Here is a 54,159-nt window from a genome sequence, read left to right as displayed (position 1 = left end):
GCGGCTGGGCCGCGATGCCGAGGCCGCCGCCGAGTTCACCGCCGCGGCAACCCTGACGGCCAACCAGGCCGAACGTGCCGTGCTGCTGAAAAAGGCCGCGCGCGCAACGGGTGCACCACGGCAGGCTTGACCGATCCGAACCCGACTCGCCGCCGAATACCTCAGTGAAGGAAAGGAGCAGCGCCATGGACCGCATCATCAAGCTGGCAGGCCAGGTCGGGGAATCCGTGCTGTCGATCGTCGGCATCCGTACCGTCGAGGAGCCGCACTACATCGGGCGTCCGCTGTCCGGCGACGTCGAGATCCGGCAGTACGGCCGCCGGATCGCCGCCGAAACCACCATCACCGGCGACAAACAACGCGCCCTCTACGAAGGCTTCCGCAAAGTGGCGGCCTACATCTTCGGGGGAAACCACCGCAGCACCGAAATCGCGATGACGGCACCGGTGAGCCGGCAGGCGTCCGCCGAAGAGATCGCCATGACGGCGCCGGTGTCGCAGACCGGCAGCTCCGAGACCGGCTGGACCATCCGTTTCTTCATGCCGTCGAAGTGGTCGATGCAGACCCTGCCGACACCCGACGACGAGGACGTGCGACTGGTCGAGGTGCCACCGGCAACCATGGCCGTTGTCCGGTTCACCGGCGATCGCAGTCCGTCGGCGGTGAGCCGGCGCACCGTGGAGTTGGTGCAGACGCTGCGCACGAACGGCATCGAGCCGGCGGGCGATCCGGTCGCGTGGTTCTACGATCCGCCGTGGACGCTGCCGTTCCGGCGCCGCAACGAGGTCGCCATCCCGATATAGCGCGCAGAAAAGGCCGCGCGCTCACGGGGTGCGGCACGGTAGACATGAGTATGTGGTTGACCTGACCCTGCGCACCGTCCGCGATGATGACGACTTCACCTCCTTCAATGCCGCGTTTCACTCGGTGTTCCTGCAGGATCCGCAGGACGACGAGACCGAACTCGCACGCAAGATCACCGATTTCGACCGCATGTTCGGTTTCCACGACGGCCACCGCTGGGCCTCCACCGCGGGCGACTACCGCAAGCAGGTGAGCCTGCCCGGCGGGGCGCAGGTCCCGGTCGCCGCCGTCACAGCGGTCACCGTGTCACCCGCGCACCGTCGCCGGGGTCTGTTGACACAGATGATGCGGTACCAGCTCGACGGCATCAGAGCCCGCGGAACCGAGGCCCTGGCCATGCTGTTCGCGTCGGAAACGATGATCTATGGACGGTTCGGTTACGGACTGGCCAGCCAGAACGCCGTGCTGACCGGACAGGTGCGCGATCTGGGCTTCCGTCCGGAGGTCGATCTGGGCCACGGATCGGTGTCCGAGACCGATGCCGAGACGCTGCTGGCCCACGGGCCGGCAATCTATGACCAGCTGTACCCGCAGCTACCCGGCCGGATGGACCGGCCACGGGGGTGGTGGGACCACCTGATCCACGACAACGCCGACCGACGCAAGGACAGCGGCAGCATCCGGTTCGCGCTGCACCACGAAGCCGACGGCACCCCCAGCGGATTCGCCATCTACCGGCCCAAGTCGGACTGGTCGGCCACCGGACCCACCGGCGAACTGCACATCCACGAGGTGCGGGGCACCAATCCACGCGCCTACGCCCGTATTTGGCGTTTCCTGCTGGAGATCGACTTGATCCGCACCCTCAGGTACGACGGGGCCGCCGTCGACGAGCCGTTGCGCTACCTGGTGGCCGATCAGCGGGCACTGCAATGCGCGGTCAACGACGGCATCTTCGTACGCCTGGTCGAGGTGGACCGTGCGCTCGCACTACGCCGCTACGCCGCGCCGGTCGATATCGTGCTGGACGTGCGTGACGAGTTCTGCCCGTGGAACACCGGCCGCTACCGACTGCGCGGCGGGCCCGACGGTGCCGAATGCGAGAAGACCGGCGCACCAGCCGATATCGCCATCTCCGCGCGTGACCTCGGCGCCATCTATCTGGGCGGCACGAGCGTGGCGCAACTGGTCGCCGCGGGCCTGGTCGACGAACTGACACCGGGGTCGGCGCAGCGGGCCGCGGTAGCCTTCGGCTGGCCCGTCGCACCCGCGATCCCCGACCACTTCTAGGAGGGATGACTTTCGTGACGAACACCAGCGGTCTCAGGGCCGTGCTCTTCGATTTCTCCGGCACCCTGTTCCGGCTCGAGGAAGACGACAGCTGGTTCGACGGCATCACCGTCGACGAGAAGTCGGTCGACGGCCACGTGCAGGCCGAGTTGATGCGCCGGGTGACCGCCCCCACCGGCAGTTCGGTGCCGATGTCGGATGAACAGCAGCACAATTGGGCCAACCGCGATCTGGAACCGCACCTGCACCGCGAGGCGTATCTGCACGTGCTGCGCGAGTCGGGGCTCAACGGCGCGGATGCCGCCGCGCTGTACCCCAAACTGGTCGACCCGGCGTCCTGGACGCCGTATCCGGACACGGTCGCCACCCTGAACGGGCTGCGCGCCGCCGGGGTCAAGACGGCGGTGGTGTCCAACATCGCCTTCGATCTGCGGCCCGCACTCGCCGCCGCCGGTACCTCGGCCGACGAGTACGTGCTGTCCTTCGAGGTGGGTGCGGTCAAGCCCGACCCAGCCATCTTCGAGACCGCGCTGACGCGCCTGGGAGTCGAGCCCGCCGACGCGCTGATGGTCGGGGACAGCGAGGAGGCCGACGGCGGGGCCCGCGCCGTGGGTTGTGCCTTCGCGCTGGTCGATCCGCTGCCCACCGCGCAGCGCCCCGATGGTCTGATCGCGGCCGTGCGGGCATACGGCCTGGACGTCTAGACAGCCATCCAGGTGTGGGTCTCGCTGCGGGACACCACCACACCGTCGTGGAACACGATGCGATCAGCGGGCGCGTTGGCGATCACGTCGGTGCCGCGCACCGCCAGCAGTTCGGCGCGGGCACCGATCCGCGGGCCCGCCGTCGGGAGCCCGAATACCGCTACAGCATCGCCTTCTTCGCCCAGGCCAACCATGAGGTGATGATCGCCGGCCCCGGCGGGAAGTACCCACCCATCAGCGCGAAAGATTATCTGCAGCAACGGATCAGCGCGAACTTCGCGCGGTAGCCTAGCCTTGGGGCATGGCGGAGCAGCGGGTACGGCCACCATGGTGGCTGAAGTACGTCAACAAGGTGTTCATCGGGCTGTCCAAGCTCGGCATCGGCGGCGACAAGGGCCCACTGGTGCTGACGGTGGCGGGCCGCAAGACCGGCAAACCGCGTTCCACACCGGTCACCCCGATGACGGTCGACGGTGCCCGCTACGTGGTCGGCGGTCTGCCCGGTGCCGACTGGGTAGCCAACGCCCGCGCGGCGGGGACAGCCACCCTGCATCAGGGCCGGCGGGCTCAGCAGGTGCGGATGACCGAGATTCCCGCCGAGCAAGCTCGCCCACTGCTGCGCCAGTTTCCTACTCTGGTGCCCACGGGCGTCGGCTTCATCCGCAATGCCGGTCTGGTCGACACGGGCAGCCCCGACGAGTTCGAGGCACTGGCCGGCCGCCTGCCGGTCTTCCGGTTCGACGAAATCTGAGACCAGCTGGTCCGTACCGGTTTTGATGGCGACGGGTTGGAGAGTGTTGTTTACGTGGATCTTTGACCGGTACTGATCCGTGGTGGCGGGTCCGGCGGCGTGCTCCCCGCCGGACCCGCCTGCGTGGGCGGTGTTCTCTGTGAAGTTGTCAAGGTGCCGTGCGAGTTTGGTTATGCGGCGGTGGGCAGGGTGGTCATGGTGCGTCGGGCGTGGGACCGCAGATGTGCCGGTTCTCGTCCGGCCGGATCATGCGGTGGGATGAACCAGGGATGGCGGTCGGCGCCGAGGTAGACCTGCCAGCCCCCGTGGTGGATCGCGGTGTGGTGCAGTCGGCACAGCAGCACCCCGTTGTCGATGCTGGTGTGCCCGCCGCTGCTCCAGGGTTGGATGTGGTGGGCGTCGCACCAGGACACCGGCCGCCCGCAGCCGGGGTGCGCGCAACCACCATCACGGACCGCCAGCCCTTTACGGATATGGGGCGGGAAGAGCCGTTCGCTGCGCCCCACATCGAGGGGTACGCCCGAGTGGTCGACGATCACCGACGTCAGTGTGCTGTCACAGGCGATGAGTTCGGCGGTGGCGGCACTGACGGGCCCGCCGAATCCCAGTGTGTCCACGCCGTGTGCGGCGGGCCGGACCAGGGTGACGTGCGGGAGCACACCTCCCGACATTGGGCGCTGCGAATTCGACAGGTAGGTCCGCATGATCTGTCCGAACGCGTCCGCGCGGCGGCGCCCGGTCGGGCGTGGGTCCGGTGACCCGTCGGGCAGCGGGATGGGCCGGCACAACGGGTCCAGTGCGGCGAGCAGTTCTTCCGCGGTGAGCGCGTCGAGATCCAAGCTGGCCGCGACCCGCCCGTCCTCGGTCTGCACCACAGTCATGTCGTTGAGGTCGGTGTTTTCGGCGACCGGCACCGCCCCGTCGTCGAGCGGAGCGGCGGCGGTTCTTGCGATGGCGATCTCGCGGGCCTTCTTATCGACACCGGAGGGGGTGGTCTGGATCATCAGCGTCGACACCACGCCCACCCTGTCCTGCTCGGACAGGGCGACCCGGCTGCTGACGTGAGCGACTCCTTTGCCGATGGCGTCGGCGAACTCGATACCGACCCCACCGAGGCGCTGCAACTGCGTCAACGCGGGCAGGGTGTGCGCCACCCGGCCCACCCGCGCGGCCCGGTGCGCCGCGCCGGGCGCCACACCCAGACTGGTGAGCAGATCGGCGCCCGTGCGCAGGTGTTTGCGGGCCGGGATCCCGGCCCGCTCGGCGGCCGCAACCGCCTGGGCGATCACATGATCGAACAGATTGCGCAAGGTCACCGCGGCAACCAGCACCGCGAGCAAGGGTGGTTCATCAACGATCCGGCGCGGACTGTCGAGTAGATGAAACAGCGTGCGATCCTCATCCCGCGCGGGCGTGGGGGTGAGGTCATCAATCAACGCATCAACAAAGGTGTCGAGATCAGTGGCGTCCATGTGGATACCGACTTTCACAGAAGGTGCCCAACGGGGCACGATCAGTCACAACGGTCCGCACAGCCCGAAAGGGGCCATCGAACCTCGCGGCGACCGGAGTCGCGGTCTGTGCTCACCGGATGGTGATGGGAGCAACGTCGCATTCGAACTTGTGTTCGATGCTACGCCGAATCAAGGCCCCGCGCAAGGGAAATTTTGAGGGCATGGGTGACAGTTCAAGTGACCATCCCGAGCGCAGCCCGAAAGCCGGCACCCACCCAAGGCAGCCCAGCCACGCCGAACGCCCGTTCCGCTACCCGACCGAAAATTTGCGCTTCACAGCAGCTTCCACCAGGGCACTAACCCGTATTCGACAGATCCATCTCAGGCAGGCAGATGCGGGCGAGTTCGTCCAACGGGATCCCCAGCACGGCGGCCAGCGCCGCGACGGTCGTGAAGGCCGGTGTGGCCAGGCGTCCGGTTTCGATCTTGCGCAACGTCTCCGGTGAGATCGACGCGGCGTGCGCGACCTCGGCGGGTTTGCGGTCGCCGCGGCTTTCGCGCAGGAACGCGCCCAGGCGTTGACCGGCGGCACGTTGTTGCGGCGTCAGGGGTGATCGGACCATGCGACGAGAATACGCCACCCTGGTATGAAAATACCGAGACCTCCACTAGGCTGGTATTTCTATACCGCCCATTGGACAGGAATGCGGATGCTGGAACTCAAAACACCCCGCGAAGTCGAGGCCATGCGCACCACGGGTGCCTTCATCGCCGACCTGCTGGAGGATCTGCACTCGCGCGCGGCGGTGGGGGTCAACCTGCTCGATCTCGAGTACCGGGCCCGCCAGTTGATCGAAGACCGGGGCGCGGTGTCCTGCTACTGGGACTATGCGCCGTCCTTCGGCCGTGGCCCGTTCCGCAACGTCATCTGCCTCTCGGTCAACGACGCTGTGCTGCATGGCCTTCCACATGACTACGCGCTGCGCGACGGCGACCTGTTGAGCATGGACATCGCCGTCTCGATCGACGGCTGGGTGGCCGACTCGGCGCGCAGCCTGATCGTCGGCACGCCACGGCCCGAGGACCAGCGGGTCGTCGAGGCCACCGAACGGGCACTGGAAGCCGGCATCGCCGCTGCGCTCCCGGGCGGAAGACTGGGAGACATCTCCGCGGCCATCGGTGCGGTCGCCGACGCGTACGGCTACCCCGTCAACGTCGAGTTCGGCGGGCACGGCCTGGGCCGCACCATGCATGAAGATCCGCACGTCTCCAACCGGGGACGTGCCGGACGCGGGCTGGTGCTGCGACCCGGGCTGACACTCGCGCTGGAGCCCTGGTTCGCCCAGGGCACCAACAAAATCGTCTATGACCGGGACGGTTGGACCATCCGATCGGCCGACGGGTCACGCACCGCCCACTCCGAACACACCATCGCCGTCACCGACGGGTCACCCCTCGTAATGACCCGCCGGGCGGCCTGACCCCGCTACAGGTGCGGAGCTTCCTTGATGGTCGAGTCCGGGGTCCCGGCCGTCTGACACCAGGTCTGCACTGCCAGACGGGTCCCGGTGACCTCCAACTGCGCTGCGTCGGTGCCCTTTTCGTCCTTGAGCATCTTCGCCACGGCTTCGTTCTGGGTCTTCTCGTCCTGACCGATGAAGTCCTCACACTTGGTGTCTCCACCGGTGACCGCCGGCGAGCATCCGACCAGGGCGGCACTCACGGCCATCCCCGCCATCAATAGACCTGCCGAACGCTTCACTGTGCTCTCCAACCTCGTGCGTCCCATACGCATCGTCGCACCGTTTGTACCCGATGCCCGACCCGTCGAAACCTGCCGATGGTCGCCGTCGCGCTCGCGCCTAAAGTCTCATGCGTGACCACTGCGAACCCGTTCGATCCGTCCCGCTGGCAGCCCGTCGACGGCTTCGAGCTGACCGACATCACCTACCACCGGCACGTCGTCGACGGAGTGCGCCAGCCCACCGTGCGGGTCGCCTTCGACCGGCCCGACGTGCGCAATGCGTTCCGTCCGCACACCGTCGACGAGCTCTACCGGGTGCTCGACCACGCCCGGATGTCCCCCGATGTCGGCGTCATCCTGCTGACCGGCAACGGCCCGTCCGCCAAGGACGGCGGCTGGGCGTTCTGCTCCGGCGGTGACCAGCGCATCCGCGGCCGCAGCGGCTACCAATACGCCGAAGGCGAGACCGCCGAAACCGTGGACCCGGCCCGGGCCGGCAGGCTGCACATCCTGGAGGTGCAGCGGCTCATCCGGTTCATGCCCAAGGTGGTCATCTGCCTGGTCAACGGCTGGGCGGCCGGCGGCGGACACAGTCTGCACGTCACCTGCGACCTCACCCTGGCCAGCCGCGAGCACGCCAGGTTCAAGCAGACCGATGCCGATGTCGGCAGCTTCGACGGCGGGTTCGGCAGCGCCTACCTGGCCCGCCAATCCGGCCAGAAATTCGCCCGTGAGATCTTCTTCCTGGGCCGGCCCTACGACGCGCAGACCATGTATCAGATGGGGGCGGTGAACGCCGTCGTCGACCACGCCGACCTGGAGACCGAGGGTCTGCAGTGGGCGGCCGAGATCAACGGCAAGTCCCCGCAGGCGATCCGGATGCTCAAGTTCGGCTTCAACCTGATCGACGACGGGCTGGTGGGCCAGCAGGTGTTCGCCGGTGAGGCAACGCGTCTGGCCTATATGACCGATGAGGCCGTGGAGGGACGGGACGCGTTCCTGGAGAAGCGGGAACCGGACTGGAGCGGGTTCCCCCGCTACTTCTGAGCCTCGATTTCGGCGCGGATACGTATGGTCAGCGGACGAAAACGCGCCCAACTCTAAGATCAAGCGGTGAGTAAGAACCCTTTGCGCCGGCTGTCCGACGCCGTGCTGCTGACCAGCATGCGGCCCCCGCTGACCGAGTACCTGGGCCGCGGCCCCGAGGTCGAGTTGCGCGGGAAGCGCGTCCTGATCACCGGGGCGTCCTCCGGTATCGGCGAAGCCTCGGCAGTGAAACTGGCCAAGCTGGGCGCCAGCGTCATCGTGGTGGCGCGGCGCGAGGATCTGCTCGGCGCGGTGGCCGACCGGATCCGCGAGAACGGCGGTATGGCCGAGGCGATCACCGCCGACCTGTCCGACCTCGACGCCGTCGACGCATTGGCCGCCCGGGTTGTGGAAAGCCATGGCGGCGTGGACATCCTGGTCAACAACGCCGGCCGCTCGATCCGGCGGCCGCTGATCGACTCGCTGGAACGCTGGCACGACATCGAACGCACCATGGCGCTGAACTACTACGCGCCGTTGCGTCTGATGCGCGCCCTGGTGCCGGGCATGATCGCGCGCGGCGACGGGCACGTCATCAACGTGTCCACCTGGGGTGTGATGAACGAATCCTCCCCGCTGTTCGGTGCGTATCAGGCGTCCAAGGCCGCGCTGACCGCGGCGAGCCGGGTGGCCGAGACCGAATGGTCGGGCAAGGGTGTGCATTCCACCACGCTGTACTACCCGCTGGTGAAGACGCCGATGATCGAGCCGACCAAGGAGTTCGTGGCGATGCCGGGGCTGTCCGCCGAGGAGGCCGCCGACTGGATGGTGACCGCGGCCCGCACCCGCCCGGTGCGTATTGCGCCGCGGATGGCGGTCACCGCCAAGGCGCTCGACAGTGTGGCGCCCGGGCTGCTAGGCGTGATCATGAAGCGCGGCGTCGTAGAAACCTCCTAGCACCTACCATCGAAACCCATGCTGACCCTGGACTGGATCCGGCAGCGAGACCCCGAGTACGACGCGCTGCGCCGTGCCGCCCGGGCGGCCATCGTCCTCCCCGTCGCGGCGGCAGTCAGCTTCCTGCTCGCCGGCGGCACGCAGGCGCCGATGTTCGCCATCTTCGGTTCGGTGGCGTTGCTGATCATCGCCGACTTCCCCGGCAACCGGTCCGCCCGCGCCCTGGCCTACGCCGGGCTCGGGTTCAACGGCGCGGTGCTGATCAGCATCGGCACCCTGGTGGCGCCCTACCCGTGGCTCAGCGTCGGGTCGATGTTCATCCTCGGTGTCACGGTGATGTTCTCCGGGGTGCTCAGCGAGACCGTCGCCGCCGGGCAGCGCGCCACCCTGCTGACCTTCGTGCTGCCCGCCTGCACGCCGCCCGGCCCCATCGACGAACGGCTGACCGGATGGCTGATCGCGCTGGCCGTGTGCGTGCCGGCGGCGCTGTTCCTGCTTCCACCGCGGCATCACGACGACCTGCGCAGGCACGCGGCAAGCGTGTGCCGCGCGCTCACGGACTGCCTGGAGGGTGTCGCGTCGACCAAGGACGTCACCCGGGCCATGAACGCGTTGTGGGCCAACTTCGTCAACGCCGATTTCCGCCCGGTCGCCCTGACCGCGGGCAGCCGGGCGTTGGTCCGCGTGGTCGACGATCTCGGCTGGCTGTCCGACCGGATCACCGACCGGACCGGCGCGGCCCTCGGCGATCTGCTGCCACCCATTGTCGCCGTGCTGCGCGACTGCGCGGCGGTGCTTTCCATCTCCGATCCACGGCTGCGCGCCACCCGCGGCACCGAGCTCACCTCCGCGCTGACCGACCTGCGGGCGGTCGCCCAGGGCCGCTACCGGGAGGACATCGAGCAGATCCTCGCGGTTCCCGATGACGCGACCGCCGTCGAGGTCGGCCGGGTCCTGCTGGGGCGCCGCACTTTCTCGGCCACCGTGGGTGTCACCGGACGCATCATCCGCAACGCCGCGCTGGCCGACGCCCGGCCGGTCTGGGCGCGGGTGCTGGGGCGCGGACTCCCGGAGACCGGTGCCGCGGACTGGGTGATGCCCGAGACCACGGCCGTCGCGGCCATCACCAAGGGTTTCCTGGATACCCGGGCGCTGGTGTTGCGCAACAGCCTGCGCACCGGGCTGGGCCTGGCACTGGCCGTCGCGGTCACCCACGTGTTCCCGGTGGAGCACGGGTTCTGGGTCGTGCTCGGCGCGCTGTCGGTGCTGCGCAGCAGCGCGCTCACCACCGGGACCCGGGTGCTGCGCGCAGTGGCCGGTACCGTACTCGGGTTCGCGCTGGGTGTCGCGGTGATCGAGCTGGTCGGCGTGGACCCGGTGGTGATGTGGCTGCTGCTGCCGATGGTCGCCTTCGGCTCGGCCTTCGTGCCCGAGGTGGCATCGTTCATCGCCGGGCAGGCGGCGTTCACGATGATGGTGTTGATCATCTTCAACCTCATCCAGCCCTCGGGGTGGGCGGTGGGGCTCATCCGCGTCGAAGACGTCGTGGTGGGGGCGCTGGTCGGCGTCGCGGTCTCGCTGTTGCTGTGGCCCCGCGGGGCATCAGCGCCGACATCGCTGGCGGTCGACAACGCGCGCGCGGCGGGCGCGGCACTGCTCAAGGCGGCCGTGCGCCGCGTCATCTGCGGATCCTCCGAGACCACCGACAACCAGGTGTTCTCGCTCAGCCGCAGCGCGCTGGAGGCCAGCCGGAGCCTCGATGATGCTGTCCGGCAGTATCTTTCGGAGAACGGTGGCCACAACGACGTGCGGGCGCCGATCGTGCGGGCGGCCAACCGCGCGGTGCGACTGCGGGCCGCGGCGGAGTTGGTGGCCGATGTGGTGCCCCCACCGCTCGGGGTGTATCCGCGAGCGCGCGAACTGCTGGAACAGCACGCCGAGGTGGTGTGCGCGGAAAAAGGAGCGTCGGGACAGCCGATCAGCGACGACTTCGTGCTGGCGCTGCGCGCCGAGGCCGGGGCCGACGCACTCGCGGTGTCCGCGGCGCTGCCGTTGCTCACCGTCGCGGCCCACCTCGGTGAACTCGAACTGCTGTACCCGAGTAGTTGATTCCAGCGAGCGTGCGCGGACTCTCCGAAGACCCGGCGTGTTGGCCCGCAGACACGCACGCTCGCGGGAGATTGAGTCAGGGGCGGCCTTCACGATCGGGCTGCGGGCAGCGGATCGACTTTAGGTTAGGCATGCCATACTCGGCCGGTGCCGGAGTATGCGATCGAACTGGACGACATCACCAAGTCCTTTCGGGACAAACAGGCCCTGAGCGGCGTGACGTTCCGCATGCCGGCCGGCACCGTGCTCGGGGTGCTCGGACCCAACGGCGCGGGCAAGACCACCACCATCAACGTGCTGTCCACGCTGATCCGGCCGACCTCCGGATCGGCGAAGGTCGCCGGCTACGACGTCGTCACCCAGGCCGCCCAGGTGCGCAAGAGCATCGGGCTCACCGGCCAGTACGCCGCGATCGACGAGATGCTGACCGGCCGGGAGAACCTGGTGCTGTTCGGCGAACTCAACGGGCTGACCCGCGCGCAGGCCCGCGCCCGCGCCGACGAACTGCTCGAGGCGTTCAGCCTGACCGACGCCGCGGGGCGCCGGGTCGGCACCTACTCCGGCGGGATGCGCCGCCGCGCCGATATCGCCTGCGGGCTGGTCGCCGAGCCCGCGGTGGTGTTCTTGGACGAACCCACCACCGGGCTGGACCCGCGCAGCCGGCGCGAGGTCTGGGACCTGGTGAGCTCGCTGACCGGCCGCGGCACCAGCGTGCTGCTGACCACCCAGTACCTCGACGAGGCGGATGCGCTGTCGGATTCGATCGTCGTCATCGATCACGGCAGGGTGATCGCCGAAGGCACCGCCGACGAACTCAAGCAACGCGTGGGCGGCAGCTTCTGCCAGGTGACACCTGTGCACACCGCCGATGGGCCGCGCATCGCCGAAGCACTGTCCGGACTCGGGGAGGTCAGCACGGACCCGGACACCGGGGCACTGTCGATTCCGGCACCGGGCGGCCTGAGCACGCTCAGCGAGGTGTTCCGCCGGCTCGAGGCCCTCCGTATCGAGGTCGGTGACATCGCGCTGCGCAAACCCTCGCTGGACGAGGTGTTCTTCACCCTGACGGCCCCGGCGCCGTGACCGCACTCGGCGCGCTGACCCGGCGGTCGGTGCTCGGCACCTTGCGCGGCGGTGACCTGGTGTTCGCCGTCGGCGGGCCGATCGCGTTCTTCGTGTGCTTCGACATCACCCTGCGCAATGTCATCGACACCGGCACCATGAGCTACGCCCAGTACATCCTGCCCGTCATCGTGGTGCAGGCGATGATCTTCACCGCCATGACCACCGCCGACCGGGCGGCGCGAGACAACCTGAGCGGCATGGGTATTCGGATGCGATCACTTCCGGTCACCGCGCTGGCACCGGTGACCGCCCGGATGCTCTCGGCGTTGGTGCGGGCGTGCGCGGCGATGGTGGGCGCGATCGTCATCGGATATCTGTTCGGCTTCCGGTTCTCCGGCAGTGTGGCCGCGGTAACCGTCTTCATCGGACTCGCGCTGCTGCTGTCGCTGGCGTTGTCGCTGGGCGCGGACGCCCTGGGATCACTGGCCGGCAGCACCGAGGAGGCCGGCCAGACCCTGTTGATCCCGCAACTGCTGCTGGTGATGCTGTCCACCGGAATCGCTCCGGCGGAGGCGTTCCCGTCCTGGCTGGGTCCGTTCGTGCGGCATCAGCCGGTGTCGGTGATCGCCGAGACGCTGCGCGGGCTGACCATCGGCGAGTACCGCCACCTCGCGCTCAGCCTCACCTGGTGTGCCGGGCTGCTGGTGGCGTTCGGCGCGATCGCGGTCCGGATGCAAAGGCGGGCGTCATGACCCTGCTCCGCCAGAGCCGCCTGCAGGCCCGCCGGCTGTTGCTGGGCTGGCAACGCGCCCCGGTCGTGCTGATCCAGTCGCTGATATTTCCCACCTTCCTGCTGATCGTCTACAAGCAGGTCATCGGCGAATCGGTGCTGCACCTGACCGGCGGGAACAGCCTGTACGGCCTGGTGCCGATGTGCGCGATCGCCGGAGCCCTGTTCGGCGCGATGGGCACCGGTGCGGCCATCCCCGACGAACGGGAGTCCGGCCTGCTCAGCAGGCTGTGGGCGCTGCCAGTGCACCGGGCCAGCGCGCTCACCGGCAGACTGCTCGCCGAGGGCACCCGGGCCTTCGTCGGCACCCTGGTGATCACCGCCGTCGGCGTCGCGATGGGCCTGCGCTTCGGCCAAGGTTGGCCGGCGGCAATCGCTTTCGTGGCGATCCCGGTGTTCATGGTGGTCGGGTTCGCCGCCGTCATCGTGGCCGTCGCCGTGCAGTCGAACGGGAAGAACATCATCACCGGCCTGTCCACGGTGTGCTTTCTGCTGTTGTTCTTCAACTCCGGCATGGTGCCGGTCGACGTGTTCCCGCACTGGCTCGAACCCGTGGTGCGGGCCCAGCCGATGTCCCCGGCAATCGAAGCGATGCGCGGACTGGCCGTCGGCGGGCCGATCCTGTGGCCCGTGCTGCAGTCCGCGGCGTGGGTCACCGGGTTGCTGGCGGTGTTCGGGCCCATCGCGGTGCGCGGCTACCGTGTCGCGGCCGAATCCGCCTGACCCGTGATAAACACGACGTATGGAGATCCTGGCCAGCCGGATGCTGATACGGCCGGCCGACTACCCGACGTCCCTCGAGTTCTACCGCGACCGGATCGGGCTGGCCATTGCCCGCGAATACGGCGGTGGCACCGTCTTTTACGCCGGACAGTCGCTGATCGAGCTGGCCGGGCACGGTGAGCCGGCCGCAGCCGGGATTCTCTGGCTGCAGGTGCGCGACGTCTACGCCGCCCAGACCGAGCTGACCGGCCGGGGTGTGCCGATCGCGCGGGCCGCCACCGAGGAGCCCTGGGGTTTGCACGAGATGCACGTCGCCGATCCCGACGGTGTCACGCTGATCTTCGTCCAGGTCCCCGACACGCATCCGCTGCGCCGCGACACCAGGGACTGACGCATGGCCAAATCCGTGTTGGGGCGCGGCACCGCCCGTGCCCGCGTGCTGGAGGCCGCGCTGGCGCAGTTCGCCGAGCACGGTGTCAGCGGCACCACCCTGCAGATGATCGCCGACAGCATCGGTGTGGGTAAGGCGTCGGTCTACTACCAGTTCCACTCCAAAGAGGAGATCGTGGCGGCCGCCGCGCAGCCGATGTTCGACGATATGGCCCGCGTGGTGACGATCGCCGAGGCGGTGCCCGACCCCGAGACCCGGCGCGAGATCACCATCAGCGGTTTCATCGAGTTCAGCGTGCGGCACCGCAGACTGGCCGCGGTGCTGGCCGGTGACCCGGTGCTGGAGAGCCTCGTGCAGTCCCGGCCGGATCTCACCGATATCAAGGATCGCTTCACGAACCTGCTGCTCGGCGGCGGGCACGGCCCAGCGGGCCGGGTCGTGATATCGATGGTCACCAGCGGCATCTTCGCCGCCGTCACCGACAGATCGCTGGGCGATGTCAGCGACGAAGTCCTGCACCGGACGCTGTTGGAGGTGGCGCAGCAGCTGACGCGCACCACTTCCTATTTCGAGTGAGCAGGCGCTACCAGGTCCAGACGCCGGGATCGGCGGGCGGGTAGGTCGCGCAGTTCTTCGTGCCGTGCGCGACGACGCCCTTGTTGTTGAAGAACAACTTGGCCCAGTTCGGCCAATTCCAGGCCAGCTGTTCGTAGAACGCGTTGGTGGCGGTGTCCTCGGAGTACTGGCGCCGTCCCGCATAGTCCATGGAGAAGAACCAGGTGATGCGATCCCGCGCCCACCGCTGCACGTCGGGGGACTTGTTGTTGTAGTCGATCATGTAGCGCTCGTAGTACACCGGGTTGGTGTCGCGGACCGCGGCCATGTACTGGTCCACGGTGCAGGTGGTCTTGAGCATGTTGCTCGGGATCGGATACTCGTCGGTGGCATCGGCGGCGGCGATGCCCGGCGTGGCCAGCAGTACCACGACGGCACCTGCGGTGGCGATGAATCGGTTGCGGCGCATCACGTTCGGCCCTTTCAACGTCGGTCGGCGGCGCGTTGCAACGCGGGCGCCTGTTCGGGGCAGTAGAGCGGGATCGCTCCGCCCACGAACTGCCAGGCCTGATCCGTCGTGGAGCCGCGGTTCAGTTGTTCGTGGACGAACTCCGCCGAGGCGAAGGCGTCCGCGTCGTGCCCGTTGTTCAAACGCTTGCACATCAGCTTGGCGATCCAGGCGTTGAAGTCCTTCTGGCCGTAGATCCCGTAGTCGTGCAACTGATCTGCAAACGCTTCATCGCGGTCGGCGTGGGCCACCGGTGCGGTCGCGAAGGCCAGCGCCGCGACGCACCCGGCTATGGCCGACTTCATCATCGAAAACCTCATCACACCAACGCATCCTGTGGTCGACGCTGGATCGGCGGCCAGGCTTGCGGCTTCGGCCGCTGGCGCACATGTTGGGGCCACCAGAACCACTTGCCGAGCAGGGCTGCAATAGAAGGTGTCATGAACGAGCGGATCACCAGGGTGTCGAACAGCAGACCGAGACCGATCGTGGTACCGACCTGACCCATGATCGTCAGATCGCTGACGGCCATCACCATCATGGTGAAGGCGAACACCATGCCTGCCGCGGTGACGGTGGAACCACTGCCACCCATGGCCCGGATCATGCCGGTGTTCAGCCCCGCATGTATTTCTTCCTTCATGCGGGAGACCACCAGCAGGTTGTAGTCCGCGCCCACCGCAAGCAGGATGATCACCGCCATCGGTAGCACCATCCAGTGCAGCTCGATTCCGAGCAGGTGCTGCCACAGCAGCACCGAGACACCGAAGGACGCACCCAGCGAAAGCACCACCGTGCCGACGATCACCGCCGCCGCGACGATCGCCCTGGTGAGAATCAGCATGATCAGGAAGATCAGACCGATCGCGGCGATCCCGGCGATGATCAGGTCGTACTGCGTCCCGTCGGCCATGTCCTTGAAGGTGGATGCGGTACCGCCCATGTAGATCGTCGAGCCCTCCAGCGGGGTGCCCTTGATGGCGTTCTTGGCCGCGGTCTTGACCGGATCGATCCGCTCGATGCCCTCGGCGGACATCGGATCGCCCTCATGGTTGATCATGAATCGCACCGCATGCCCGTCCGGCGACAGGAACTGCTCCAATCCCTTTGCGAAATCGGGATTGTCGAACGCCTCGGCCGGCAGATAGAACGAGTCGTCGTTCATCGCATCGTTGAAGGCCTTACCCATCTCGGTCGACGTCTCCGACATGATGCGCTGCTGCTCCTGCATACCCTGCTGGGTCTGCTGCATGGTCTGCATCATTTCTTTCATGTTGACCATGGTCTGCTTCATCTCGGGCATGATCGCAATCATCTGCGGCATCAGTTCGTTGAGCCGATGCATCTGCGGCATCATCTCGTTCATGTTGGTGGTCATCACATCGATGCCGTCGAGCACGTCGAAGACGGACCGAATGGACCAGCACATCGGGATGTTGTAGCAATGCGGTTCCCAGTAGAGGTAGTTGCGCATCGGCCGGAAGAAGTCGTCGAAGTTGGCGATGCTGTCCCGCATGTCCTCGATGTCACCGACCATGAGGTCCATCGACGACACCATCTTGGCCGTGGTGTCGGCCATCTCCTCGGTGATCGTCTGCATCTTGTCCATGCTGGCGATGGTCCGGTCCATGTCCGCCACCTGATTGGTCATGTCGGCGGTGCGGTCCTGGTTGTACTTCTCGTTCAACCGCTGCAGCGTGCTGTTCTGACTGATCATGTATGGGATCGAGGTGTTCTCGATCGGCGTGCCGTCTGGCCGGGTGATGGTCTGCACCCGGCCGATACCGTCGACCTGGAAGATGGCCTTGGCGATCTTCTCGATGACCAGGAAGTCGGCCGGGTTCCGCAGATCCCGGTCACTCTCGATCATCAGGATCTCCGGGTTCAGCCGGGCCGGTGAGAAATGCCGTTCGGCCGCTGCATAACCCTGGTTTGCACTGATCTCATCCGGTAGGTACAGCCGGTCGTTGTAGCTGGTCTTGTAACCCGGCAGCGCCAGCAGACCGATCAACGAGACGGCGATCGAGGAAATCAGGATCGCACCGGGCCAGCGCACCACCGCGGCGCCGACCTTGCGCCAACCCCGCACGCGCCCGGCACGTTTGGGATCCAGGAAACGCGCGCCCACGGTGACCATGGCCGGCCCGAAGGTCATGGCCGTGACGATCAGCACCAGCATCCCGACGGCCAGTGGCACACCGAGGGTCTGAAAGTACGGCAACCGGGTGAAACTCAGGCAGAAGGTGGCGCTTGCGATGGTCAGACCGGAGCCGACGATCACGTGCGCGGTTCCACCGAACATGGTGTAGTACGCCTGTTCTCGATCCTCGCCGGCGCTCCTGGCCTCCTGATATCGGCCGATGAGGAAGATCGCATAGTCCACCGATATCGCGATGGCGAGCGTGACCAGCAGACCGGTGGCAAACGTCGAGAGACCAATGATCTCGTAATAGCCGAGCGCGGCCACCGCGCCTCGCACGGTCAGTAGGCTGACCGCGACCATCACGATCATCATCACCATCGTCATGAGCGAGCGGTAGATGATGAGCAACATGGTGATGATGACCACGAAGGTCAACGCCTCGATCAACCGCATACTGCCGTGGCTGGCCTCGGTCTGCTCGGCCGTCATCGCTGCGGAGCCAGTGACGAAGACCTCGACCCCCGGGGGCGCCGCCACGCTGTGCACGATGTTCTTGACGGCTTCGATGGACTCCAGCGACAGCGCCTCGCCCTGGTTTCCGGCCAGGTTTGCCGAGACGTAGACGGCCTTGCCGTCCCCGCTCTGCACACCGGATGCGGTGAGCGGATCGCTCCACAAGTCTTGAACGTGCTCAACGTGTTTGGTGTCCGCGCGCAGCTTCTCGATCAGCTCTGAGTAGTAGCGACGAGAATCGTCACCGAGCTTGTCCTTGCCCTCCAGCACGATCATCACCGAGCTGTTGGACTCGTATTCGTCGAAGACGCGTCCGATGTGCTCGGTGGCGATGACGGCCGGCGCCTCTTTCGGGCTCATCGAGACCGACCGCATCTCACCGACCGCTTCCAACTGCGGGACGGCAACGTTCAGTAGGACCGCGATGGCGATCCAGCCGAGGATGAAGGGGATGGCCAGCGTTCGGAACAGCCGGGCAATCCTGCCGAAATGGGCGGTTTCGTGTGCGGCGGGCACGACGGCGATGGGCCCGGTGGGCGCATCCGCACTGTGCGCGCTCATGCGACCCCCTCGCAGGCTCGGGTCTCGCCTGTCACCCGTCGATTCGCTCCGCAAGCGTCGCTCATGCCGACTTCACGATGCAGAAGGTCTGGACATTGGTGCCGCTGATGCTGCGCTCGTCCTTCAGCTCCCCGTCGACGAGCACCCGACAACCCAGGAAGCTGGTCTTGCCCTGGGCGACGATGTTGGCCGCGGCCGAGGGTTCGGTCGTCTGCAGCGTGACCGACCACGGCAGGATCGCACCGTCGACGCGCTGCGGTTCGCCCTGCAGGTCCACGTAGTTCACATCTACTGCCGCCCCTTCCGGGCCAAAGATCTCGTAGGTCACTACTTTTGGATCGAACGGCTCAGGGTCGTTGGCGAACTCGATCGGCGTGACCAGTGGCGGGTCGGACGCGAACATGCCGCGGACGCGGTCCACTGTGAAGCCGGCTACCCCCACCACCACGACGATCACCAGGGGCAGCCAAGCCCGTTTGAGCAGTTGCATGTCCGCTTTCCTCCTGCAGTGACGCGCCGGTTGGCTGGTCCGATGAACCCCTCAGCCATCAGTGGCACTCAAGTTATACAATCGGCTTACTTCTTACAAGCCGTACGGCTAAGTGTTGCTCATCACACCACGTAACAATGACTAGCCAGAAGGACGATATGGACACGCTTGGGCACCGCAGCGACGGGAGGGGGGACGTGGTCACCGCACGTGACCGCGTGGTCGCGGTGGCCGTCGGGTTGTTCGCCGAACACGGCGTGCAGGGCACATCGCTGCAGATGATCGCCGACCGGATCGGCGTCGGCAAAGCCGCGGTCTATTACCAGTTCAAATCCAAGGATGACATCGTCCTTGCGACACTGCGGCCCATCTTCGAGGACCTGGCGCGTCTCATAGAACGTGCGGAAGCATTACCGCACAGCGCCTCTCGACAGGATATGACCATCGAAGGTGTGGTCGACCTGATGATCCGCCAGCGCCACGCGGCGTTCCCGTTCCGCAGGGACCGCTACATCGACCACCTCGTCGCCCGACACCCCGAACTTCAAGCCACCGCCGACCGCTTTCGCGCGCTGCTGCTGGGGCCCGATCATGACTACACGACACGCGTATCACTGGCCGTGGCCGTCACCGGAAGCTACTACTGCGCAACAGTTTCGACGCTGAAAGATATCTCTGCCCCGCAGCTGCGCGCGGTGCTGCTCAGCTACTTCAGGCAGTGCCTGGTGCCCGGTCAGCGAGCGGGTGCTGCCAGCGGCCAGCCCACCGAGGCCAGCCGGGACGCAACCTGATGCAGCTCTTCGGGATTGGGCTCCTTGGCGATGATCATCTGGATGGCGCCGCTGATCTCGGCCTCGGTCACCGGTGTGTCACCATTACTGGACCGCAGGACCGCCTGGGCGGCCTTGACCACTTCGTCCTCGGTGAGCGAGCGCTTGAGCAGCGCCAGCAGCGCGAAGTAGTCCGTCGGAGGAACTCCCTCGGGGTAACCCTGGTGCAGCCAGCCGAGGACGCTGTCCAGAAAGCTCTTGTTCTCACTCATATCCATGTACTCACTTCTTGGGCAGGAACGGGAAGAGGTCCACACCGGTGTGGTGAATGATCGTGGCTCTGGTGATCCACAGCACCGCCGTCAAGATCACCCAACCGACGAAGACGAACAGTGCGATACCGAGAAACTTCAGCGCGGGATTCGCAGGGGCCGCAGCTACATCCGCGCCGTCGCCACGAGCGTAGGCCACCAGTCCGAGCGCGAACACCGCGGGCAGACCGGCACCGAGCAGCAGGCCGATCCCCAGCACCTTCAGAATGCTCTCCATGTACACCATCAGAATTCCTTAGCTTGTGCGGTCAGACCGACGCGGCGGGCTTGCTGTCCGAACTGGTTTCGCGTAGCTCGGCCGGAACAACGGAGTTGGTCGAGGCATCCCAGTCGGCGTTGACATTGCTGTGGTCGACCTTCTGCTGCTGGGCGCGCCACCACATGTAGGCGGACAGCCCGATGAGGAGCAGGAAGATCAGCCCGTCACCGATCAGGTCGGAGCCGGTCAACGACTTCACGCCGTTGGACAGCCAGTACGACAGCGCGCCGACCAATCCGGCGGCGGGCAGCGTGACCAGCCAGGCGACGGCCATCCGGCCCGCGACCGCCCAACGCACCTCGGCGCCGGGCTTGCCCACGCCGCTGCCGAGGATCGATCCGGTGGCCACGTGCGTGGTCGACAGCGCCATACCGGCTGCGCTGGAGCTCAGAATGATTGCCGCAGAGGAGGCTTCGGCGGCGAAGCCCTGAGGTGACTCGATCTCGACCAGGCCCTTGCCCAGCGTGCGGATGACCCGCCAGCCGCCCAGGTAGGTACCGAGGCCGATGGCGACCGCACAACTGAAGATGATCCAGAACGGAAGACCCTGTTCCTTGACATCACCGGTCAGGTGCCCGGTGGTGATGAGGGCGAGCGCGATGACACCCATGGTCTTCTGCGCATCGTTGGTGCCGTGCGCCAGCGCGACCAGCGAGGCCGTGGCGATCTGCCCCCAGCGGAAGCCCTCCCGGCGCTGCTTCTCGGCAACGTTGCGGGTGAGCTTGTAGACCACCCAGGTGCCGCAGCAGGCGACCAGGCCGGCGATGACGGGTGCGGCGACCGCAGGGATCAGCACCTTCTGGGTAACGCCGGACCAGTTGACGCCCGCGGTGCCCAGCGCGGCCAGGCCGGCGCCGATGAGCCCACCGAAAAGCGCGTGCGAGGAACTCGACGGGATGCCGAACAGCCAGGTGAGCAGATTCCACAGAATGCCGCCGATCAGACCGGCGAAGATGATGGTCAGGCCCGTCGAAGCATCGATCCCCGGCAAGAGCGAGCCGGTGCTGGAGTCCTGCACCTTCAGCACCGAGGTGGTGACCGTGACGGCCACCTCGACCGAGAGGAAGGCACCCACCAGGTTCAGCACGCCGGCCAGCACCACCGCGGTCTTGGGTTTGAGCGCCCCGGTCGCGATGGAGGTCGCCATCGCGTTGCCGGTGTCATGAAAGCCGTTGGTGAAGTCGAATGCCAGTGCTGTGGCAATCAGCAACACCAGAATGATCAGCTCAGCGCTCATGCCGCAATTCTGAGACATCTCACAGCATTTCGCGTAATTTCACCCAAGTCGGGAGTCGCCTCCCACCTGCGGGTTTGAGGTGGAGCCCGACGTTGTTCGTCGAGCGTTCATGATCGCGCCGGCCGGCGTTGGAGATTGTCGGCAACGTCGGCGCAGGTGACACCCATCTGGCAGGCTGGCGCAGTGAACGCAATGCTGGAGGAAGACGCCGCACGGGTGCGGGCCCGGCTGTCCACCCAGGACCGGCCGCTCGTTGACTCGAGAGAACAGGATCCGGAGGGCCCGGCATCACCGTCCTGAGCACCCTCGCCGTCGGCACCGGCGCCGCGGCCCTGGCGATACTGCCGGATCTTGAGTCAGCACTCGCCGGGGGCGGGGCGCGTCTGCCGGTGCCGGCCGCCGATGCCCGCCAGCGCGAGTTGCTGACCGCCACGCTGCGCGCCGGCGAACTCATCGACGACGATATCGCGGTCGTCGTATCGACCTCTGGCACGACCGGAATCCCCAAGGGCGCCATGCTTTCCGCTGCCGCGCTGACCTGTAGCGCCACCGCGACCCACCGGCGTCTCGGCGGTACGGGCCGCTGGCTGCTGGCGCTGCCCGCCTATCACGTGGCCGGCCTGCAGGTCCTGGTGCGCAGTGTCGTCGGCGGTAGCGTGCCCGTCGCACTGGACGCGAGTTTCGAGCCCGCCGACCTGGTCGCCGCGGTGGCCGCGATGGGAACCGGGCGGCGCTACACCTCGCTGGTGTCCAATCAGCTCGACAAGGCGCTGGCCGACCCATCGGCCGCCGCGGCGCTGGGCGAACTCGACGCTGTCCTGATCGGCGGTGGCCCGATGCCGACGGGGGTGCGCGAGAAGGCCGCGGCCGCTGGGGTTCGGGTGGTGCGGACCTACGGGATGAGCGAAACCTGCGGTGGTTGTGTGTACGACGGTGTGCCGCTGGACGGCGTGCAGATACGTCTCGACGCGGGTCGGGTGTCCCTCGGCGGGCCGGTGCTGGCATCCGGGTACCGCAACCCGGCAAACCCCGACCCGTTCGCCGAGCCGGGCTGGTTCCGCACCGATGACTTTGGTGCGATGGATGATTCGGGCATGCTGCGCATCCTGGGCCGTGCCGATGACGCGGTCAGCACCGGCGGGCTGACCGTGCTGCCCCAGCTGGTGGAGAACGCGTTGGCAGGCCACCCCGCCGTCGCCGAGTGCGCGGTGTTCGGGGTGCCCGATGCCCGCCTCGGACAGCGCGTCGTCGCGGCGGTCGTGCTGGCGGCCGGGCAGCGCGAACCGACGCTCGCAGAGCTGCGGGCCCATGTAGGCAGGACCCTCGACCCCACCGCCGCACCGCGGCAGTTGCACTTCGTCGACGAACTCCCCCGGCGGGGCATCGGCAAGCTGGACAGGCGGGCATTGATCCAACGATTCGGGGCATGATGGATCGGGTGAGCACCGAACCAGTCGAGATCACGTCGGTTGACGCCTTGCGGGAGATCGTCGGCCATCCTGCACCAGCGGTGGCCAACAAGGTGGGCGACCGCCTGCTCGATGTACACCGGCAATGGGTGGCCAACTCGCCGCTGTGTTTCGTCGCCACCACCGACATCGACGGCCGGGTGGACGTCTCCCCCAAGGGTGATCCGCCCGGATTCGTGCACATCATCGATGACACCACCATCGCCATTCCGGAGCGCCCCGGCAACAAACGGGTGGACGGCTATCTCAACGTGCTGACCAATCCGCACGTCGGCACCATTTTCGTCATACCGGGTCGTGGGGACACCGTGCGGATCAATGGCCGGGCCAGAATCCTTTCGGACGCCGACTATTTCGACGATCTCGCGGTGCAGGGAAAACGGCCCATCCTGGCGCTGGAAGTCCACGTCGACGAGGTGTTCTTCCACTGCTCGAAGGCGTTCCTGCGCTCGGACGCCTGGAATCCGGAGACCTGGACGCCGGATTCGGTGCCGAGCACCGCGGCGCTGGCCAAGTCGTTCAAGGCCGAGCAGAGCATGGCAGAACTCAGGCGTACTACAGCGAAGAGAACTACCGCAAGATGCTCTACTGATCGCCCTTGACGAACACGGCCCGGGTGTAGAGCAGGTGGAAGCCGCGTCGTTGCACATTGCGCTGTGACAGCGACCCGGGCGCCGTGGTGACCACGGCAATGTCGGCGCCGGCGTCAACGGCATCGCGCAGACGGGCCGTAAGCAGTGCGGCCTGCACGCCACGACGGCGGTGGTCCGGCGCGGTGGCCGCACCGGTCAACTGCGCCACACCGTCGGTGACGCGCATGCTCCCGCCGCCGGCGATATGCCCGTCGACCACCGCCACATAGGGGGTCACGCCGGCCTCCGCGAAATCACGTTCGGCACGGTCGATCACATCGCGCGGGAACTCCTCGGGGCTGGGGACCCCTTCGCCGTCCGGGTGCGCGAACCCCTCCACCACCACGTCGACCCAGGCGTCGAGTTCGTGTTCGGAAGCGGGACGCACCTCGATACCTTCCGGCACCGGTTCGGGGGTGGCGCCCAGGGCGCACCCGAGTACGTCCTCGAAGGCCACCACCCGATAGCCGCGGGCACCGAGCAGTTCGGCGATCCGCGGATCGGCGAGGGTGCTCAGTTCGATCGGCGTCGGTGACCCGTGATCGGCGTAGGCGCGTTCGACCGCGCCGATACCCGCCTCGGTGGGCACCCCCGCGAACCCCAGTCCCACCACCTTGTTGAACGGCGCGCCCGGCCCTGCGTAGGCGGCCACCCCGCCGGCCAGCGGTAGCGCAAATCCGTCGGCGCCGCGCCGGCTGGCCGCAACCACCGCCGCACCGATGAGCGCAGCTTCGGCACGCTCGATGCGCCGGCCCAGCTCGATGCCGCAGAAGAGGTTGCTCACGGCGGGACACTTTGTCACCACAGCGACATCAGCGCCACATAAATTCCGGTGCCGAAGAAAATGGACAGCAGCGCGTGCCGCCGCCACACCTGCAGTCCTGCCGTCACCAGCACCGCGATGACCAGCCAGAGTTGTTGTCGCCCAGCTGCTTCGGGGACATCTCGGAGGGTGTAGAGCGCCAGCATGGCCATCACCCCCAGTGGCATGTGCAGGCTCAGGTACCGGACCACGGGGCTGTGGCGCATGGGCGCCAGCACCACGAACGGTAGTGCCCGCAGCGCCCAGGTGACCGCGGCGCTGACCGCGACCAGCAGCGCGATGTATCCGGTGTCAGGCATCGGCGATCCGGTACCTGGCCAGCAACAGCACGGTGAACGCCGCGAATGCCCACACCAACAACTGCCCCGGCGCCAGCAGCCACGCGACGGCGGCGCAGCCCACCGCCAGCAGCACGGTCAGCCGGTCCGGATGCTGGCGGTAGGCATCGATGGACAGCACGATGAACAGCGCGGTGAGCGCGAACTCCAGACCCTGCAGCCGCTCGATCGGCAGTGCCGCGCCGAGCAGGCCGCCCAGGCCGGCCGACACCGTCCACGTCAGGTGCAGGCCCGCCTGCATGGTCAGGATCTGGCGGGAGGTCCAGTCCCCGGCGGCGGGACTGACACCGACCGCATAGGCCTCGTCGGAGATGACGTAGGTGCTATAGAGCTTGCCGGGCAACCCGGCAACCCGATGCAGCGGAAAGGACAAGGCGTAGAACACGTGCCGGGAATTCACGATCAACGTCGTCAGCGCGACCGTCGCGATCGGCGAGCCGGCCGCGGCCAGCCCGACCATCAGGAACTCCAGCGAACCGGCGTAGATCACCGCGGCGAACACCGGCGCCCACCACCAGGCCAAGCCGGCGTGCACCACCAGGAATCCCAGCGCCGCGCCCAGCGGGAGGAAGGCCAGAGCGATCGGGGCCGTCAGCCGGAGAACGGACATCAGGACAGTTTGACAGTGCCCGCAACGGGTTAACCGACACGCCATGAGGACCGAATTTCACGCTCAACTCGACCGGCTCACCGCCGAGCTCGGTGAGATGTGTGGAGTCGCCGCCGACACCGCCGCCGACGCGACCACGGCCGTGCTTGTCGGCGACGCAGCCGCGGCACGGCGCGTTCGCAGCCACCTGAGCAGCCTCGACGAGCTCAACGCACAGGTGGACCGGCGCGCCTTCTCGCTGCTGGCTCGGCACGCCCCGGTGGCCCACGACCTTCGTCTCGTCATGACCGCCTTCGGCATCGCCGCCAACGCCGACCGGATGGGCGCGCTGGCCACCAATATCGCCGGGATCGGCACTCGCGCACGCACCGGTGTCGCCGTGCCGGCGGCAACGCTGGGCTTGTTCGCGGACATGGGCCGCCACGCCGTCGATCTCGCCGAGCGGGCCCAGCGCGCGGTGATCGCCGGCGACACCGTCGAGGCCGCCCGCATCCAGCAGGGCGACGAAGCGATGAACGACCTGAACCGGCAACTGCTCGGCACGGTGCTCAACGACAGCTGGTCCGACGGGGTGGCCTCGGCCACCGATGTGGCGCTGCTCGGCCGTTTCTACGAGCGTTTCGCCGACCACGCCGTGGACATTGCCCGGAAGGTGATTTTCCAGGCGTCCGGAAGGACCCCGGAAGTCGGTCGGATACCGATCTGATCAGCGATTCGACGCCACAACTAGGTCACAGAATTGGCACAGATGTTAATAGAGTGAATATTGTCAACGATGATGGGCATTGAAGGGGACACGTAGCCGACCAGACACCCCTCGAGGAGAACACGTAATGGCCGCCCGAAGACTGGCCGTGCTCATCACTGCGGGGCTGGTGCTTGCCCTGAGCCCGCTCACCGCACCCATCGCATCGGCGGCACCGGAATGCTCCGATATCGAAGTCGTCTTCGCGCGCGGCACCGATGAGCCGCCCGGTATCGGCAAGGTCGGCAAGGCCTTCGTGGACACCCTGCGTCCCATGGTCAAGGGCCAGTCGGTCAAGACCTACGCGGTCAGGTATCCGGCCACCTGGGACTTCATGAAGGCGGCGATCGGGGCCAACGACATGAGCAAGCGCATCCAGACCATCGTCGCGCAATGCCCGAAGACGAAGATCGTGCTGGGCGGCTACTCGCAGGGCGCCGCCGTGGTGGACGTCGTCGCCACCGCACCCATCGCCGGCCTCGGCTACACCGCACCGCTGCCGGCGGCGGCCGTCCCGCACATCACCTCGGTGGTGGTGTTCGGCAACCCCTCGGCCCGCATCGGAAACCCGCTGACCCGGATGAGCACCGTGTTCGGGCCGCGGACCGCCGATCTGTGCGCGCCCGCGGACCCCATCTGCTCGCTGGGCCGCGACTGGGACGCCCACGTCCAGTACCAGGAGTCGGGTCTGGTGAAGCTGGGCGCGGAGTGGACCGCCAAGCTGATCAAGGCGGCGGACAAGAAACCCGAGACCACCAAACCCGCTCAGAGCACGTCAGCGTCCACGCCACGTTGACCCGTCCAGCGGGTACAGCAGATGGGTGCCACGCAGCCCCTTGAGTTCGACCTCGCGCGGCGCGCCGAGCAGGATGTCGTCGAGACCGGCGACGGCCTCGCCGACCGGTGCGCTGAGCAGGACCTCGCCGCCGTCGGCCTGACCGGCGACCCGAGCCGCCATCGCGACGTCCAACCCGAACAGGTCCTCGCCACGACGCACCGAGGTGCCCATGTGCACCCCGATGCGCACCCTGATGGACTCCCAGCGCTGCGGGTTCTCCTCCAGGGCGGCCTGCACGTCCGCACTGCAGCGCACCGCGTTCTCCGGGTCGGCGAAGGCCATCATGAAACCGTCGCCCTGGTTCTTCACCACATGGCCGCCGTGCTTGCCGACCAGCGATTCGATCAGCGTGTTGTGCTTGCCCAGCACCCGCACCCAGGCCCGGTCACCCATCGATTCGTTGAACTGCGTAGAGCCCTCGATATCGGAGAACACGATCACCACCCGCCCGTCCGCGGTGAGCCGTGCCAGGTCGGGCCGTTCGATCTGGGCCCAGCCCGCCAGGTCTTCGATCGAGTTGCGCACGGTGGCACCGAGACCCTTGTTGATCAACATGTCCGCGGTCTGGAACACCGTCTTGAGCGCCAACGGGGCAACGCCGCGGCGTCGTCGCCGGCGCTGCACGTCCTGCTCGGCCAGCAGCCGGCTGAGTTCGCGGCGGACGTTGCCCAGCTGGCGGCGCGCGACGAGGAACAGCACCAGGAACGTGATCAGTCCCGCCAGCAGCAGTCCGGCGGCGCCCAACAGGAGGAGTTCGGTGCCGGCCACCCGCCGAGTATGACGGGTCAGTCGGGAAGCGAGTTGCTCAGACGCTCGGTGGCGGCCAGGTAATCCTCGATGAATTCGAGCACCACATCGCGGGCCGGCTTGACCTTGTTCATCAGGCCGACACCCTGACCGACGAAATACGTCGACAGCAGCCGGGCCCCCTCGTGCCCCTGATCGGCCAGCGCATCGATGCGACGCAAAACCGGCTCGGACAGCATGTTCTGCAGGGGCAGCGGCAGCGGCTGCTGGCCACCTGGATTGGGAGCCCAGGCATCGGTCCAGTCCGAGCGCAGCTGGCGCGATGGCTTACCGGTGCGCCCCGCCGAGCGCACCGTGTCCCGCGAGCTTGCGGCCAGCATCTTGGTGACGGTGTGCGGCTCGGTCTCGGCCTCTTCGGTCGTCAGCCACACCGAACCGGTCCAGGCGCCGGCGGCGCCCATCGCCACCGCGGCGGCCATCTGCCGCCCGGTGACGATACCGCCGGCGGCCAGCACCGGCACCGCATCGTCGATGGCGTCGATGACCTCGGGGACGACCACCAGGGTGGACACCTCACCGCAGTGCCCGCCGGCCTCGGTGCCCTGCGCGACGATCAGGTCCACACCCGCGGCGACCTGCTTGACCGCGTGTTCCTTGGCGCCGACCAGCGCCGCGACCGGGATGCCCCGCTCGCGGCCTGCCTCGATCATGTAGTCCGGTGGCACGCCGAGCGCATTGGCCATCATCGTGATCGGGTGGCTCATGGCGACCTCGAGCAGTTCCTCGCCGTTGCCGCCGGCGAGCACCGGCTTGCCGGTGCGGACCTTCGTGTCGGGCTCGATGCCGTGGTCGGCCAGCAGTTTGTCGACGAATTCCCGGTAGCTGTCCGGGATACGGGAGGCCAGGTCCGCACCGGACAGTGTTTCGCCCTTGCCTTCGAATTTGGCCGGCACGATGATGTCGATGCCGTAGGGCTTGCCGTTGACGTGCTGGTCGATCCAGGTGAGCTCGCGGTCCAGCTGCTCCGGTGAGTACGCGGCACCGCCGAGGACTCCGAAACCACCGGCGTTGCTGACCGCCGCCACCACATCACGGCAGTGACTGAACGCGAAGAGCGGGAAGTCGATGCCGTAACTCGCGCAGAAGTCCGACGAAGAAGTGGATGCCATCCGCCCATTATCGACAGGTGTCAACTCTGCGGTGAAGGGGCCCCCGTCACCGAATCGTCAGCAATGCTCCAGCCGGCGACCCATAGTGTGGACGGCATGCGCATCGGGCGACGAGAAGCAGTGGCGCTGACCGCAGGAGTGACACTGCTGGTCGCCGCGTTCGTGGTACCGCATCTGAATCTCGGCATCGTCACCCCGATGATCAACAGCACCCCCGAACGGCTGCGCGCGTTCGCCGATACCGCGCCGATCTTCGGGTGGTGGAACGCCCACGTCGGCTGGGGCACGGTGCCTGCGCTGCTGATCGCCGCGGCGGTGGTGCGGTGGGGACCGACCGTGGCCGGCGCAGTGCGCTGGCGTTCGCTGGTGGGCCTCACCTGGGCCACGTCCTTCCTGTGGGCATTCTCGCTGGCCATGATCGACGGCTGGGAACGCGGTTTCGCCGGACGCCTGGCTGCGCGCCACGAATACCTGCGCCAGGTCCCGACCGTCACCGACATCCCCGAGGCGCTACGCACGTTCTCGAGCAGAATCCTGGATTTCCAACCGGATTCGTGGATCACCCACGTCTCGGGCCATCCGCCCGGGGCACTGCTGACCTTCGTCTGGCTGGATCGCATCGGCCTGGGCGGCGGCGCGTGGGCCGGACTGCTGTGCGTGCTGGTGGGTTCCAGCGCCGCCGCAGCGATCATCATCGCCATCCGTGCCGTCGCCGACGAGGCCACCGCGCGACGTGCGGCCCCCTTCGTCGCGGTGGCCCCGACCGCCATCTGGATCGCGGTATCGGCCGACGGTTACTTCGCCGGTGTGGCCGCCTGGGGTATCGCCCTGCTGGCGCTGGCCGTGCATGGCTCGACGCGCTGGTCGATACCCACCGCGGCCGGTGCCGGGCTGCTGCTGGGTTGGGGCATCTTCCTCAACTACGGACTGGGCCTGATCGCGGTGCCCGCGGTGGCGGTGTTGCTGACCGCCCCCGGCTGGCGCGCGGCGCTGCGCAGCCTGCTGCCCGCCGTCATCACGGCACTGGCGGTGGTGGCGGTGTTCTACTCAGCCGGCTTCTGGTGGTTCGACGGCTACCTTCTTGTCCAGGAACGCTATTGGCAGGGCATCGCCAACGACCGCCCGTTCCAGTACTGGGTGTGGGCGAACCTGGCCTCGACGGTGTGCGCGATCGGCCTGGGCAGCGTGGCCGGACTCGGCCGGGTCTTCGACATCAAGGCGCTACGCGCGCACTCCGGCGTGCATATCCTGCTGACCGGGGCCTTCCTGTCGATCGTGCTCGCCGATCTCAGCATGCTGAGCAAGGCCGAAACCGAACGCATCTGGCTGCCGTTCACGGTGTGGCTGACCGCTGCCGCAGCGCTGCTGCCGCCGCGGTCACACCGGTGGTGGTTGGCGCTCAACGTCATCGGCGCCCTGGCGCTCAATCACCTGATCCTCACGAACTGGTGACCGCGAGTCCGCGACGCGCTTGAGGATGTAGTACACCGGCACGCAGACCCACACCACGGCCATGGCGATCCAGAACCCGAGTGGATAGTCGCGGTCCAGCACCGTCGGGTTGTCGGGTCGCATCCCGGGCCTGCCGTAGACCGGAATGGCGAGCAGCACCAGCACCACGGTGCACAGCCCCGCCACGGCGACCGGCGATTGCCAGCGCGCAGGCAGCAGCCTGCGCCCGCCCCAGCCCGCCGCCGCACACAGCGGCGCGAACACGAAATCGTGTACCACCGCGGCGACGACCGCCCACACCAGGATGCGCAGGATGATCACCGGCGGGTTGTCCAACACCAGCAGCGCGCCATAGCCGCCGAGACCGATCCCCGCCAGGGCCAGCAGAATCCGCATCGGCGTCACGACATCACCTCGATGCGGGACAGCCATTTGGTCTGCAGGACGCCCGGGCGGCTCGGGGCGATCAACCGGCACGGAAAGCCGTGGTCGAGATTGAGGGTCTCGCCGTTGACCTGCAAGGCGATCAGCGTCTGCGAGTCCCGGGCGTGCCGGGCGGGCAGCACCGTGCGCGAATACGGGCCGGGTGGCTCCAAGGACACCATGCGTACGTCGGCATCCGGCGAACCACCTACCGTGGCAACGAGTTCGGACAGCACCACGCCCGTCCATTCGGCATCGGCGCTCCAGCCCTCCACACAGGCGATCGGCAACCGGAAGGTGGCCTGCGGCATCACCCGCAGATCATCGAGGCTGAATTCCCGGGTGCGCGCACCGTTGGCCACCGTCAACCGGTAGTTCAGCGATGACGCGGCCCGGCCAACCCCGGCCGCCGCGGCCGAGCGGTTCACCGGAACCCCTTGTGGCCCTTCCCCGGTACGCGGTGCGAGCACCGATACCCGGCGAAACGCCGGGACCGTCTGGCCCACGGTGACCACCGTCGCCGCCGCCACCGCCAGCCAGGTGCCGCGCAGCACGGTGCGCCGACTCGGACCGACACGACCACCGTCGGCGAGATCGTCGAGTGGCTCACCGAGGGCGCGCCGGATGACCGGAAGCTTCACCGCCAGGTGCACGAGCACCGCCCCGGCCGCGACATAGGCCATCGCGTAATGCGCGGTGGGGAAATAGAATTCGAAGGCGTACCACTGGGCGATGTTCAGCAGGCCGGTCGACAGCTCGAACAGGATGGCGGCCACGAGCACCAGGATCGATGCCCGCTCCAGCATTCGGGCCGGTCCCCCGACGACGGGGCGCTCGAACAGCTTGGGCCAGACCGACCACAGCTTCACCACCACCAACGGGATCGCGGCGATTCCGGAGGCGACGTGCAGTCCCTGCGTCAGCCGGTACAGCCACACCGGCCGGGTGGGCCAGCCGAACCACGGCTGTGGATGCTGGATGAAATGGCTGATGAGCCCGGTGGCGAAGCACACGGCGATCGCGATCCCGAGGGCGACGCCCACCCGCGCGGTGACGGTGGCGCTCCGCAACCGGGTCACCGGGCCACCAGGCTCGCGATCACCCGGTCACCGATCGGGTGCACGGCCCGCATCACGAGTCCGACGTCCGCGGCGATGCGCGCCGCCGCGTCCAACCCCACCGAAGCCCAACGGAACCACGGACCGATGGCATCGGCCGACTCCAATCGCACCCACTGCGACTCGACTCCCTTTTTGGCCGTGTCGAATTCGGCCAGGCACTCGCCGCCGCGACGCAGCAACTCACCGGCGCGCTGCAACACCCGCCAGGGATCGCCGCCCAAGCCGACGTTCCCGTCGGCCAGCAGTGCGGTGTGCCAGCGGCCGGTTCCGGGCAACGGGCCGAACAGGTCTCGGCACAACACCGGCACGCCGCTGTCGCGGGCCAGCGCCACCGCGGCGACGGACTGGTCGACCCCGAGCGCCGGCACCCCGCGCTGCACCAGGCCGGCCACCAACCGTCCCGGGCCGCACCCCAGATCGATGGTGGGGCCGTTGCACAGGTTGACGATGGCGCGGTCGAAGAGGCGATCGGCCTCCGCCCCGACCAGCCAATCGCGGACCGGCAGCCGCTGCAGCCGGCCGTCCTGGTGCCGGATCCAGCACCGCTCGCCGTCCAGGGCCCGGTCATACAGGTTTCCGTGCATGTCAGACACCGACCATGCGGGTGGCGTGGGCAAACCGGCCGGTGGGAGCGCACAATCGCCGCACCTCGGCGATATCGGCCACCGTGTCGACATCGGCCAGTTCGGTGACCAGGTGCACGCGCAGCCCGGCGTCGCGCAGCGCGGCCAGCGTGAGCGCCCCGGTATCGGGCTGCGACATCGGCACATCCCGCAGGCAGCCGGCCATCGCCGCGTCCCGCACACCGAGCACCCACCAGCCACCGTCGGCGGCCAGGCCGAGCACCGCATCCGCCACCAGTGCCCGTCCACATTCGGCGAGCAGATCCGGACTCACCTGTGGTGTGTCCATCCCGATCTGCACCACGGGTAATCCCGGTGCTGCGGCGTCTTCGTGGGCACCGGCCAGCCGCTCGGCAAAACCGTCACCGCGTTGCGCGATGACGGTGAAATCGGCCAGCCGGTCCGCTATCTCGTCGGACCGACACGCCATCCGGAGGTCGCCGGTGAGTGCCACCACGCGCCGGGACACCGGCGCGGCGGCCACCGCGTCCAACGTGTCCAGCAGCGCGGCCGCCGCGATGTCGGCGGCGACCTCGGCGCCGACATCGGCGGCCAGCCTGGTCTTGGCCAGCCCGGGCACCGGGGCCTTCGCGACCACCAGCAGAGTTCCGGGCCACATCAGATGGCTCGCCAGAAATCCAGCGCGGCAATGGCGCTGCCGCGCACCGAGCCGCTGACCTTGGATGTGCCGCCCGTCCGTGGGCCGTACACCACGTCGCGCTCCACCACCCGCCAATCCGCCTGCGCGGCTCGGACCAGCAACTCCAGTGGGTAGCCGGACCGGCGGTCGGTCACGCCGAGGTCCAGCAGTGCGTCGCGGCGGGCCACCCGCATCGGGGCGATGTCGTGCACCGGCAGGTGGTAGCGCCGGCGGAGTCGCCAGCACACCGCAGCGGTGCCCAGCCGCGCGTGCCAGGGCCATCTCAGCCCGGGCACGGCCCGGCGCCGGCCAATGGCCATATCGGCGCCGGCGCCGAGTTCGGCGACCAGAGCGGGCAGTTCCTGCGGATCCAGCGATCCATCGCCGTCGAGGACCGCCACGATCGGCGTCCTGGCCGCGACCACCCCGGCATGTACCGCCGAGCCGTAGCCCGGCCGCGGTTCGGCCACCACGACCGCACCGTGCGCACGGGCCACCTCGGCAGTCCCATCCGTGCTGTTGTTGTCCACCACCAGCGCGGTATACCCCGTCGGGATCGCCGCCAACACTCCGGGCAGCGACTGCTCCTCGTTCAGGCAGGGCAGCACCACCGTGACGGACGAGCTGACGGGGTCGGCCATGGCTACGACGCTAGGCGGCCACCGCGCCACGCACCACGCCAGATCCGTGACGAAACCATGACACCGCCGCTGAGCCGGGGCCCGGACGGCTAGCCTCGGAGGCTGTGACCATGGTGCTGATCGCCGACGACGACACCGTCGTGCGTGATGTCGTGCGCCGGTATCTGGAACGCGACGGACTCGATGTGGCGATCGCCCACGACGGCACCCAGGCCCGGCGGCTGCTGGAGTCCGGGCAGATCGACGTGGCGGTGCTGGATGTGATGATGCCCGGATCGGACGGCCTGACACTGTGCCGCGACCTGCGCCGCGACGGTGACTACAGCCTTCCGGTCATCTTGCTGACCGCGCTCGGCGAGCAGGACGACCGGATCGCCGGGCTGGAGGCCGGCGCCGACGACTACCTGACCAAACCGTTCAGCCCGCGCGAGCTGGCGCTGCGGGTTCGATCGGTGCTGCGGCGCACAAACGGCCCCATATCGCCAGCGCCTCTGGAACTTTCGGTGGGCGACCTGTTCGTCTCGACCACGGCTCGCTCGGCCACCGTGGCCGGCCTGCCGCTCAGTCTGACCAACCGCGAGTTCGACCTGCTGGTGTTCTTCCTGACCCACACCGACACCGTTTTCTCCCGCGCGGAGTTGCTCAAACAGGTGTGGCGCTGGGACTTCGGCGATATGTCCACGGTTACGGTGCACGTCAAACGGTTGCGTGCCAAACTCGGTGATCAGCACCGGGTGCAGACGGTGTGGGGCCGCGGCTACCTGTGGAGCACACATTGACCGACCTCTGGGAGATCGCCGGGTGGGCACTGGCCTGCTCGCTGCCGGTGGTGGCGGCCGGGGCGGTCGTGATCCGGGTCGCGCGGTCCTGGTCGCTGGCGGTCAGCATGGTGGCGCTGGTGCTCATCCCCACGCTGGCCACCTTCACCGGTGTACTGGGCGCCAGCGGGTTCATGATCACCGAAACCTTCGAACAGATCGCCGTCGTGCTGGTGATCGTCTCGGTGGTGACGATCCCGGCCGCCGTCATGCTGGCCCGCTACCAGGCCCGGCGGACCGTGTGGGAGCAGGAGATCCGCGATTCGGAGCGGGCTGCCGAACAGTCCCGGCGCCGACTGGTGGCCTTCGTCAGCCATGACCTGCGCACGCCGCTGGCGGGGATCCGGGCCGTCTCCGAGGCCATCGCCGACGGCGTCGTCACCGATGACGAGGTGCGCATCCAGGCCAAACACATCGAACAGGAATCGATCCGGCTCGCCGATATGGTCGATGACCTGTTCGAGATGTCGAAGATCAATGCCGGCGCGGTGGCCCCGACCCACGAACCGGTGGCACTCGACGAGGTGGTCGACGATGTCCTTGCCGCACACCGCATTCCCGCGCAGCGGGCCGGAGTGATGCTACGCGCGGAGCTGACCGAACAGCCGGTGCGCATCGTGGGCAGCGATCGTTCCCTGGTGCGGGTGCTGTCGAATCTGGTGGCCAACGCGATCGCTCACACGCCCGAGGGTGGCAGCGTCACGCTGGCGGTCGGCTCCGATGGTGGGCACGCCTGGACCCGGGTCGATGACACCGGGGTCGGCATCGACGAGAACGATCTGCCGCGAGTTTTCGACGTCGCGTACCGCGGCTCCAATGGCCGTGTGCCACGCGCGGATTCGACGCTGCCCAGCGGCTCGGGCCTGGGCCTGGCGATCGCCGCGGGCCTGGTACAGGCGCACGGCGGATCGCTGACCGCCCGCAATCTGGACTCCGGTGCCCGGTTCGAGGTGCGGCTGCCGCTCTCGGGCTAATCCCGCAGCGGCGCGAACGCGAACTCGGCCAGGCCATCGTGCGGGTCCACCGCCGCGCGGAAGCCCAGCAGCTCGGCGGCCCGCGCCGGGTCGGCGACGATATGGCGGACATCCCCGTTGCGGTACTGCCCGGTGACCACCGGGGCGGGCGCGTTGCGCGCTTCGCTGAGCCGGGTGGCGACGTCGAGGATCGACACCGGCCTGCCCGAACTGACGTTGAACGCGGTGAATCCGCCGAGGTTCGCCTCGACCGCCGCGACGTTGGCCGCCGCCACATCGTCGACGTGCACGAAGTCGCGCATCTGCCCGCCGTCCTCGTACACCTTGGGCACGCCGCCCGCCTCGAGCTGCGAGCGGAAGATCGCCGCCACCCCCGAGTACGGGGTGTCGCGCGGCATCCCCGGGCCATACACGTTGTGGTAGCGCAGCGCGACGACCGAACCACCCACCGAATCGTTGAACGCCAGGGCGTAGTGCTCCTGGGCGGTCTTGCTGGCCGCGTACAGGCTGCGTGGCTTCAACGGCGCGTCCTCGCCGACCAGCCGCCACTGCAGTGGCTCACCGCCGATCGGACAGCGGTGGTCGAAGACACCGCTGTCGAGATCGGCGCGGCTGCGTGGCAGCGGTTCGACGGGTCCGTGTTCGGGGCAGTCGTAGCCGCCCTGCCCGTACACCACCATCGAGGAGGCCAGCACCAGCCGCGAGCAACCCGCGGCGAACATCGCGGCGAGCAGCACCGTGGTGCCGTAGTCGTTGTGGCTGCCGTAGGACGGTGCATCCGCGGCGTTGACGCCGGCACCGACCACCGCCGCCTGGTGACAGACGACGTCGACGCCGTCGAGCAGACCTGCCACGGCGTCGGTGTCGCGGATATCGAGCAGCCGGCAGTGCGGGGGCGGCTCGGCACCGTCGCGATGGGCGGCGGGCAGCATGACGTCGACAGCGACGACGTCGTGACCCGCGTCGGCCAACCGCGCCCAGATCCGGCTGCCGATGAACCCGGCGGCGCCGGTGAGCAGCACCCTCACGGCAGTTCGAACGGCAGCGTGACGCCTTCGTGTGCCAGGCAGTGCGTACAGGTGCGTTCGGCTGCGACTCCCGCGATGGCCTCGTGCACCAGCTGTTTGAAGCCTGCGATGTTGCGTTCGAACTCGGCGAACACGTCGACCGCACGCACGCCCGCACCCGCCTCCACGCCGGCATCCAGATCTGTCACCAAAGCAATTGCGGCATAACACATTTCAAGCTCACGAGCGAGCACCGACTCCGGGTAGCCGGTCATGTTCACCAACGCGAAGCCCTGCGCGGCCCACCACCGGCTCTCGGCGCGGGTCGAGAACCGCGGCCCCTGGATGACGACCATGGTGCCGCCGTCGATCACCGAGGGCAGCTCCGCTGCCGCGGCCCGCAGCGTCGGGCAGTACGGGTCGGCGAACCCGACGTGGATGCCGCCGGAGTCGAAGTAGGTGTCCGCACGGCTGCTGGTCCGGTCCACGAGCTGGTCGGGGACCACGATGGCGCCCGGTCCCAGCGCCGGGGTCAGGCTGCCGACGGCGCACGGCGCGAAGATGCGCCGCACCCCGAGTGCCCGCAACGCCCACATGTTCGCCCGGTAGGGCACCGTGTGGGGCGAGAACTCGTGGTTGAGCCCGTGTCGCGGCAGAAACGCGACATCGTGGCCGGCGACGGAGCCGACGGTGATCGCCGCACTCGGCGCTCCGTAGGGGGTGTCCAGGTTGATGGTTCGGGCGTCCGGACCGAAGAAGGTGTAGAAGCCGCTACCTCCGATGACGCCGAGCATCAGGCGTCGGGCTGCCCGTCCAGTTCGGCCCGTTCAGCGGCTTGGCGGGCGGCATCGCGAATGGCGAAGGCATCGGTGGCCAGCCCACCGATCGCGTTGGCCACATCCTTGACCGCGGTCGTGATGATGGTCGCGACCTCGCCCACCGTGGATGCCACGGTCTCCACACCCTCCTGCAGGGCGTCCTTGGTGATTTCGCTCTTGCTGAGTCGGTCAGTCATGTGCTCAGTCTCATGCGGACCGCACGATGTGACAAGGTGCGCCGCGTCACGCCTGCTCAGGCAGGTTCTTCCCCCGTCGCTTCGCTCGCCCCCGGGTTTCTTGCCCGTCGCGTCGGCCACCCCCGCAAGGCGCATGCAACGATGGCGCGCGTGGCTACCGTTGCGCAGTGGATCGAGGGCGCCCGTCCGCGCACCCTCCCGAACGCGGTCGCGCCCGTCATCGCCGGCACCGGCGCGGCGGCGTGGCTCGGTGCGGCCGTGTGGTGGAAAGCGCTGCTCGCGCTGGTGGTGTCGCTGGCCCTGATCGTCGGGGTGAACTACGCCAACGACTACTCCGACGGCATCCGGGGCACCGACGATGTGCGCAGTGGGCCGCTGCGATTGGTCGGTTCCAAGGTGGCCTCCCCGCGCGCGGTGCTGACCGCGGCGCTGGTGAGCCTGCTGGTGGGCGCCGGGGCCGGACTGGCCCTGGCGATCGTCAGCCAACCCTGGTTGATCGCCATCGGCGCCGCCTGCATCGCGGGCGCCTGGCTCTACACCGGCGGCGCCAAACCGTACGGCTACCGCGGTTTGGGCGAGGTCGCCGTGTTCGTGTTCTTCGGGCTGGTCGCGGTGCTGGGCACGCAGTACACCCAGGCGCTGCGGGTGGACTGGGTGGGCCTGGCCATGGCGGTCGCGATGGGCTCGCTGTCCTCGGCGGTGCTGGTGGCCAACAACTTACGAGATATTCCCACCGACACCGACTCCGGAAAGATCACGCTGGCCGTCCGCCTCGGCGATGCGAAGACCCGGGTCCTCTATGTCGGTCTACTGATGATGGCCTTCGCGCTGACACTAGTGCTCATGGCGGCCACGCCGTGGACCGCGGCCGGGCTGCTGGCGCTGCCGTTGGCGCTGCGCGCGGCCGGGCCGGTGCGGCGCGGACTGGGCGGCCGGGAACTCATTCCCGTGCTGCGCGACACCGGCCTCACCATGCTGGTGTGGGCGGCGGCGGTCGCACTGGCGCTGACGTTCGGTTAAGCCGCCGCGTCGAGCAGGGCGACGATTTCGGCGTGCAGCGCCGCAGGCCCTACGTGCGCACCTAGCACTTCGGCGGCCCGCGGATCGCCGCACCGGATGATACCCAGCAGCAAGTGCTCACATCCGATGACGGTGTCCTTGTGCGCCACCGCTTCCCGCAGCGACAGCTCGAGCGTCTTCTTGGCCGCGCGGGTGAACGGCAGATGTCTGCGCCGCCGGCGCCCGGACCTGGTCAACGCGTTGTCCAGCGCGTCGTCGCCGAAGGATCGGGCCACACTGTCCCGCACCGCCTTCAGATCGATGCCGATGGTGCGCAACGCTTCGGAATCCGCGTCATCCAGCGTGTTCGCCGCCAGTCGCGACCGGACCGCTGTCGCCGTCAGCCCATAGCCGGCGAGCAGCGCGTTGAGACCGCTTCCCGCCGCCTGCAGCACAGCGATCAGCAGATGCTCGGGCCCGATGTCGTCGCTGCCGAGATCCCTCGCCTCCTCCTGCGCCAGCACCACGGCAACCCGCGCGGTGCGACTGAAACGTTCGAACATGGTCAACGCCTCCGGTTGTACTTCTGATGCACGGCTTGCCGACTCACACCCAGCGCTTCGGCGATCGCCTGCCAGCTCCAGCCCCGCTCACGCGCGTTGGCGACATGCACGGCTTCTAGCTGTTCCTGTAATCGCTTGAGCGCGTGGACGGCTCGCAAACCGACCGCGGGGTCGGCACTGGCGAGCTCCGGCGCGAGGTCGACGGCATCACTCACTCCGTCAAGTTAACTTGACGGAGTGTGCGTGTCAAGGTTGGTTGACAAGGGCATCGGAAGCCCCGTCCCACAACCCTCGGTGCGAGATCGATCTGAGGGTCGTGATCTCGCCGGAACTGCCCCGAATCACGGCCGTGAGGTCAATCTCGGCCCGAGCACTCCGACCGCATTGCCGCCGGGGCCAGCGTGGTCGGCAGCGGGGGTTCGCGCTCCTCGACCACGGTGACCGATCGCCGGTTCGCCCGCCGGACCGCCCAGAACACCACCAGCAGCGCCACCGCGAGCAGCGGATACCCCATGCCGATCCGCGCGACCGCCAGCCAGCCGGTGTGGCCGCCATCGTAAAGCCATTGCTGGACAGTGAATTTGGTCGCGAACATGACCACGAACGCCAGCGTCGCGATGTCGAATCCACGCCGCACCACCTTGTCGGCGTGCCAGACCGGGGCGGGTCCACCGCTGCGTAGCAGGTTCCAGATCACCCCGATCAACGGCCTACGAATCAGGATGGATACCGCAAAGACCGTCGTCATGGCCAGGCTCGACCAGATCCCCGGCAGGAAGTAGTTCTCCGCTGATCCGGTGAAGTACGCGATCAGGGCGGCGAAGACGACACCGAGCAGTCCGGACACCGCAGGCTGGATCGGTTCGCCGCGCATCCGGCGCACCACGATCAGTGCCGCGCTGACGCCGACGGCGACCACCACTGCCACGGTGAGTCCGGCGATCGCGTTGACGATGACGTAGGCGAAGGTGGGGATGGCGGCGTACACCAGCCCCGAGATACCGCCCACCCTCTCCAGCACGGTCGGTTGAGGTTTGTTCATATCCACATCGGACACTCGGACGTAACGGCACAGTCAAGTCGGGGCCCTGGGCCAAGATGGACCCATGGCGTGGAGCACCCGTGAAATCGCCGAACTCGCCGGCACCAGCCTGCGGGCCGTCCGGCACTACCACCAGGTCGGCCTGCTTCCCGAGCCCGATCGGCGATCCAACGGCTACAAGCAGTACGGGGTTGCGCACCTGGTCCGGTTGGTGCGCATCAAACGACTCGTCGATCTCGGGTTCTCGCTGCCGCAGATCGCGGCGCTGGGCGACGACGACGACCATCCCGAACAGGCGCTGCGTGAACTGGACGCGGAACTGGCCACGACCATCGACCGGCTGCAGCGGGCCCGCGGCGAACTGGCCGAACTGCTGACCAACTCGGCGCCCACCGATCTGCCGCCCGATTTCGCGGCACCGGACGCGGTCGCCAAGATGACCGACGCGGATCGCAAGCTGATCGTCGTGCTGAGCCGGGTGCTGGGACCCCGCGGCAGGCAGGCCTACGCGGACATGATGCGTGACACCCCGGAAGATCCGGCCGCCGTGGAACTGGACCACCTTCCCTCCGATGCCGATGAGGCGACCCGCAAGGACCTCGCCGAGCGCCTGGCCCCGCACATCCGGGCGGTCCGAGAGGCCCACCCCGGGCTCACCGAAGCCCGTTCCGACGCCCCGCGTGGGGCGCGTTTCGCCGAGAAGGCGATCGACGCTGCCATGGCCGATCTCTACAACCCGGCACAGCTCGACGTGCTGCGCCGGGCCGGCGAAATTCTGCGAGCTTCAACCACCCAGGGCCGGTAGCGGCAGCGGCGCCAGCCGGTGGCGAGGCGGTTCGGTACCGTGCAGGTGCCGCACGAAATAGTCCCAGGTGCGGCGTAGGAAGTAGTGCTGGGCGCCGATGAGCGCGTGCTCGGCGCCGGGGATCATGATCAGGTCGAAATCCTTGTCGGCCTTGATGAGTGCGTCGACGAGCCGCATCGTCATGTACGGGTGCGCGTTGTCGTCGAGCTCACCGTGGATGAGCAGCAGTTTGCCGGTGAGATTGCCGGCCAGCGTGGCATTCGAGATGGCACGCCTGCCTTCCTCGCTGAGATCGCCGTGATAGTGCTCGGCCCACATTGCGAGGTTGATGTTGTTGTCGTGGTTACCCGATGTCGCGACCGCCACATGGTAGGCCTCGGGATACATCAGCACCGCACGCGCGGCGGCGAAGGCGCCGGCGGACTGGCCGGTGATCCCGACCCGTCCGGTGTCCAGCCACGGATACCGGTGCCCGAGTTCCCGGATCGCCGCGACATGGTCATCCAGGGCGCCACCGTTGCCGAGGTCACCGTAGGAATGGTCGTGAAATGCCTTGCCCCGCGCCGCGCTACCGCGTCCGTCGATCGCCACCACGGCGAAGCCGAGTGCCGCGAACGCCTCCGGTTCGCCCTGATGCGGCGGATCGAACGACGGTCCGGCCCGGTAGACCTGTGGGCCGGGGTAGATGTGTTCGATGATCGGGTAGCGCCGTTGCGGGTCGAAATCGTGTGGGCGCCAGAGCAAACCGTAGATCGGAGTCTTGCCGTCCGCGGCCGTGGTGCGGAAGCGCTCGGGCGGGCTCCAGCCGAGGGCTTCCAGCGCCGCCGTGCCGGGTGATTCGAGCTCGACGGTCACCGTCCCGTCGGCGTCGAGCACCACCGATCGGGGTGCCACGCTCGACGAGGATGCCCGATCCACGATGTAGCCGCCCTCGGGTGGGCTGACGGCGTCGTGGTCGAGGTGGTCGTCGGTGAGCCGGGTGAATCCGGAACCGTCGAGATCGATCCGGCAGATCTGCCGGATGTAGGGATCGTCCTCGACGAGGCCGCCGGCGATGAACCACAGCTGCCTGCGTTCCTCGTCGACCCACAGCAGCGAGCGAACGAGCCACGGCCCCTTGGTGATCTGGGTGCTGCGCTGCCCGTCGGGCGAGTACAGATACAGGTGGCCCCAGCCGTCGCGCTGCGACCACCAGACGATCTCGCCGGACTCCAGCACGTGCACCATCTGCGGGTCCCCGAGTTGCACCGCGGGATCGACGCGCGTCTGACCGGTCTCGGTGATCAACGTGGTCGTGGCACCCGTCGCCGGGTCGAGGCGGCGCAACTCGAGGGTGCGGGCGTCGCGGGAGTGGCGCAGGAAGTGCACGGCATATTTCCCCGTCGCTTCGCTCGCCCCGATGCCACCTCCCGTCCACCAGGCGTAGACGAGCGCCGTGTTGTGCATGATCGCCGTCGGAGGGTCCTGTTGGCGGACCACGCAACGATCGGCGACGTCGACGACGTTCCACGTCATGTGTGCGACCGCGTCCTCGCCGGGCATCGTGTAGCGGGTGCGGTGCTCGACCGGGCGGCCGCCGTCGCGCGGTGTGGATTCGACGAGCACCAGCTCCGGCAGATCACGTTGGTCGATGCGCTGCACCAGGATTCGCGCGGAGTCCGGCGACCAGTGGAAGAACAGGGGGGCAGGCAGGCCGAGAATGCGCATCAAGGCCTTCGCCCCGGTGGTCTCGGGCAGTCCTCCGTAGTCGAAATGCGGTTCGGCGTCCTCGGTGAGCGCGAATTCCTGCCCGCCGTCCGCCGGCCGGACCCAGATGTTGCCGCCCCGGCTGAAGGCCACCCACTGCTCATCCGGGGACGGCACCTCACCGGGGCGGGGCGTCACATGATCGGACTCGCGCAGACCCGCATCATCAGACCATTCCCACGTCTTCTCGAATGCGCTGAACCGCGTCGCATCACCGCGGAAGGTCACCGCGGAGATCGACAGGTCGTCGCCGTTCACCGCATGCCCCGATGCCACCGAGAGCGCCGCGGCCAACCGGTCGTGGTCGAATGCGGCGCGGCGGCCACCCGCGGCCGGATCGACCATCACGTAACGGGTGCCGACCTGATACCAGAACCGCTTGCCGCCGGAAAGCCACTGCGGTGCCAGCGTGCTGCCCGGCACCTTGCGCGCCCGGTAGGGCGCGAGGAGCTGCTCGGCACGTGCGTAGTCGGAGTCGGTCAGGATTCGTGTCACCCCGTCATGCAACACCCGGACGTAGCGGCACGGTCAAGCTCACGGTGGGACCGGCGTGCTTGCCGGCGGTCGGCTAGCTTTCCTCGCCGCGCAGCCGCGCCTGCAGCGTCTCCTTGTCCTTGCGGCGGCGCTCGTCGAACTCGGCGATGCTCATGGTGGCACGGCGGCGCAGCGGCGCGAAGATCCAGATGCCCAGCGGCAGTGCCAGCACCAGCGCGAACAACACCGCCACCACGACCGGGAACTCGCGCAGCCCGACCAGATGGCCCGCACCGATGATCACACCGGTGAGCACCGCGGCCAACGCCAGCCGGGCGAACAAGTAGGCACCGACATCACGCAGCATCCGGGGACCCGGCCGAGAATCAGACACGGCCCGAGCCTACCCAGGCAACGCGTATATTCGGAGCAAGGAGGTTATTCGCTTGCAGTACTTACTCCTGGCCCTGATCCTGGCCGGGCTCGCATACGCGACATACCGATTGGTGCGCGCCTCGGCCAATCGTCCGAGGCCGCGCGTGATCGGACCGGATGACGATCCCGATTTCCTGCGCAGGCTCCGCGACGGCGACAACCCGCGCAGCTAGTCAGGTCGCGGCTGGGAACCCCGCGGCGACCACGGCTGCCAGCCGCAGCAACGCTTCCCGCGTCGGCGGCTTCAGGCGCTCCAGGCTGATCTCGGCGCCCTCTTCGAGGTGTGGGTCGAACGGCACCTGAAGCACCGCCCGGCACCGCCGGGAGAAGTGGTCGACAACCTTCTCCAGGTCGACTTTGCCGGAGCGCGGGCGCACCGCATTGACCACCGCGACGGCGTTGCGCACCAGGTCCTGGTGGCCGTGCGCGTCCAGCCAGTCCAGCGTCGCCGACGCCGAGCGCGCCCCGTCCACCGAACCGGAGCTGACGACGATCAGCACATCGGCCTTCGACAGCACCGCGGCCATCGCCGAGTGCAGCATCCCGGTACCGCAATCGGTGAGCACCAGACTGTAATAGCGCTCCAGCAGTTCGACGGTGCGCGCGTAGTCCTGTGAACTGAACGCCTCGGAGACCGCCGGATCGGATTCCGAGGCCAGCACCTCCAGCCGGCTGGGCCCCTGCGAGGTGTAGCGCCGGACATCGCTGTAGGAGGCGATCCCTTCGGCGTCACGCAGCAGGTGCCGCACGGTGGCCGGGGTCTCCAGCGGCACCTTCTGGCTCAGGGTGCCGCGGTCGGGGTTGGCGTCGACCGCGATGACACGGTCACCCCTGGTGGACGCGAAGGTGGCGCCCAGTGTCGCGGTGACCGTCGTCTTGCCGACCCCGCCCTTGAGGGACAGCACGGCGATGCGGTAGCAACCCCGCAGTGGCCGGCCGACCTCTTCGAGCAGGGTGATCTGGTTGGTGACCTTCGGGCTCTCACCGACGTTGAGCAGCGTGAACGACGCGAGATACACCCAGCGGCGCCAGCCACTCGTGGGGGCCTGCTTGGGCTGGCCGAGCAGCGCGACCGTGGACAGATCGAGGTAGGGCGCCGGCAGCGGGACCGGGCTGGTCTGTGGCGGCAGGCCCTGCTGTTGCGCCGGGAACCCGTGCGGCGGTGTCGGCGCCGTCCACTCCGGCGGCACCTCCTGTGCCGGATCGACGAAGCGGCCCTGCGCTCGGAAGCTCGGCACGGCTCAGACCCCCGCGTACGAGTGCAGACCCACCGTGACCAGGTTGATGAAGAACAGGTTGAAGATCATCGCGATGAATCCGACGACGTTGATCCAGGCGGCCTTCTTGTCGCGCCAGCCGGCGGTGGAGCGGGCGTGCAGGTAGGCGGCGTACACCACCCACGCGATGAACGAGACCGTCTCCTTGGGATCCCAGCCCCAGTAACGGCCCCAGGCCTCCTCGGCCCAGATGGCACCGAAGATGACACCGAAGCCGAACACCGGAAAGGCGAAGATGGTGGTGCGGTAGGCGATGCGGTCCAGCAGCTGGGCATCGGGCAGGCGTTGCAGCATCCGACCGAAACCGTTGTCCCGCTGGGCAAGCGGGGACATCTTCAGCAGGAACAGCACGCTGGCCACACCGCCGACCAGGAAGACTCCCGAGCCGAGGCTGACCACCGAGACGTGGATCGGCAGCCAGTAGGACTGCAGCGCGGGCATCACCGGCGCCGCGTGGGTGTAGAGCCACTTGCCCGACACGGTCAGCAGGACCAGCACCGGTGGCAGCACGAAGACCCACAGCCCGCGATACTGCGGTCGGCGCAACACCACGGCGGCGGCCACCAGACCGGAGAAGCAGGTCAGGTTGATGAACTCGTACATGTTGCCCCACGGCACCCGCGAGGTCGCCAGGCCCCGCAGCACGATGCACGCCGCCAGCAGGGCGATGCCGACATAGGTCAGCGCGACACCCGCGCGTCCGATGCGCTCGTCGGCGGTGCGGGCCGGGGCATCGGTGACGATGCCGGGAGTGGCGCTGTCGGCGCCCACCGCAGCCCCGACCAGTTCACGGGCCTCGACCTTGCGGCCGCGCGAATAGGCCAGTTCGACGGCCAGCATCAGCAGCGCGAGCACCAGGACCACCACCGACGAGGTGAAGGCCCAGTCCGAGTACCTGGCCAGCTCGATATCGATGTCGGTGCTGTTCATGAATGCTTACCTCCGTCACTGAGCAGGCGGTCCGTCAGCCGCTCGAACTCGTCGCCCCACCCGGAGTTGTCGGTACGGGCCAGTCCGCCAAGCTCGACGCTCACGGTACCCGCAGGTGCGGGGGTCATCCGAACCCAGATGCGGCGGCGGCGCACCACCAGCGACACCACCAGACCGGCCATCATGGTCAGCGAGAACACCAGCACCCAGATCTGGGCGGGATCGTGGGACACCTGCAGGTTGATGAACGGGACGGCCCCGTCGAAACGGATGGTGGTGCCGTCCTCGAGGCGCTTCTCCTCGCCGACGTTGAGATTGACCCGGGCCTCCTTGTTGAGGCGGCCCTGCCCGATCAGCCGGGGATCCAGGTCGAAGATGGACTGCGGGCGCCCGGTGTCCAGGCCGGCGTCGCCGCGGTAGATGTCGATGGCCACCGCGGGCTTGTTCATTGCCGGGAAGCTGGACGAGAGCAGGGTGCCCTGCAGGAATTCGGTCGGGGCGAACAGACCCTGGATGGCGATCTGTTGTTCGCGGCGCTCATCGGGATCGGGATAGGTGCCCGCCGGCGGGTCCACCCGGATGACCCCGGAGGACAGCAGGGTCAGCGGATCATCGGGGCGCCACTGCACCGTACTGGTGCGGGTCTGGCCGTCGGGGAAGATCACGGTGAACGTCGGTGCGTACCCATGGCCCTGCAGGTACACCCGATCCCCACCGACGCGCAGCGGGTGGTTGACCTCGAGTCGGTAGTCCTTCCAGGTGTTGCTCTCCAGATCCGCGCCGGCCTGATATTCGATGTTGGCGGCGAAGGTGACGGCCTGCCCGCTGGGCAGGTAGTCGGCGTCGAAATCGTTGACCTTCACGCAGATCGGGTACAGCGAGGTGCCGTCGACGGTGTTGCCGGCCCGGAACGAGTCGAAGGCGGCCGGCGAGGCCGAACAGAACCCGGGGCCGCCGTCGGCGATGACGATGACGTTGCCCTCGTAGCCGAAGAGCTTGCCGGCGGCGATGGCGACCAGCAGACCGAGCAGCGAGAAGTGGAAGACGATATTGCCGAACTCGCGCAGGTAGCCCTTCTCCGCCGAGATCTCGGTGACGCCGTCGTCGACGCGGGGGGTGCGCCGCCAGCCCTTGAGCCGGTCGTCGATGGCGGCAGCCAACTGCGCGGGCTCCCCGGATACCTCGGCTTCGTGGTGCTTGGGCAGCCGGGACAGGTTGCGCGGCGCAGGAACCGGCACCGCGCGCAGGCTCTTGATGTGCTCGGCCAGGCGCGGGGTCAGGCACCCGACCAGGGAGATGAACAGCAATACGTATATGGCGGTGAACCAGAAGCTGGAGAAGACGTCGAAGCCCTGCACCCGGTCCAGCCAGGGCCCGATGGTCGGGTGTTCGACCAGATACTCGTCGACCTTGGCGGCGTTGAGGCTGCGCTGGGGCAGCAGCGCTCCCGGGATGGCGCCCAGCGCGAGCAGAAACAACAGCACCAGCGCGGTACCCATGGAGGTCAGGGTGCGCCAGGTGTTGCGGATCAGTGCCCAAGTTCGTTGAAGGGCCCTCATATCGGCAGCCTCACATCGGACACGAAAGCATCGCGCACCCACGCCACGAAATCACCCCAGAGTCCGGTCACCAGAGCGATTCCGACCCCGATCATCAGCACACCACCGAAAATCTGGATGCCCCTGGTGTGTGCCCGCAGCCAGCCCAGCCCGCGCACCGCCCGGGCCGACCCGAAGGCCAGCAACACGAACGGCAGACCCAGGCCCAGGCAGTAGGCGATCACCAGGGTGATCCCGCGGGCCACCGCCGACCCTTCCGTGGCCGAGGACACCGCGATCACCGCGGTCAGCGTCGGTCCCAGGCACGGTGTCCACCCCAGCGCGAACACCGCGCCCAGCAGGGGCGCCCCGCCCAGCGTCGAGAGTTGCCGCGGCGCGAAACGGGCATCCCGCTGCAACAGCGGGATGAAGCCGATGAACACCAGGCCCATCGCGATGGTGACCACACCACCGATGCGTTGCAGCAGTTCCTGATTGGTGATCAACGCGGTCGTCATACCCAGTACCGCGACGCTGCCGAGCACGAACACCACGGTGAACCCCGCGACGAACAGACCGGCCGCGCCCGCCACCCGGAAGCGGCTGTCGCCGCCGGAGATCGCCGCCAGATACGACAGATAACCCGGCACCAGGGGCACCACACACGGCGACGCGAAGGACACCAGCCCAGCCAGCATGCTCAGCCCGACCGCCAGCAACAGCGGCCCACCGGTGATCAGATCGGTCACTTTTCTGCAGCCAGCCGTTCGACCACCGGCGTGAGGTCCGCGGCCAGCAGCTCGCGCAGGAACACCGCGGCCACCCGGTGCTGACGATCCAGCACCAGCGTGGAGGGGATGACGGTGGTCGGGTACTTGCCGCCGAACGCGATCATGGTCCGCATCGACGGGTCATAGATCGACGGGAAGGTGACGTTGCGGTCGGTGATGAAATCGACGGCGGCGTCCCGGTTGTTGTCGCGCACATCGATGCCCAGGAACTGCACGCCCAGACCTTTGGTCTGTTCGTAGACGCGCTGCAGCTCGCCGATCTCGGCGCGGCAGGGCCCGCACCACTGTCCCCACACGTTGATCACCACGACCTTGCCCGCGAAATCCGAGAGCGCCAGCGTCTGCTCCGGGTCCATCAGGTCCGGCCCCGCCAATGCGCCTGGGACACCACGGGATTCGGGCGGATCGTAGAAGATGTCGGTCTTGCCGCCGGGCGCGACGAACTCGAAGGTGCCGCCCTGGGCGACGGCGTCGTCACCGGTACTACAACCGGATACCAGGACGGCCAGCGACATCGCCAGGGCGACAAAACACTTCACTAGATGCCCCAGGGCTCCGTGTAACCCCACCGGATCAGGCGGTCATCGTCGAAGGTGAACGAGGTGATGGACGCCAGGTTGCACAGCCGGCTGTGCGGGAGCGGCAGGTGCGGCAGCTTGCGGCCCGTCATCGCCCGGCGCAGCGTCTCCACCGGAAGCTGATGGCTGACACAGACCGCCTCGTGGCCGGCAGCCCGCTGCCGGGCGCGGTGCAGCGCGGCCATCATCCGCGGGGCGATCTCGTCGTACGGCTCGCCCCAGGACGGTTTGCGCGGGTTGCGCAGCCGCGGCCAGTTGCGCGGGTCGCGCAGGGCGCCGTCGCCGGGTGCCACGCGCTCACCCTCGAAATCGTTCCACGATTCGATCAGGTCGTTGTCGGTGTCGATGTCCAGCCCGTGCACCGCGGCGATCGGCGCCGCGGTCTGCTGCGCGCGCTCCAGCGGGGACGCCACCACGTAGCTGATGTCCTTGGGCGCCAACCAGTCCGCCGCCGACTGGGCCTGCAACCGGCCGCGATCGGACAGGTTGTATCCGGGTAACCGGCCGTAGAGCACCTTCTCCGGGTTGTACACCTCGCCATGGCGCATCACATGGACCGTCGTGCGTGTCGTCACCGGGTGGCCTCGGCGGCCGCGCGCGCCGCGTGCGGCAGGGCCGCGGCGATCCGGTCGAAGGCGTCATCGTCGAGGGCGGTCGAGACGAACCAGGTTTCGAAGGCACTGCACGGCGGATAGATCCCGGCGTCCAGCAGAGCATGGAAGAACGCGGGGTAGCGCCAGGTCTCGGTGGCCTTGGCGGTGGCGAAGTTCGTCGGCTCGCTGTCCCCGAAGAAGACCGTCAGGAAGTTCCCGGCGCGTGAGACCCGGTGTGCGACCGAGGCCTCGGTGAGGGCACCGGTGATCAGCGCGCCGAGCCGGTCGGCGTTGGCATCCAGGGTCGCGTAGACGCCTGCGTCGGCGGCGCGCAGCGTTGCCAGACCGGCCGCCATGGCCACCGGGTTTCCCGACAGCGTGCCCGCCTGATACACCGGGCCGAGCGGTGCGAGCTTCTCCATCACCGCGGCGCGGCCGCCGAACGCCGCGGCGGGCAGGCCGCCGCTCATCACCTTGCCGAAGGTGAAGATATCGGCGTCGACCGGATCGAGGCCGTACCAACCGGACCGGCTGACCCGGAACCCGGTCATCACCTCGTCCATGATCAGCAGAGCTTCGTGCTCGGCGGTGATCCGGCGCAGCGCCGCGTTGTACCCCGGCAGCGGGGCGACCGTGCCCATGTTGCCCGGGCTGGCCTCGGTGATCACACAGGCGATCTGCTCGCCGTGGGTGGCGAACGCCTCCTCGACGGCGGCGACATCGTTGTAGGGAAGCACGATGGTGTCGGCGGCGGCCGCGCCGGTCACCCCGGGCGAGGACGGCAGGCCCAGCGTCGCCACCCCAGATCCGGCGTCGGCGAGCAGAGCGTCGCTGTGGCCGTGATAGCAGCCGGAGAACTTGATGATCTTGGGGCGCCCGGTGAAACCGCGGGCCAACCGAATGGCGCTCATGGTGGCCTCGGTGCCGGAGTTGACGAAGCGGATGCGCTCGACGGGCGCCACCCGGTCGATGATCGCGCGGGCGAGTTCGGTTTCCGCCGGCGTCGGGGCACCGAAGGACAGTCCGTCGGCGGCGACGCGCTGCACCGCCTCGACGACGTCGGGGTGGGCGTGCCCGAGGATCATCGGACCCCAGGAGCACACCAGGTCCACATAGCGGTTACCGTCGGCGTCGGTCAGCCAGTAGCCGTTGGCCGAGGTGATGAAGCGCGGGGTACCCCCGACGGCGCTGAAGGCCCGCACCGGCGAGTTCACCCCGCCGGGGATCACCGAGGACGCGTCGGCGAACAACTTCGCGGATGCCGAAACGGACGAACCGGTACTGCGCATGACCCCCAGTGTTCCAGTCAATGCCAACTCAGCAACTACAGGGTGTAGTGGAACTGGCGCTTCCCCCGCGCAGCAACTCATTCGTCGCGCGCCGCACGCACCTCGCCGAATCGGCGAGAACAGCATTTCAGCTGCTTCAGCACCGTTACGCGGCACGGTGAGCCACCGTGTGTGACATCGGCCAGCTACCCGTGAGCCGGGCCACGATCCGATATCCGTCCGGATTGCCGGAACAGCCCCGGTGCAAAGCGGTCGAGGTCGGCCCGGCCCGTCTCCTACCGCACGGACCTGATTCGGAGTCCTCTGCGCCGCATCTGCAGCAACCCCGTGGCGGCCGTCGGAGAGCTCTAGGATCGGGTCATGCTGTTCGCCCGCCAACGCGCCGAGCTCAACCGCAGGTTCGTCAATCCGGTGGTGGAACCCCTGGCCGGATATGTGCCGCTGTGGTCGGCCGTCGACCATGTCGGCCGCAGATCCGGGAAGGACTACCGCACACCGGTGACGGCCTTCCCGACCACCGATGGCGTGGCGGTGCTGCTGCCCTACGGCACCGATACCGACTGGGTGCGCAACCTGCAGGCCGCCGGGTCGGGTCGGGTGCAGATCGACGGCCGCAGCCTGCTGGTCGAGGCGCCCCGAGTGGTGCCGCTGAGTGAGGCGCTGAGCGTGCTCAAGGGGCCGTGGCGGCACGTGTTGCGCATTGTCCCGGTGAAATCCGCGTTGTTGCTCACGCGTTCCAGCTGAGCACCGTCCCGCTCGCCGCGGTCATCACGGTGCCGGGCTGCACCCGCAGCCGGTACGGGGCCAGGCGCAGGACTGCGAATGCCGGTGAGGTGGGTGAGTCCCAGCCCGGGATGATGGTCGGGTTGTACCCCAGTGGTTCCGGAGCCTGGACGAACTTGTCCCACACCGTCGTTCGGGTGTCGTCATCGGTGTACCACTCGACAAGGCAGTCGGCGCTGCAGGTGTCGTGGCTGGGTGCCCAGTAGTTCACCGACATGTACGGGTGCACCGCGAGATGCCGCTGCTTGACCGGCGAGGGCACGGTCGCCACCCAGCCGAACAGATCGGTGCCGTCCCACTCCCAGATGGGGTGCAGGACTCTGCTGCGCGGCTTGCTGTCGGCGTCCACGGTGGCCACCGAGGCCCACACGATGGAATGCGCCATGTCGACGAAGGCGGCGGCGATCTGTTCCAACGGCGTCACCCGGCCAGCCTAATTCTTCGGATTCTCAGTTTCTTCGGAGTTCTCATCGAACTTTGGGTTTCCGTCGCCGTCCAGCCAATCGGTCACCGCGGTGCCCGACACCGTGCCATCGCTGCCCGGGAGCACGGATGTCGGACGGTTGTCTTCATAGGCGCCGATCTCTTCCGGCGACGCCTCGGACCCGCGACCCTGTTCAGTAGTCATGGCTCACGGCTGCCCGAATATGTGAGCCACCAAACAATCAGGCCGATACCGACCGCAAAGCCGGAGGCAAGCTGGGCAGGAAATGCCGCGTCGCGAACGCCCGGATGTCGTCGGCGGTTTGCAGCGGCTGCACGCTGGGCAACAACAGCACCATCGCGGCATACCGCAGGATGGTGTCGGCCAGGTCGTTGACCGCCGGGGCGCCGATCCGCTCGGCGAAACCGTCCGGAAAGATCACCAGCAGCGCCGCGGCCATGCGTTCGACGGCGGCACCGTAGTGTCGGTGCAGCATCTCCTGTGCCAGGGCGGGATCGTCGACGATCATCTGGTTGAGCACCCGGTGCCGCCGGAACCTCATGATCGACAGCGTGAAGGCCTCCACGTAGTAATTCGCTTGCGGCTTCGCCTCTTTCAGCTCGGCCGCGATATCGGCGAACAGCGCCACGTTCTCACGCTCGATGACGGCGCCGACGAGTTCGTCGCGGTTGGCGAAGCGCCGGTAGATGGTGGTCCGGCTGACGCCGGCCCGTCGCGCGACATCGTCGAGGGCGACCTTGCGGAAGCCATGCCGTTCCAACTCGACGAGTGCCGCGTCGAGGATGGTTTCGCCGGCGTCAGCCCCTGGCATAACCGGCTTGGGCGAATTTGCTGTAGCGCACCGACATCGGCAACCGGTCCCATGCCCAGTTGACCGGACGCGACCGGCAGAACGCGGCGAACCGCTGGTAGTTGCGTTCTTGCCGCTCGGTCCACGGCAGTCCCAGCAGATCCCGTGCCCGTGGCGGCAGCCCGCCCGTGGTGATGAACGCGGCCACCGGATCGAACACCTTCGCGACGATCTTCCAGGCCACCGGATTCACGCCCTTGGGGCACGGGAATCCCTTGGTGACGTAACCGACGCCGTACCTGGCGGACTTGTGCGCGACGGCGACCTCGTCGAGCATCCGGTCCCAGTACTGCACGAACTCGACGTAGGTGGCCGGCTGCGGGCGATCACTGACCCCGTAGCGTCGGTACCAGGTCTTGGACTCCAGGAAGATCTGTTCTTTCTCGGCCTCGCTGAGGCGCTTGACGAAGGTGTCGGCGAAGTAGATGACCTGCTCGACGAACGTGGCGTGCGCCCAGTAGTAGGTCTCCGGATCCAGGGCGTGGTAGCGCCCGACCGGTGTGCCGTCCGGGCCGGGCATTTCGCCCTTGATATCGGTGTGGAAGTCGCGCACCTGGGTGCCCGCGTTCTGCTCTTCGGAGCCGTACACCGTCTTGAAGATCGGCGGGATGGTGCGCTTGAGACGCTCGGCGGTATCGGAGAAGAACGTCGAGTGATCCAGCACGCCCTGACCGAGTTCGGCGAGCATGTTCTGCAGTACCGCCGGACGCGGCCCGATGAGGTACATCCGGTTCTCCCCGAAGTACTTCCACACCAGGGAGTCGGGCCCGAGCGGTAATGCATCGTCGAGTGCCTCGGGTGCGTTCTCCGCCAGTTCGGTCATGGGGAACAGTGTTACAGATTCCGCACTTTGTTCCAATCAAGTGTGGCGCGGGTCATAATTCCGCGGGCTTACGGCAGGTCGGCGGCCTGACCGGGGCCTTCGGCGCCGGACCTGGACGCGGCGAAGTCGGCGGCCTGGTCGACCAGGCCGTTGGCCGCGTACATGTTGTGGGCATTCCCGTCGCCGCCTCCCGGGGCGCACACCGGATCGGTCGGGATGCACAGGTCCATCGTCTTGCCGGCGTAACCGCTGCCGACGGTGATCGGTGGCGCGCCGGTGTAGATCATCTGCAGGAAACCACTCGACGGCTTACCGAACAAGGCCACCGCGGCCACATGATCGGCCACCGACGGTTCCAGCGGACCGGTCAGGCCCGGCGGCAGGGCGAAACCCTCGGGCACCGCGTCTGCGGTGAGGTAGGCCGCGACCGCCGCCCCCTGCGAGAACCCGCCGAGCACCATCTTGGTGTCCGGGCAGGCCGCCGCCGTGGCGCGCACCTTGTTACTCGCGTCCACCACACCGTCGGCGGCGGTCGCGAAATCCAGCGACGCAGGATAGTTCACCGGGTACACGTCCACCGACTTGCCGGGGGTCTTGGCACGCAGCGCGTCCACGAACGCCTGGCCCGTGCCACCGACCCCGGGCGCCTCGAACGTGCCGCGCGCGAACAGCACCTGGATATCCGGACACGCCTCGGGCTCCGCCGCCGCAGGCCCCGCCAGCGCCAGCGACCCCGTCGCTACGCACGCCGCGGCTGCCGCGGCTCCCACCCAACGATCGATCCTTGTCATCGTTTCCATCCCAGAGCTCGTTCCCGACTCCGCGGTGACGGCGCTGCCCCCGCGACCAGCAGGCCCGGACTACCCGCGATCCGGACCGTCGAATCCCTCTGCAAATGTGGCCTGCCCCACGGACGGACGGGAGCGGCGCAATCGCG

Annotated in this window: 67 protein-coding genes and 1 pseudogene (2 of these 68 running past the window's edge); 26 read left to right on the top strand and 42 right to left on the bottom strand. The window is 68.0% G+C overall.

What is annotated here, in order from left to right; genetic code table 11:
• The 4 genes in view from C6A86_RS03885 to C6A86_RS03870 are tightly spaced (at most 55 nt apart) and all read left to right on the top strand, a layout consistent with a single transcriptional unit that may run on beyond the window.
• A protein-coding gene (locus C6A86_RS03885) for an RNA polymerase sigma factor (protein WP_105365617.1) crosses the window boundary here: on the top strand, positions 1-130 show its final stretch. 1,076 nt of this gene lie to the left of the window's left edge; 130 of the gene's 1,206 nt are visible here — the last part of the coding sequence; the start codon falls outside the window, past its left edge; it ends in the stop codon at positions 128-130.
• A gap of 55 nt (positions 131-185) precedes the next feature.
• Positions 186-803 carry a heme-binding protein gene (locus tag C6A86_RS03880; RefSeq protein WP_105365607.1) on the top strand — a complete coding sequence of 206 codons (618 nt, stop codon included), beginning with the start codon at positions 186-188 and terminating at the stop codon, positions 801-803.
• 52 nt (positions 804-855) lie between these two features.
• Positions 856-2,094: a GNAT family N-acetyltransferase gene (locus C6A86_RS03875; RefSeq protein WP_105365608.1), complete on the top strand. Its 1,239-nt coding sequence runs from the start codon at positions 856-858 to the stop codon at positions 2,092-2,094.
• A 14-nt stretch (positions 2,095-2,108) separates the two neighbouring features.
• Positions 2,109-2,798 carry an HAD family hydrolase gene (locus C6A86_RS03870; RefSeq protein ID WP_233213197.1) on the top strand — a complete coding sequence of 230 codons (690 nt, stop codon included), beginning with the start codon at positions 2,109-2,111 and terminating at the stop codon, positions 2,796-2,798.
• Here the strand turns inward: C6A86_RS03870 and C6A86_RS03865 are convergent.
• Complete coding sequence (locus tag C6A86_RS03865; protein ID WP_233213199.1) at positions 2,795-2,992, bottom strand: hypothetical protein; 198 nt, start codon at positions 2,990-2,992, stop codon at positions 2,795-2,797. The genes C6A86_RS03870 and C6A86_RS03865 overlap by 4 nt on opposite strands.
• 107 nt (positions 2,993-3,099) lie before the next feature.
• On the opposite strand from C6A86_RS03865, the gene C6A86_RS03855 reads away from it, so the two are divergent.
• Complete coding sequence (locus C6A86_RS03855) at positions 3,100-3,549, top strand: nitroreductase family deazaflavin-dependent oxidoreductase (RefSeq protein WP_105365610.1); 450 nt, start codon at positions 3,100-3,102, stop codon at positions 3,547-3,549.
• A gap of 170 nt (positions 3,550-3,719) precedes the next feature.
• Here the strand turns inward: C6A86_RS03855 and C6A86_RS03850 are convergent, their stop codons facing one another.
• Positions 3,720-5,021: an HNH endonuclease signature motif containing protein gene (locus tag C6A86_RS03850; protein WP_105365618.1), complete on the bottom strand. Its 1,302-nt coding sequence runs from the start codon at positions 5,019-5,021 to the stop codon at positions 3,720-3,722.
• Positions 5,022-5,359: 338 nt separating this feature from the next.
• The gene (locus C6A86_RS03845) at positions 5,360-5,626 is read right to left on the bottom strand and encodes a helix-turn-helix domain-containing protein (protein WP_105362342.1); all 267 of its coding nucleotides are present in this window, start codon (positions 5,624-5,626) and stop codon (positions 5,360-5,362) included.
• 87 nt (positions 5,627-5,713) lie between these two features.
• On the opposite strand from C6A86_RS03845, the gene map reads away from it, so the two are divergent.
• A complete protein-coding gene (map, locus tag C6A86_RS03840) occupies positions 5,714-6,484 on the top strand; it encodes a type I methionyl aminopeptidase (protein WP_105362345.1) in 771 nt (256 codons plus the stop codon).
• A gap of 5 nt (positions 6,485-6,489) precedes the next feature.
• Here map and C6A86_RS03835 read toward each other — a convergent pair whose 3' ends face one another.
• Complete coding sequence (locus tag C6A86_RS03835) at positions 6,490-6,765, bottom strand: hypothetical protein (RefSeq protein WP_105362341.1); 276 nt, start codon at positions 6,763-6,765, stop codon at positions 6,490-6,492.
• Between the two features lie 114 nt (positions 6,766-6,879).
• Here C6A86_RS03835 and C6A86_RS03830 point away from each other — a divergent pair, with 114 nt between their 5' ends.
• From C6A86_RS03830 to C6A86_RS03795, 8 genes are all read left to right on the top strand, one after another.
• On the top strand, positions 6,880-7,794 hold the full coding sequence (locus C6A86_RS03830) for a 1,4-dihydroxy-2-naphthoyl-CoA synthase (RefSeq protein WP_233212915.1): 915 nt from the start codon (positions 6,880-6,882) through the stop codon (positions 7,792-7,794).
• A 66-nt stretch (positions 7,795-7,860) separates the two neighbouring features.
• Positions 7,861-8,730: an SDR family oxidoreductase gene (locus C6A86_RS03825; RefSeq protein ID WP_105362339.1), complete on the top strand. Its 870-nt coding sequence runs from the start codon at positions 7,861-7,863 to the stop codon at positions 8,728-8,730.
• 18 nt (positions 8,731-8,748) lie between these two features.
• Positions 8,749-10,839, top strand: coding sequence for an FUSC family protein (locus C6A86_RS03820; protein WP_105362338.1), 2,091 nt, complete (start codon positions 8,749-8,751; stop codon positions 10,837-10,839).
• 147 nt (positions 10,840-10,986) lie between these two features.
• Positions 10,987-11,922, top strand: a complete 936-nt coding sequence (locus tag C6A86_RS03815) for an ATP-binding cassette domain-containing protein (protein WP_105362337.1) — start codon at positions 10,987-10,989, stop codon at positions 11,920-11,922.
• Complete coding sequence (locus C6A86_RS03810) at positions 11,919-12,656, top strand: ABC transporter permease (RefSeq protein WP_199196103.1); 738 nt, start codon at positions 11,919-11,921, stop codon at positions 12,654-12,656. The genes C6A86_RS03815 and C6A86_RS03810 overlap by 4 nt, the downstream gene beginning before the upstream one ends.
• Positions 12,653-13,417 (top strand): ABC transporter permease, encoded by a 765-nt coding sequence (locus C6A86_RS03805; protein WP_199196102.1) that lies wholly within the window; start codon positions 12,653-12,655, stop codon positions 13,415-13,417. Before C6A86_RS03810 ends, C6A86_RS03805 begins: the two co-directional genes overlap by 4 nt.
• A gap of 19 nt (positions 13,418-13,436) precedes the next feature.
• On the top strand, positions 13,437-13,808 hold the full coding sequence (locus C6A86_RS03800) for a VOC family protein (RefSeq protein WP_105362336.1): 372 nt from the start codon (positions 13,437-13,439) through the stop codon (positions 13,806-13,808).
• Between the two features lie 3 nt (positions 13,809-13,811).
• Positions 13,812-14,384: a TetR/AcrR family transcriptional regulator gene (locus tag C6A86_RS03795; protein ID WP_199196101.1), complete on the top strand. Its 573-nt coding sequence runs from the start codon at positions 13,812-13,814 to the stop codon at positions 14,382-14,384.
• A 7-nt stretch (positions 14,385-14,391) separates the two neighbouring features.
• Here the strand turns inward: C6A86_RS03795 and C6A86_RS03790 are convergent, their stop codons facing one another.
• The 4 genes from C6A86_RS03790 to C6A86_RS03775 form a co-directional block, all read right to left on the bottom strand.
• The gene (locus C6A86_RS03790) at positions 14,392-14,832 is read right to left on the bottom strand and encodes a DUF5078 domain-containing protein (RefSeq protein WP_105362335.1); all 441 of its coding nucleotides are present in this window, start codon (positions 14,830-14,832) and stop codon (positions 14,392-14,394) included.
• A gap of 14 nt (positions 14,833-14,846) precedes the next feature.
• Entirely contained in the window at positions 14,847-15,176 is a 330-nt protein-coding gene (locus C6A86_RS03785; protein ID WP_396834691.1) for a DUF732 domain-containing protein, read from the bottom strand.
• A gap of 14 nt (positions 15,177-15,190) precedes the next feature.
• Positions 15,191-18,088, bottom strand: coding sequence for an RND family transporter (locus C6A86_RS03780; protein WP_105362334.1), 2,898 nt, complete (start codon positions 18,086-18,088; stop codon positions 15,191-15,193).
• Between the two features lie 61 nt (positions 18,089-18,149).
• Positions 18,150-18,578 carry an MmpS family transport accessory protein gene (locus C6A86_RS03775; RefSeq protein WP_311101031.1) on the bottom strand — a complete coding sequence of 143 codons (429 nt, stop codon included), beginning with the start codon at positions 18,576-18,578 and terminating at the stop codon, positions 18,150-18,152.
• A gap of 218 nt (positions 18,579-18,796) precedes the next feature.
• Between C6A86_RS03775 and C6A86_RS03770 the strand changes: the two genes are divergently transcribed.
• On the top strand, positions 18,797-19,369 hold the full coding sequence (locus tag C6A86_RS03770) for a TetR/AcrR family transcriptional regulator (RefSeq protein WP_158263248.1): 573 nt from the start codon (positions 18,797-18,799) through the stop codon (positions 19,367-19,369).
• Here the strand turns inward: C6A86_RS03770 and C6A86_RS03765 are convergent.
• The 3 genes from C6A86_RS03765 to C6A86_RS03755 are packed head-to-tail and all read right to left on the bottom strand — an operon-like array spanning position 19,312 to position 21,176.
• Positions 19,312-19,620, bottom strand: coding sequence for a DUF3349 domain-containing protein (locus tag C6A86_RS03765; RefSeq protein WP_105362667.1), 309 nt, complete (start codon positions 19,618-19,620; stop codon positions 19,312-19,314). The two genes, C6A86_RS03770 and C6A86_RS03765, sit on opposite strands and share 58 nt — an antisense overlap.
• A gap of 10 nt (positions 19,621-19,630) precedes the next feature.
• Positions 19,631-19,906 (bottom strand): hypothetical protein, encoded by a 276-nt coding sequence (locus C6A86_RS03760; RefSeq protein WP_105362666.1) that lies wholly within the window; start codon positions 19,904-19,906, stop codon positions 19,631-19,633.
• 22 nt (positions 19,907-19,928) lie between these two features.
• A complete protein-coding gene (locus C6A86_RS03755; protein WP_105362665.1) occupies positions 19,929-21,176 on the bottom strand; it encodes an inorganic phosphate transporter in 1,248 nt (415 codons plus the stop codon).
• A 287-nt stretch (positions 21,177-21,463) separates the two neighbouring features.
• Between C6A86_RS03755 and menE the strand changes: the two genes are divergently transcribed.
• Together menE and C6A86_RS03745 are read left to right on the top strand one after the other, a co-directional pair.
• Positions 21,464-22,606: an o-succinylbenzoate--CoA ligase gene (gene menE / locus C6A86_RS03750; RefSeq protein ID WP_105362664.1), complete on the top strand. Its 1,143-nt coding sequence runs from the start codon at positions 21,464-21,466 to the stop codon at positions 22,604-22,606.
• Positions 22,606-23,237 (top strand): annotated as a pseudogene (locus tag C6A86_RS03745) (pyridoxamine 5'-phosphate oxidase family protein). Before menE ends, C6A86_RS03745 begins: the two are co-directional and overlap by 1 nt.
• Here the strand turns inward: C6A86_RS03745 and C6A86_RS03740 are convergent.
• Genes C6A86_RS03740 through C6A86_RS03730 form a run of 3 tightly spaced genes read right to left on the bottom strand, consistent with a single transcriptional unit; the run spans position 23,231 to position 25,048 of the window.
• Positions 23,231-24,061 (bottom strand): GNAT family N-acetyltransferase, encoded by an 831-nt coding sequence (locus C6A86_RS03740; RefSeq protein WP_105362662.1) that lies wholly within the window; start codon positions 24,059-24,061, stop codon positions 23,231-23,233. The pseudogene C6A86_RS03745 and the gene C6A86_RS03740 overlap by 7 nt on opposite strands.
• Positions 24,062-24,075: 14 nt before the next feature.
• Entirely contained in the window at positions 24,076-24,399 is a 324-nt protein-coding gene (locus C6A86_RS03735) for a branched-chain amino acid transporter permease (RefSeq protein ID WP_105362661.1), read from the bottom strand.
• On the bottom strand, positions 24,392-25,048 hold the full coding sequence (locus C6A86_RS03730) for an AzlC family ABC transporter permease (RefSeq protein WP_105362660.1): 657 nt from the start codon (positions 25,046-25,048) through the stop codon (positions 24,392-24,394). Before C6A86_RS03730 ends, C6A86_RS03735 begins: the two co-directional genes overlap by 8 nt.
• 43 nt (positions 25,049-25,091) lie before the next feature.
• Here C6A86_RS03730 and phoU point away from each other — a divergent pair, with 43 nt between their 5' ends.
• Both phoU and C6A86_RS03720 read left to right on the top strand, forming a co-directional pair.
• On the top strand, positions 25,092-25,754 hold the full coding sequence (phoU, locus tag C6A86_RS03725; RefSeq protein ID WP_105362659.1) for a phosphate signaling complex protein PhoU: 663 nt from the start codon (positions 25,092-25,094) through the stop codon (positions 25,752-25,754).
• Between the two features lie 127 nt (positions 25,755-25,881).
• Entirely contained in the window at positions 25,882-26,589 is a 708-nt protein-coding gene (locus C6A86_RS03720) for a cutinase family protein (RefSeq protein WP_105362658.1), read from the top strand.
• Here the strand turns inward: C6A86_RS03720 and C6A86_RS03715 are convergent.
• Together C6A86_RS03715 and C6A86_RS03710 are read right to left on the bottom strand one after the other, a co-directional pair.
• Positions 26,569-27,399, bottom strand: coding sequence for an adenylate/guanylate cyclase domain-containing protein (locus C6A86_RS03715; RefSeq protein ID WP_105362657.1), 831 nt, complete (start codon positions 27,397-27,399; stop codon positions 26,569-26,571). The two genes, C6A86_RS03720 and C6A86_RS03715, sit on opposite strands and share 21 nt — an antisense overlap.
• Positions 27,400-27,416: 17 nt before the next feature.
• Positions 27,417-28,547 (bottom strand): nitronate monooxygenase, encoded by a 1,131-nt coding sequence (locus tag C6A86_RS03710; RefSeq protein ID WP_105362656.1) that lies wholly within the window; start codon positions 28,545-28,547, stop codon positions 27,417-27,419.
• A 96-nt stretch (positions 28,548-28,643) separates the two neighbouring features.
• On the opposite strand from C6A86_RS03710, the gene C6A86_RS03705 reads away from it, so the two are divergent.
• Positions 28,644-29,999 (top strand): hypothetical protein, encoded by a 1,356-nt coding sequence (locus C6A86_RS03705; protein WP_105362670.1) that lies wholly within the window; start codon positions 28,644-28,646, stop codon positions 29,997-29,999.
• On the opposite strand, the gene C6A86_RS03700 is transcribed toward C6A86_RS03705, so the two are convergent.
• The 5 genes from C6A86_RS03700 to C6A86_RS03680 are packed head-to-tail and all read right to left on the bottom strand — an operon-like array spanning position 29,925 to position 33,447.
• Positions 29,925-30,395, bottom strand: coding sequence for a hypothetical protein (locus C6A86_RS03700; RefSeq protein ID WP_233212943.1), 471 nt, complete (start codon positions 30,393-30,395; stop codon positions 29,925-29,927). The two genes, C6A86_RS03705 and C6A86_RS03700, sit on opposite strands and share 75 nt — an antisense overlap.
• A 5-nt stretch (positions 30,396-30,400) precedes the next feature.
• The gene (locus tag C6A86_RS03695) at positions 30,401-31,501 is read right to left on the bottom strand and encodes a molybdopterin-dependent oxidoreductase (RefSeq protein WP_396834685.1); all 1,101 of its coding nucleotides are present in this window, start codon (positions 31,499-31,501) and stop codon (positions 30,401-30,403) included.
• Positions 31,498-32,127, bottom strand: a complete 630-nt coding sequence (locus C6A86_RS03690; RefSeq protein WP_105362654.1) for a class I SAM-dependent methyltransferase — start codon at positions 32,125-32,127, stop codon at positions 31,498-31,500. The genes C6A86_RS03695 and C6A86_RS03690 overlap by 4 nt, the downstream gene beginning before the upstream one ends.
• A 1-nt stretch (position 32,128) precedes the next feature.
• A complete protein-coding gene (locus tag C6A86_RS03685) occupies positions 32,129-32,785 on the bottom strand; it encodes a DUF2064 domain-containing protein (RefSeq protein ID WP_105362653.1) in 657 nt (218 codons plus the stop codon).
• Positions 32,785-33,447 carry a glycosyltransferase family 2 protein gene (locus C6A86_RS03680; protein ID WP_105362652.1) on the bottom strand — a complete coding sequence of 221 codons (663 nt, stop codon included), beginning with the start codon at positions 33,445-33,447 and terminating at the stop codon, positions 32,785-32,787. The genes C6A86_RS03685 and C6A86_RS03680 overlap by 1 nt, the downstream gene beginning before the upstream one ends.
• A 104-nt stretch (positions 33,448-33,551) precedes the next feature.
• Here C6A86_RS03680 and C6A86_RS03675 point away from each other — a divergent pair, with 104 nt between their 5' ends.
• Both C6A86_RS03675 and C6A86_RS03670 read left to right on the top strand, forming a co-directional pair.
• A complete protein-coding gene (locus tag C6A86_RS03675) occupies positions 33,552-34,226 on the top strand; it encodes a response regulator transcription factor (protein WP_105362651.1) in 675 nt (224 codons plus the stop codon).
• A complete protein-coding gene (locus C6A86_RS03670; protein ID WP_311101030.1) occupies positions 34,223-35,239 on the top strand; it encodes a HAMP domain-containing sensor histidine kinase in 1,017 nt (338 codons plus the stop codon). Before C6A86_RS03675 ends, C6A86_RS03670 begins: the two co-directional genes overlap by 4 nt.
• Here C6A86_RS03670 and C6A86_RS03665 read toward each other — a convergent pair.
• Genes C6A86_RS03665 through C6A86_RS03655 form a run of 3 tightly spaced genes read right to left on the bottom strand, consistent with a single transcriptional unit; the run spans position 35,236 to position 37,261 of the window.
• Entirely contained in the window at positions 35,236-36,267 is a 1,032-nt protein-coding gene (locus C6A86_RS03665; RefSeq protein ID WP_105362475.1) for an NAD(P)-dependent oxidoreductase, read from the bottom strand. The genes C6A86_RS03670 and C6A86_RS03665 overlap by 4 nt on opposite strands.
• Complete coding sequence (locus C6A86_RS03660) at positions 36,264-37,043, bottom strand: S-methyl-5'-thioadenosine phosphorylase (RefSeq protein WP_199196120.1); 780 nt, start codon at positions 37,041-37,043, stop codon at positions 36,264-36,266. Before C6A86_RS03660 ends, C6A86_RS03665 begins: the two co-directional genes overlap by 4 nt.
• The gene (locus tag C6A86_RS03655) at positions 37,040-37,261 is read right to left on the bottom strand and encodes a hypothetical protein (protein ID WP_057170085.1); all 222 of its coding nucleotides are present in this window, start codon (positions 37,259-37,261) and stop codon (positions 37,040-37,042) included. Before C6A86_RS03655 ends, C6A86_RS03660 begins: the two co-directional genes overlap by 4 nt.
• A gap of 150 nt (positions 37,262-37,411) precedes the next feature.
• Between C6A86_RS03655 and C6A86_RS03650 the strand changes: the two genes are divergently transcribed.
• Complete coding sequence (locus C6A86_RS03650; protein WP_105362480.1) at positions 37,412-38,281, top strand: 1,4-dihydroxy-2-naphthoate polyprenyltransferase; 870 nt, start codon at positions 37,412-37,414, stop codon at positions 38,279-38,281.
• Here the strand turns inward: C6A86_RS03650 and C6A86_RS03645 are convergent.
• From C6A86_RS03645 to C6A86_RS03635, 3 genes are all read right to left on the bottom strand, one after another.
• A complete protein-coding gene (locus tag C6A86_RS03645; RefSeq protein ID WP_105362473.1) occupies positions 38,278-38,823 on the bottom strand; it encodes a Clp protease N-terminal domain-containing protein in 546 nt (181 codons plus the stop codon). The two genes, C6A86_RS03650 and C6A86_RS03645, sit on opposite strands and share 4 nt — an antisense overlap.
• A 2-nt stretch (positions 38,824-38,825) precedes the next feature.
• Positions 38,826-39,038: a helix-turn-helix domain-containing protein gene (locus C6A86_RS03640; RefSeq protein WP_105362472.1), complete on the bottom strand. Its 213-nt coding sequence runs from the start codon at positions 39,036-39,038 to the stop codon at positions 38,826-38,828.
• Positions 39,039-39,178: 140 nt separating this feature from the next.
• Positions 39,179-39,865: a DUF3159 domain-containing protein gene (locus tag C6A86_RS03635; protein ID WP_105362471.1), complete on the bottom strand. Its 687-nt coding sequence runs from the start codon at positions 39,863-39,865 to the stop codon at positions 39,179-39,181.
• 64 nt (positions 39,866-39,929) lie between these two features.
• On the opposite strand from C6A86_RS03635, the gene C6A86_RS03630 reads away from it, so the two are divergent.
• Positions 39,930-40,670 (top strand): MerR family transcriptional regulator, encoded by a 741-nt coding sequence (locus tag C6A86_RS03630; RefSeq protein ID WP_105362470.1) that lies wholly within the window; start codon positions 39,930-39,932, stop codon positions 40,668-40,670.
• Here the strand turns inward: C6A86_RS03630 and C6A86_RS03625 are convergent.
• Together C6A86_RS03625 and C6A86_RS03620 are read right to left on the bottom strand one after the other, a co-directional pair.
• The gene (locus tag C6A86_RS03625; RefSeq protein ID WP_105362479.1) at positions 40,650-42,911 is read right to left on the bottom strand and encodes a DPP IV N-terminal domain-containing protein; all 2,262 of its coding nucleotides are present in this window, start codon (positions 42,909-42,911) and stop codon (positions 40,650-40,652) included. The two genes, C6A86_RS03630 and C6A86_RS03625, sit on opposite strands and share 21 nt — an antisense overlap.
• A 73-nt stretch (positions 42,912-42,984) precedes the next feature.
• Complete coding sequence (locus C6A86_RS03620; RefSeq protein WP_199196119.1) at positions 42,985-43,257, bottom strand: DUF4229 domain-containing protein; 273 nt, start codon at positions 43,255-43,257, stop codon at positions 42,985-42,987.
• Positions 43,258-43,336: 79 nt separating this feature from the next.
• Here C6A86_RS03620 and C6A86_RS03615 point away from each other — a divergent pair, with 79 nt between their 5' ends.
• Complete coding sequence (locus C6A86_RS03615; protein ID WP_194166425.1) at positions 43,337-43,498, top strand: hypothetical protein; 162 nt, start codon at positions 43,337-43,339, stop codon at positions 43,496-43,498.
• Here the strand turns inward: C6A86_RS03615 and C6A86_RS03610 are convergent, their stop codons facing one another.
• Genes C6A86_RS03610 through hemL form a run of 7 tightly spaced genes read right to left on the bottom strand, consistent with a single transcriptional unit; the run spans position 43,499 to position 50,321 of the window.
• Entirely contained in the window at positions 43,499-44,563 is a 1,065-nt protein-coding gene (locus C6A86_RS03610; protein ID WP_105362468.1) for a MinD/ParA family protein, read from the bottom strand.
• 3 nt (positions 44,564-44,566) lie between these two features.
• Positions 44,567-45,532, bottom strand: coding sequence for a c-type cytochrome biogenesis protein CcsB (gene ccsB / locus C6A86_RS03605; RefSeq protein ID WP_105362467.1), 966 nt, complete (start codon positions 45,530-45,532; stop codon positions 44,567-44,569).
• Positions 45,529-47,091, bottom strand: coding sequence for a cytochrome c biogenesis protein ResB (locus C6A86_RS03600; RefSeq protein WP_105362466.1), 1,563 nt, complete (start codon positions 47,089-47,091; stop codon positions 45,529-45,531). The genes ccsB and C6A86_RS03600 overlap by 4 nt, the downstream gene beginning before the upstream one ends.
• The gene (locus C6A86_RS03595; RefSeq protein WP_105362478.1) at positions 47,088-47,768 is read right to left on the bottom strand and encodes a cytochrome c biogenesis CcdA family protein; all 681 of its coding nucleotides are present in this window, start codon (positions 47,766-47,768) and stop codon (positions 47,088-47,090) included. The genes C6A86_RS03600 and C6A86_RS03595 overlap by 4 nt, the downstream gene beginning before the upstream one ends.
• A 47-nt stretch (positions 47,769-47,815) precedes the next feature.
• Entirely contained in the window at positions 47,816-48,376 is a 561-nt protein-coding gene (locus tag C6A86_RS03590) for a TlpA disulfide reductase family protein (protein ID WP_105362477.1), read from the bottom strand.
• Positions 48,377-48,399: 23 nt separating this feature from the next.
• Positions 48,400-48,987: a histidine phosphatase family protein gene (locus C6A86_RS03585; RefSeq protein ID WP_105361377.1), complete on the bottom strand. Its 588-nt coding sequence runs from the start codon at positions 48,985-48,987 to the stop codon at positions 48,400-48,402.
• A gap of 23 nt (positions 48,988-49,010) precedes the next feature.
• The gene (hemL, locus tag C6A86_RS03580) at positions 49,011-50,321 is read right to left on the bottom strand and encodes a glutamate-1-semialdehyde 2,1-aminomutase (RefSeq protein WP_311101029.1); all 1,311 of its coding nucleotides are present in this window, start codon (positions 50,319-50,321) and stop codon (positions 49,011-49,013) included.
• Positions 50,322-50,681: 360 nt separating this feature from the next.
• On the opposite strand from hemL, the gene C6A86_RS03575 reads away from it, so the two are divergent.
• Entirely contained in the window at positions 50,682-51,065 is a 384-nt protein-coding gene (locus C6A86_RS03575; protein ID WP_105364350.1) for a nitroreductase family deazaflavin-dependent oxidoreductase, read from the top strand.
• Here the strand turns inward: C6A86_RS03575 and C6A86_RS03570 are convergent.
• The 6 genes from C6A86_RS03570 to C6A86_RS03545 form a co-directional block, all read right to left on the bottom strand.
• The gene (locus tag C6A86_RS03570; protein WP_105364351.1) at positions 51,049-51,528 is read right to left on the bottom strand and encodes a pyridoxamine 5'-phosphate oxidase family protein; all 480 of its coding nucleotides are present in this window, start codon (positions 51,526-51,528) and stop codon (positions 51,049-51,051) included. The genes C6A86_RS03575 and C6A86_RS03570 overlap by 17 nt on opposite strands.
• Positions 51,529-51,537: 9 nt before the next feature.
• Positions 51,538-51,732 carry a hypothetical protein gene (locus tag C6A86_RS03565; RefSeq protein ID WP_105364352.1) on the bottom strand — a complete coding sequence of 65 codons (195 nt, stop codon included), beginning with the start codon at positions 51,730-51,732 and terminating at the stop codon, positions 51,538-51,540.
• A gap of 37 nt (positions 51,733-51,769) precedes the next feature.
• On the bottom strand, positions 51,770-52,360 hold the full coding sequence (locus C6A86_RS03560; protein ID WP_105364353.1) for a TetR/AcrR family transcriptional regulator: 591 nt from the start codon (positions 52,358-52,360) through the stop codon (positions 51,770-51,772).
• Positions 52,347-53,222 (bottom strand): oxygenase MpaB family protein, encoded by an 876-nt coding sequence (locus C6A86_RS03555; RefSeq protein WP_105364354.1) that lies wholly within the window; start codon positions 53,220-53,222, stop codon positions 52,347-52,349. Before C6A86_RS03555 ends, C6A86_RS03560 begins: the two co-directional genes overlap by 14 nt.
• Positions 53,223-53,290: 68 nt before the next feature.
• The gene (locus C6A86_RS03550; protein WP_105364378.1) at positions 53,291-54,013 is read right to left on the bottom strand and encodes a cutinase family protein; all 723 of its coding nucleotides are present in this window, start codon (positions 54,011-54,013) and stop codon (positions 53,291-53,293) included.
• 69 nt (positions 54,014-54,082) lie between these two features.
• Positions 54,083-54,159, bottom strand: the final stretch of a protein-coding gene (locus tag C6A86_RS03545; RefSeq protein WP_105364355.1) for a hypothetical protein. The gene runs 211 nt beyond the window's last position; the window shows 77 of its 288 coding nt (coding positions 212-288); its start codon lies beyond the right edge, outside the window — the gene reads right to left on this strand; the stop codon is at positions 54,083-54,085.

Source organism: Mycobacterium sp. ITM-2016-00316 (assembly GCF_002968335.2).
In the GTDB taxonomy this organism is placed as follows: Bacteria; Actinomycetota; Actinomycetes; order Mycobacteriales; family Mycobacteriaceae; genus Mycobacterium.
The sequence above is the reverse complement of the archived record's forward strand: the minus strand, read 5'-3'. Positions and strand labels throughout refer to the sequence as shown.

Coding starts and splice junctions, on each gene's coding strand:
- C6A86_RS03880 (WP_105365607.1), top strand. CDS start 186: ATGGACCGCATCATCAAGCTGGCAGGCCAGGTCGGGGAATCCGTGCTG.
- C6A86_RS03865 (WP_233213199.1), bottom strand. CDS start 2,992: ATGGTTGGCCTGGGCGAAGAAGGCGATGCTGTAGCGGTATTCGGGCTC.
- C6A86_RS03855 (WP_105365610.1), top strand. CDS start 3,100: ATGGCGGAGCAGCGGGTACGGCCACCATGGTGGCTGAAGTACGTCAAC.
- C6A86_RS03850 (WP_105365618.1), bottom strand. CDS start 5,021: ATGGACGCCACTGATCTCGACACCTTTGTTGATGCGTTGATTGATGAC.
- C6A86_RS03845 (WP_105362342.1), bottom strand. CDS start 5,626: ATGGTCCGATCACCCCTGACGCCGCAACAACGTGCCGCCGGTCAACGC.
- map (WP_105362345.1), top strand. CDS start 5,714: ATGCTGGAACTCAAAACACCCCGCGAAGTCGAGGCCATGCGCACCACG.
- C6A86_RS03820 (WP_105362338.1), top strand. CDS start 8,749: ATGCTGACCCTGGACTGGATCCGGCAGCGAGACCCCGAGTACGACGCG.
- C6A86_RS03805 (WP_199196102.1), top strand. CDS start 12,653: ATGACCCTGCTCCGCCAGAGCCGCCTGCAGGCCCGCCGGCTGTTGCTG.
- C6A86_RS03800 (WP_105362336.1), top strand. CDS start 13,437: ATGGAGATCCTGGCCAGCCGGATGCTGATACGGCCGGCCGACTACCCG.
- C6A86_RS03795 (WP_199196101.1), top strand. CDS start 13,812: ATGGCCAAATCCGTGTTGGGGCGCGGCACCGCCCGTGCCCGCGTGCTG.
- C6A86_RS03790 (WP_105362335.1), bottom strand. CDS start 14,832: ATGCGCCGCAACCGATTCATCGCCACCGCAGGTGCCGTCGTGGTACTG.
- C6A86_RS03785 (WP_396834691.1), bottom strand. CDS start 15,176: ATGAAGTCGGCCATAGCCGGGTGCGTCGCGGCGCTGGCCTTCGCGACC.
- C6A86_RS03780 (WP_105362334.1), bottom strand. CDS start 18,088: ATGAGCGCGCACAGTGCGGATGCGCCCACCGGGCCCATCGCCGTCGTG.
- C6A86_RS03775 (WP_311101031.1), bottom strand. CDS start 18,578: ATGCAACTGCTCAAACGGGCTTGGCTGCCCCTGGTGATCGTCGTGGTG.
- C6A86_RS03765 (WP_105362667.1), bottom strand. CDS start 19,620: ATGAGTGAGAACAAGAGCTTTCTGGACAGCGTCCTCGGCTGGCTGCAC.
- C6A86_RS03760 (WP_105362666.1), bottom strand. CDS start 19,906: ATGGTGTACATGGAGAGCATTCTGAAGGTGCTGGGGATCGGCCTGCTG.
- C6A86_RS03755 (WP_105362665.1), bottom strand. CDS start 21,176: ATGAGCGCTGAGCTGATCATTCTGGTGTTGCTGATTGCCACAGCACTG.
- C6A86_RS03735 (WP_105362661.1), bottom strand. CDS start 24,399: ATGCCTGACACCGGATACATCGCGCTGCTGGTCGCGGTCAGCGCCGCG.
- C6A86_RS03730 (WP_105362660.1), bottom strand. CDS start 25,048: ATGTCCGTTCTCCGGCTGACGGCCCCGATCGCTCTGGCCTTCCTCCCG.
- phoU (WP_105362659.1), top strand. CDS start 25,092: ATGAGGACCGAATTTCACGCTCAACTCGACCGGCTCACCGCCGAGCTC.
- C6A86_RS03720 (WP_105362658.1), top strand. CDS start 25,882: ATGGCCGCCCGAAGACTGGCCGTGCTCATCACTGCGGGGCTGGTGCTT.
- C6A86_RS03710 (WP_105362656.1), bottom strand. CDS start 28,547: ATGGCATCCACTTCTTCGTCGGACTTCTGCGCGAGTTACGGCATCGAC.
- C6A86_RS03705 (WP_105362670.1), top strand. CDS start 28,644: ATGCGCATCGGGCGACGAGAAGCAGTGGCGCTGACCGCAGGAGTGACA.
- C6A86_RS03700 (WP_233212943.1), bottom strand. CDS start 30,395: ATGCGGATTCTGCTGGCCCTGGCGGGGATCGGTCTCGGCGGCTATGGC.
- C6A86_RS03690 (WP_105362654.1), bottom strand. CDS start 32,127: ATGCACGGAAACCTGTATGACCGGGCCCTGGACGGCGAGCGGTGCTGG.
- C6A86_RS03685 (WP_105362653.1), bottom strand. CDS start 32,785: ATGTGGCCCGGAACTCTGCTGGTGGTCGCGAAGGCCCCGGTGCCCGGG.
- C6A86_RS03680 (WP_105362652.1), bottom strand. CDS start 33,447: ATGGCCGACCCCGTCAGCTCGTCCGTCACGGTGGTGCTGCCCTGCCTG.
- C6A86_RS03655 (WP_057170085.1), bottom strand. CDS start 37,261: ATGACTGACCGACTCAGCAAGAGCGAAATCACCAAGGACGCCCTGCAG.
- C6A86_RS03645 (WP_105362473.1), bottom strand. CDS start 38,823: ATGTTCGAACGTTTCAGTCGCACCGCGCGGGTTGCCGTGGTGCTGGCG.
- C6A86_RS03635 (WP_105362471.1), bottom strand. CDS start 39,865: ATGAACAAACCTCAACCGACCGTGCTGGAGAGGGTGGGCGGTATCTCG.
- C6A86_RS03630 (WP_105362470.1), top strand. CDS start 39,930: ATGGCGTGGAGCACCCGTGAAATCGCCGAACTCGCCGGCACCAGCCTG.
- C6A86_RS03620 (WP_199196119.1), bottom strand. CDS start 43,257: ATGCTGCGTGATGTCGGTGCCTACTTGTTCGCCCGGCTGGCGTTGGCC.
- ccsB (WP_105362467.1), bottom strand. CDS start 45,532: ATGAACAGCACCGACATCGATATCGAGCTGGCCAGGTACTCGGACTGG.
- C6A86_RS03600 (WP_105362466.1), bottom strand. CDS start 47,091: ATGAGGGCCCTTCAACGAACTTGGGCACTGATCCGCAACACCTGGCGC.
- C6A86_RS03595 (WP_105362478.1), bottom strand. CDS start 47,768: ATGCTGGCTGGGCTGGTGTCCTTCGCGTCGCCGTGTGTGGTGCCCCTG.
- C6A86_RS03590 (WP_105362477.1), bottom strand. CDS start 48,376: ATGTCGCTGGCCGTCCTGGTATCCGGTTGTAGTACCGGTGACGACGCC.
- C6A86_RS03585 (WP_105361377.1), bottom strand. CDS start 48,987: ATGCGCCATGGCGAGGTGTACAACCCGGAGAAGGTGCTCTACGGCCGG.
- hemL (WP_311101029.1), bottom strand. CDS start 50,321: ATGCGCAGTACCGGTTCGTCCGTTTCGGCATCCGCGAAGTTGTTCGCC.
- C6A86_RS03575 (WP_105364350.1), top strand. CDS start 50,682: ATGCTGTTCGCCCGCCAACGCGCCGAGCTCAACCGCAGGTTCGTCAAT.
- C6A86_RS03565 (WP_105364352.1), bottom strand. CDS start 51,732: ATGACTACTGAACAGGGTCGCGGGTCCGAGGCGTCGCCGGAAGAGATC.
- C6A86_RS03560 (WP_105364353.1), bottom strand. CDS start 52,360: ATGCCAGGGGCTGACGCCGGCGAAACCATCCTCGACGCGGCACTCGTC.
- C6A86_RS03555 (WP_105364354.1), bottom strand. CDS start 53,222: ATGACCGAACTGGCGGAGAACGCACCCGAGGCACTCGACGATGCATTA.
- C6A86_RS03550 (WP_105364378.1), bottom strand. CDS start 54,013: ATGACAAGGATCGATCGTTGGGTGGGAGCCGCGGCAGCCGCGGCGTGC.